Here is a 57245-nt window from a genome sequence, read left to right as displayed (position 1 = left end):
GCGGCCGATGCCCTTCTTTTCCAGTTCGGCGGTCAGGGACGCTTCCGTGTAGCGCGGCGGCGGCGAGGTTTCGTGGCCTACCGCCTGGATGTCCGCGGCGGTGAGGGAGTCGTCCTTGGCCACGTTCGGGAGCCGGCGTGCTTCGTCGGACTCGTCATCGCCGCGGGTCTCGTCCTTGCCTTCTTCGTAGGCGGCCAGGAAGCCGGGGAAGGTGATGACGGTGCCGGACGCGGAGAACTCGGCGTCCCGCCCGTCGGTGGCAATGGCGCCCAGGCGGATGGTCGCCGTCGAGCCCTTGGCGTCGCCCATCTGGGACGCCACGGTACGCTTCCAGATGAGCTCGTACAGGCGGAACTCGTCCCCGGAGAGCTGCTTGGCAACCTGGGCCGGCGTGCGGAAGGAGTCTCCGGCCGGGCGGATGGCCTCGTGCGCTTCCTGCGCGTTGGCGGCCTTGTTGGAGTAGACGCGCGGGGACTGCGGAATGTATTCCGGCCCGTAGAGCTCCGAGGCCTGCCGGCGCGCCGCGGTGATGGCTTCGTCACTCAGCGCCGACGAGTCCGTACGCATATAGGTGATGTAGCCGTTTTCGTAGAGCCGCTGGGCCACCTGCATGGTGCTCTTGGAGGAGAAGCGCAGCTTGCGGCCGGCCTCCTGCTGGAGGGTGGAGGTGGTGAACGGCGCGGCCGGCCGGCGGGTGTACGGCTTGGTGTCCACCGAGCGGACGCGGAAGTCCGCATCCTGGAGCCCGGCGGCGAGGGACGTCGCGAGCTCCTCGTTGAGGTGGGCCACGTTCTTGGCGGTGAGCTCGCCGTTGTCGTTGAAGTCGCGGCCGCTGGCCACCTTGGCGCCGTCAACGGCGGCGAGCTTGGCCTTGAACGAGCCCGAGTCCGCGCCGAACTGGCCGGTCAGGTCCCAGTAGGAGGCGGCTTTGAAGGCCATGCGTTCGCGTTCGCGGTCCACCACCATGCGCGTGACCACGGACTGCACGCGGCCGGCGGACAGGCCACGGGCCACCTTGCGCCACAGCACCGGGGAGATCTCGTAGCCGTACAGGCGGTCCAGCACGCGGCGGGTTTCCTGCGCATCCACCAGGTCCTGGTCAACATCGCGCAGGTTGCCCATGGCGCGCTGGATGGCTTCCTTGGTGATTTCGCCGAACGTCATCCGGTAGACCGGAACCTTGGGCTTGAGGACTTCCAGCAGGTGCCACGCGATGGCTTCGCCTTCGCGGTCCCCATCGGTTGCGAGGTAAAGTTCGTCGGCGTCCTTGAGCGCAGCCTTGAGCTCGGTCACCTTTTTCTTCTTGTCCGGAGACACCACGTAGTAGGGCTTGAAGTCGTGGTCGATGTCGACGGCGAACTTGCCCACCGACGTTTTCTTCAGCTCGGCGGGGAGTTCGGACGGTTGCGGCAGGTCGCGGATGTGACCAATGGAGGCCTCTACGATGAAGCCCTCGCCGAGGTACTTGGCGATGGTCTTGCTCTTGGCCGGAGACTCCACAATCACGAGTTTCTTGCCGGTTTTGGCCTTGCTTGGCACGGTGCTCCTACAGAAAAAGGTTGCTGGGGCAGATGAGCCCATGTTCGCCTAGTTCACCATATTTTGGGGAATCGTGCGCATTCATGTGGAAAAGACGGGGCGCGGCCTGGAGCATAAGGGGGCTTACTGTTCGGCCGGAAACGCGGCCGGAATGAGGAAGCCGTCCCGCACCAGGTTGGCAACGTCGGCAAGCAGCGAGCGCTGGAACGACCCGGCCTCGCCGCCCAGGAGGGCCTCCAGGGCCGCGGCGATCTGCCCGGCGGCCAGGTCGCCGTCGCACGCCGAGACGAACCCGGCCAGCTCGGTGCTCATCAGGTTGGTGCGGCGCAGCCCGGCGCCCTGCCGGAGCAGGATCACGCCGGGGTGCTCGGCGCCGGGGCGCTGGTGGCGCTCCTCGGTGACGTCGTCGGCCACGAGCAGGTGCGTTCCGGCGAGATCGTGCGCTGCCAGCCAGTCGCTGCGTTCGACGGCGGCGCCCAGGTGGGGTCCGATGGGCTGCTCGATGGGGTATGTGATTTCCTCAAAGCGGCTGATGGTTTCCTGCCCGGCCGCAGCGGGGCGCCGCAGCCACACCATGCCAAAGCCGATCCCGGCGACGTTCCGGGACCCGAAATCCGCGAGGTACGCGGCGTAGGCGTCCCGGTAGTGTGCCCGGTCCCGGGATTCGGAGGCGTCCTGCAGCCAGGTTTCCGCGTATTGTTCCGGGCTGACCTGCTCCCGCTGGATGAACCAGGCGTCGGTGCCTGCCCGCACCCAGGACCTCGGCCGCTCGTCCCAGCTGGCGCCGGCGGGGACTTCCCAGTTTCCCAGCAGCTGGGCCACACCGCCCGGCGCCAGGACGCCGGGCAGGTCCGCCACCAGGGACGCGACGATCTCATCGCCCGGCAGGCCGCCGTCGCGGTAAGTGAATTGGCCGGCCGCGTCCTCTCCGGCACTGCGCGGCGTGATCACGAACGGCGGGTTGGACACCACCAGGCTGAATTCCTCCCCGGCCACCGGCTCCAGCAGCGAACCCAGGCGCAGGCTCACCCGGTCCTCGAGCCGGTCCGGGTCCACGGAGAGTGCCTCGGCGTTGAGCAGGATGTTGAAGCGGGCATAGGCCAGGGCGCGTTCGGAGATGTCGGTGGCGGTCACGTGCTGGCAGTGGTGCAGCAGGTGGAAGGCCTGGATGCCGCATCCCGTGCCCAGGTCCAGGGCGCGTTCGGTGTGCTGCCGGACGGTGGTCTGCACCAGCGTGGTGGACGCCTGCCCGATGCCCAGGACATGGTCGTGCCGCAGGACTCCTGCCTGCTGGTGGGCCGCGAGGTCGCTGGCCACCCACAGTTCAGCGCCGCCGCTGCCGTCGGGGTTGGCATCCCAGCCGTACGGGCGCAGGTCGGCTTTGGCCGTGATGCGGGGCGTGCCGGGGACGGGCTGGACCAGCCCCAGCTCCAGGAGCCCTTCCACGCCGATGCCCGGCAGCGCGGCGTCGAGCGTTTCCCGTTCCTGCGGCTCGGCCAGGAGCCACAGCCGGACGACGGCGGCAAGGGGCGCCGCCGCTGCGGTGCGCTGCACTGCCTGCGCGGTTGCCAGCATGGCGGGAATGACCTGGTCCCGGTTCAGCGCCGCGGAGGCCGTGGGCCCCAGCAGCCGGGCGACGCCGTCGAGCGTGTAGTCGATCCTGCGGAGGTCTGCGGCGAGCGCCGCCAGCAGCCCGGGAAGGTCGCTGCGGGGTGCGTCGGGAGTGTTGCCGGCGGTGAACTCGTACGGGGATTTAGGCACCGCTCAAGTTTAGTCCGGCCCGGCAGCGGGGTACGGTGGAAGCATGCCTTCCCGCCTGACCTTCCTTCCGCGCGCCCGCACCGCCGCGGTACGCCGTACGCTGCCGGCGGTACTGGTGGCCGCAGCCCTTGGGCTCATCGTCGCAGGGTGTTCGCCTGCGGGCTCGGTGGAGGCCGCGGATGTTCCGCAGTGGCGGGCCACGGCGCTGCCCACGTCCCCGGCGGACGTGGTGCTTCAGGATTCGGGCAAGATCCTCAACCGGGACCACCTCGTGCAGGAAGCAGCTTCCGTTCCTGCCGGCAGCTACACGCTCACGGCGGTGTGTGCCGGCACCGGCAAGGCGTTCTTCGCGGTGTCGCTGGACGGCAAGGCTGTCACCGAAGCGGGTGCGGCCTGCAACGGCCGTGCCGAGACCACCAGGATCAACCTGCCTGCCGGCGGCCGGGTCCGAATCAGCAGCTCCAGCGTGGACGCCCCGCTGCTCTACGCGTACCGGCTGGCCCCGGCGCAATAACACCGGTTTCCGGCTCTGGCCCGGCGCCCGTCGCGGGCATACAGTCGGACTATGCCCAGTGTGCGGAGGTTCTCCGCGCCCCTTCCCCGAAGGACAGCACGGGCACCGAAGCCCGCGGCCGCCGTCGCCCTTGGACTGGTGCTTGCGGCAGGTGCCCTGGCGGGCTGCGAATATACGTACGACGACGGCCGGGCCGGTGCCGTCCAGGGCGGCACTACCATCGCCCCGGTTCCAGCGTTCACCCGCGATCCTTTGCAACAGGACCCGGTCAGCGGCGCCGACCTCGATGATTGGGTGTCCCGTGCCCTGCCGGAGGGTACGGCACCCGAGGTCCAGGCCGATGCCGGGTTGTTGGGGTCCGGCGAAGTGCGGACCGTGGCATCACCGGCCCTGGAGGCCGGCACATACTCGCTGGCCTTGGCCTGCCGAAGCCAACGCCGGGTGGCGTTCACTGTGAGCACCGAGGACGTGACGCTGGTGGATCTTGGCCTTCGCTGCGGCATCAACCGGGAGAACGTCTTCTATCTCTCCACCCGGAGCGTCCTGACGGTGCGGCTGGAAGCGGGCAGCGCGGCGAACTATGCGTTCCGGCTACGCAGGCTTTGACGTGCGGGCTCAGGCAGCGGCGCAGCCTTCGGGGCAGCGGAGCGTCTCCGGGCTGGAGGCGCACCCGGCGCAGTACAGCGTCAGGGTCCGGCAGCTGGGGTTGGAGCAGTTCTCGAATTTGCTGGTGGGTGCCGAGCAGCGGGCACACTGGCCGATCGTCTTGGCGTCCTCGCTGAACTCGAGGTGCATGCGCTTGTCGAAGACGTAGAGTGAGCCTTCCCAGAGCCCCTGGTCCTTGAAGGCCTCGCCATAGCGGACAATGCCGCCGTCGAGCTGGTAGACCTCCTTGAAGCCGCGGTTCACCATCAGGCTGGAGAGGACCTCGCAGCGGATGCCGCCGGTGCAGTAGGTGACCACGGGCTTGTCCTTGAGGTCGTCGTACTTGCCCGAGTCGAGTTCCTTGATGAAGTCGTGCGTGGTGGCGACGTCGGGGACCACGGCGTCCTTGAACCGGCCGATTTGGGCCTCAAAGGCATTCCTGCCGTCGAAGAACACCACGTCCTCGCCGCCCTGCTTCTTGGCGTCCACCAGTTCGTGCAGTTCCTCGGGCTTGAGGTGCTTGCCTCCGCCCACCACTCCATTGGCGTCGACGGTCAATTCTCCGGGCGCACCGAAGGAGACGATCTCGTCCCGCACCTTGACGCTGAGCCTGGGAAAGTCCCCTGCGCCGCCGTCGGACCACTTCACGTCGATGCCCCGGAACCCCGGGTACTCGCGGGTGGTCTTGACGTACTGTTTGACTGCGCCGATTTCCCCGCCCACCGTGGCGTTGATTCCGTCCTTGGAGATAAGGATGCGGCCGGTCAGGCCGAGCTTCTCGCAGAGGGCGCGCTGCCAAAGCCGCACGGCGTCCGGATCCGCGATGGGGGTAAAGCCGTAAAAGAGCACAATTCGGTTCAATGCCACGTATTTAAGGGTACCGCCGGCCCGGAGCAGGTTACCGCCGGCCCGGGAGCGGGGGCGCATCACAATTCCATAAGCACTGGGCCACCCCCTGTTGCTTGCGATCCTGCTGGAATAGTCTTCATGCCATGAGTCAGGAAACCCTGGTTGAAGACATCACTGGCCTTTTTCAGGTGTGGGTTGCGGGCTGGGCCGGATGTCGCGGCTACCGGACCTCGACGCAGGGCCGGTTCCCCGCTGTGCTCCGGGCTGATACCAGCGGTGACTGGGAAGTTTTTGCGTCCGAACCCAGCCCCGACGAATTCGCGGCCCTCGCCGCCACGACTGCCGAAGCGCCCGCCCGCGTGCTGACCATCCTTACGCACGATCCCGCCCGGTTCACCGGCCTGGCGGCCAAGCACGGGTTGAACGTCACCTCGGATTCGCAGACGATGATGATCGTGGACATGGAGACCCAGGACGCCGAGGATCCATGGCTTTCCGACGACGACCTGAGCCTGTCCACGTTCGAGCGGGATGGCGTGCACTACGCAGAGGTCCGCTCCGGGGACGAGATCGCGGCCAGCGGAAGGGTATTCGTCGTGGGCGATACCGCGGTGTTCGACAAGATCATCACCGAGCCCGCATTCCAGCGCAGGGGCCTGGGCAGCCTCATCATGCGGGCCTTGGCGGCACAGGCCTTCGGCCACGACGTGCGCACAGGACTCCTGCTGGCGTCCACTGACGGACAGAAGCTGTACTCACACCTGGGCTGGACCACGGTGGCCCGCGTCCTGATGCTCTCGGCGTCCCACGACGGAGCGGATCTTTCGCTCAGCTGAGGGTGCCACGGCCCGGTTGTGCGTTTGGCGAACCGCTGCCCTCCGGCTTGGTGCCGGGTGGAAGAATGGTGGGGTGACCCCCCATGACTCCCTGATTCCCCTCCTGGGCCGCGGCCCGGAACCGGAACAGCTCCGTCATGTCCGCACCATCCCTGCGCGGGAGGCGGTCCACGAGCCTTGGCCTGAATGGATGCACCCGGACCTCGTTGAGGCATACGGCTCGCTCGGCATCCGGGAGCCGTACCGCCACCAGGTGGAGGCAGCCAACGCCGCCCATGAGGGGAAACACGTGGTGGTGGCCACCGGAACCGCGTCGGGGAAATCTCTGGCGTACCAGTTGCCGGCGCTGGACGCGATCCACCGGTCGGAGTTGCGTGTGCTGGCCGACCCTGGGAAGATCCACGACGACGGCGCCGTGACGCTGTACCTCTCCCCCACCAAGGCACTGGCGGCGGACCAGTTGAACGCCATCCGGGCTTTGAAACTGCCTACGGTCCGGGCGGAGACCTACGACGGGGATACCGATCCAGCTGCCCGCCGCTGGATCCGGGACCACGCGAACTTCATCCTGGCCAACCCAGACATGCTGCACTTCGGCATCCTCCCCAACCACGCGTGGTGGGCGTCGTTCTTCCGCCGGTTGCGCTATGTCATCGTCGATGAGGCGCACAGTTACCGTGGCGTGTTCGGCTCCCATGTGGCTAACCTGATGCGGCGGCTGCGCCGGATCTGCGCCTACTACGGGGCAGGATCGTCGTACCCGGAGCCGGTGTTCATTGCGGCATCGGCCACGGCGTCGGAGCCTGACGTCTCCTTCGCGCGCCTCATTGGCGCCCCCGTCACTGCGGTGTCCGGCGACTGCTCGCCCCACGGTGCCACCACGGTGGCACTCTGGGAACCGGCGCTGACGGACGTCCGCGGCGAGAACGGTGCCAAGGAACGACGGACGGCCGTGGCGGAGACCTCTGACCTGCTGGCCAACCTGGTGTCCGCGCAGATCCGCACCATCGCGTTCATCAAGTCACGACGTGGCGCGGAAACCATCTCCGCCATTACCAAACGGCTCCTTGACGAGGTGGATCCGAGCCTGCCGCAACGGGTGGCCGCGTACCGCTCGGGCTACCTGCCGGAGGAACGCCGGGCGGTGGAGAAGGCGTTGCGTTCCGGCCAGTTGCTGGGTGTTTCCAGTACGTCGGCCCTGGAACTGGGGATCGACATTTCCGGCCTTGATGCGGTCCTGGTGGCCGGGTGGCCCGGGACGCGGGCCTCGCTGTTCCAGCAGATCGGCAGGGCGGGCCGCGCCGGCCAGGATGCGATTGCGGCCTTCGTGGCAAGCGATGACCCCCTGGATACCTACCTGGTGAACCATCCCGAAGCCATCTTCGACGTTTCAGTGGAAGCAACAGTCTTTGACCCGTCCAATCCCTACGTCCTGGGGCCGCATCTGTGCGCCGCTGCCGCTGAACTTCCGCTGGGACCGGCGGAGCTCGATCTCTTCGGCGATACCGCAGAGATGCTCCTGGACCGGCTGGTGGCACAGGGCTACCTCCGGCGCCGGCCGGCCGGCTGGTTCTGGACCCATTCGCAGAGTGCCGCCGCCATGGTCAACCTCCGGGCGGACGGAGGGGGACCCGTCAGCATCGTGGACGCCGAGACCGGTTCGCTCCTGGGAACCATGGACTCACCGCAGACCCACTACCAGGCGCACACCGGGGCGGTGTACGTCCACCAGGGCGACACCTATGTGGTGGAGGACCTCAACGAAGACGACCACTGCGTCATGGTGCGGCGCGCCAACCCGGACTATTACACGACCGCGCGGGACGTGACCCAGATCGAGGTGCTGGAGACCCAGCGAACCATGCAGTGGGGTGACGTGACGGTCCACTTCGGCGACGTAAAGGTCACCACCCAGGTGGTTTCCTTCCAGCGCAAGGCACTGATTTCCAATGAGGTGCTGGGCGAGGAACCGTTGGAGCTGGGCGCACGCGACCTTTTCACCAAAGCGGTGTGGTTCGTGGTGGAGAACCGTTCCCTGACGGCGGCGGGACTGATCGAGGCACAGTTCCCGGGTGCCTTGCACGCTGCCGAACACGCGGCAATAGGGCTTCTTCCCCTGGTGGCTTCCAGCGACCGGTGGGATATCGGCGGGGTCTCAACCGCACTGCACGCCGATACCGGGGTGCCCACCATCTTTGTGTATGACGGGCACCCCGGGGGCGCCGGGTTCGCCGAACGGGGGTTCGACAAGGCCATGGTGTGGCTGGCGGCCACGCGGGACGCCATCAAGGCCTGCGAGTGTGACACCGGCTGCCCGTCCTGTGTCCAGTCGCCCAAGTGCGGCAATAAGAACAACCCGTTGGACAAGGCCGCGGCGGTAACCCTGCTGGATGTCCTGCTCAAGGACGCCTCGGAAGCCAGCCGGGAGGTGCTGGACGCCAGGAGCTGAGCGGAACGTGCCGGTCGGAAGGACGTGCAGGGCTGAAGAACGTGGGGACTGAAGGACCTGCAGGCTGAAGGATGTGCGGCGCGGCGTGGACAGTCCCGTGCGCCGCCCCCCATGGCATCTCCTCACGGAGGTGGCCCGGCCCGTGCATGTCCCGTGGCGGCGCCCAGGAGCGACCGTTCGTTAAGCTCGGTCCGCACGTCAATCGTCTGCCCGGCACCTTCCACGCAACTGATCACTGTGGCGGCATGGCGGCCCGATACCTCTGAGGCAACCATGCAGGGTTCCCCGGTGGTGATGCCGCGGAGGGCGTCGGCCGCTGCGAGGGCTGCCAAGTCCGCGGCTGCAGCCGCCCGGCTGGCCAGCACGGCCGACTGGGCGAGCAAGAGCATGACGGCCATGGCTGTCATGACCACCAGCGCGAGCCCTGCCGCCATGACCGTTCCGGAGCCGCGCTCCCGGCCATCGTGCGCACCCGTCCAGCTGGACGAACCGCCAAGGCGACCCAGCCTGTCGGCTGGGCACTCCCTTGAGGCTGGGCGGCACGCGCGGACCTTTGCTGGGAGGCACGTTTCCATCCCCGTCACCGGTTTCCCTTTCCATCGGTCAGGCCGCTGCCGTTGCGGGTCCCGTCTGCGCCACCGGTTCCCGGCGACTCACTCCGCGTCGACGCGCGTGCGGTGAGGGTCCACGGAATGGACGCTCCCAGGGGTCCGGACACATGGTCGGTGACGGTGATGCTGAACCATTCGCCGTCGGCCGCAATGGACGCGGCCGCCGAGTCGCCGGCAAGGGTCCTGACTGTATGTTGCACGGCGCCGGGGTCTTCGCCTCGGGCCAGGGCCCGCGCCCCGGCGCGGGCTCCTTCTTCGATCCGCAGTTGCGTCATACCTGCGGCGGCTCCGGCCAGCAGCATGGCAAGCAGCGCCAGTACCGCCGGCAGCGCCACGGCGAACTCTGCTGTGACCGCGCCCCTGGCCATCCCCCTGGGCGACACATCGGCAGTGCCCGGTACATTGTGTTTGTCCGGCGCATGGGGCGGGTCCTGCGAACTGGTGTTGCCCGCTGCCTGGGGTTTGTCCGGCGAACGGGTCCTGCCCGGTGCATGGGGCGTGTCGGGTGAATCGGCAGTGCCCGGCGCATGGGAGCCGGTCACGGCAACGCCAGCGCGGTCCGGATCAGGTTCAGCAGGAAGCCGCGGACTTCATCACTGCGAAGGATGAACACGAGCAGCCCGGCGAAGCCGACAGCGGCCAGGGTGGCGATGGCATATTCCGCCGTGGCCATACCTGCCTCAGAGCCCAGCAGTTCGGCCCTGCGCCGGTTCCCATGCCGGAATGGATCCGATCCCGGGTAAAGCTCAACGACATTGCCGTCTGCGGCCGCTGCGCCGTGCCTGGCAGAAGCGATGGGCGCGGAAGCGTGCCCGGTACCGCCGGTGGCGAACCCTTGACCGCCGGGTGAGGTGCCGGCCGTGGCGGAGTCGGCGAGCGCAGAGGTTCCGGCGGAGCAGCGGTGGTGGTGGATGGACATGTGTTTTCCTTTCGCGGGTCTGCCGGGGTGTTTCCCGGCTGTCTCGACTCTTCCCGCCGGCGCTGCGGCCGGTAAGGGGTGGGGTGGGCTAAGTGGAAAAGCCGGGCCGCCGCCAGCTTGTGGAGGAAAGGACAGAGGCGCCGGGGTACCCGGGCGGAGGTCTAGGAACCGGATGGAACCAAGGCAAGCAGCACCGGGACGACGCCCAGGCAGATGAAGGCCGGCAGCGAGCAAAGGCCCAGCGGGACCACCAGCTTCACGCCGAGCGACGCGGCGCGTTTTTCTGCGGCACGGAATCTCTCCCGCCGAAGCCTTGCAGCCTGCGCATACAGGATCGCGGACGAGGGTGCGCCGGTCAGCGCGGCAAACCCCAGGGCATCCCGAAGCTCCAGGACCTCCGGGAGCCGTACCGCGGAGCTGCGCCACGCCGTCTCCCAGTCGGCGCCGATGGCCAACGCGGAGACCACAGGACGCAGCGAGTCCCGGTAGTGGGGGGCTGCGGAAGCGGCCACCAGTTCCAGCGAACGTCCGATTCCGGCGCCGGCATCCAGCATCGCCGCCACAAGTTCGAGCATCATGGCCGTGTCCTTGAGGCCGCGGGCGCAGCGGTTTTCGGTCCGCGCAGCCGCCTGGGGGTGGTTCTCCCGCGGGGTGTCCAGGTTAAGCTGCCGCAGGCGTTGGCGTGACCGGCTGCGGCCCGAGCACGACAACCAGGCAGCCATCGCGAGGAGCAGGAATAGGGCCGGCCCGTGGCCCCATTCCGGCATCATGGCCCTGACTCCGCAGCGGCCGAAACGAGCCGGGCGGACCACACCCGGCCGGCCAGGGTGAGGACTACGCCGCCTGCCAGCGCTGCCAGTCCCAGCGGAGTGCCCAGCAGCGTGGCCACCGGATCGACCCCCAAGGCTGCGCCCAGGCCAAGTCCCATCAACGGAAGCCAGGTCAGCAGGCGGACCGTGGCCTTAGGCCCGGCGAGGGCCGTCTGCCTGGCGGCGTCGGCGTCCTCCGCGGCCTCCAGCTGGGCCGCGAACCTGGTCAGCACGTCAGCGAGCGGGCATCCGCTGGCTTCAGCGATATCGAGGCAGGCCGCCAGCTCGGACCATGTTCCGGCTTCACGGTCCCGGCCCGGAAATGCCGTGGGAAGCACCCGACGGATGGCCTCGGACACGGGAGCTCCGGTAGCCGCGGCTGCACGCGCTGATGCGAGGACTGTGGTTGACCCCCTCGACAGTACGGGGCGGTCGGGGCATGCGGCGTCCTGGAGCCGCTGCTCTTGGCCGCCGGGGACGCCGTACACGGTCCACAGTTCATCCCACAGCCGGGCGGGCGTCCTTCCGCCCCTGAGCAGCGCCGCCAATTGCTGCACCACCAGGGTTAGGCCCATTCCGCGTTTACCGACAGAGTCGCGGCCGGCGCGCCGGGACCACGGCACCATCGTGCGCCTGGGGGTTCGTTGCGCACCCGGGGAATTCCGCGCCACGGAACGCAACCTCGCCGGCGCACGCAGCGGCGGTTTGAGGAGCAGCGCGGCGGTGCAAAGGAGCGCCGCCAGGAAGAGTGTCACAGGGCTTCCCCGGAATCCAGCCCCAACCGGGCTGCCAGCGCGGGCCACGCCGGGCCCGGCTTTCCGGTTTCCTCAACGGCCGGCACCACGCCAAGGCCCTCGGGACCGTCTGCGAGGAGTCCCACACAGAGGACTTCCCTGCCCCGGGGCGTCCGGCCGAGGTGGATGACCACGTCCAGCGCGCTGGCCGCCTGGAGCCGCACGGCCTCCGGTCCCAATCCGGCGAGGGCCCCGAGTGCTGTGAGCCTGGCCGGGACCGCCGTTGCGGTGTTGGCATGGATGGTTCCGCCGCCACCGCTGTGGCCGGTGTTCATCGCGGTGAGGAGCTCGCGCACTTCGGGCCCCCGGCACTCGCCCACCACCAGGCGGTCCGGGCGCATGCGCAGGGCCTGCCTGACGAGTTCCCCCAGGTCCACGGCTCCCCCGCCTTCAAGGTTTCCATGACGCGATTCAAGGGCCACCACGTGCGGGTGGACCGGGTTGAGCTCTGACGCATCCTCGATCAGGACGAGGCGTTCGTCCGGCGCACACAATCCCAACAAAGTGGACAGCAGCGTGGTCTTGCCGGAACCGGTGGCCCCGCTGACCAGGAAGCTTAACCTCCTGGCCACCACGGCCTCCAGCACTGCCTGCACCCGCGCGCCGAACATTCCGGCGGCCCGGAGCTCCGCCATGGTGAACACCTGCTCCCGGCGGATCCGGATGCTCAGGAGCGTCCCGGACGTGGAAACCGGCGGCAACACGGCGTGGACACGGTAGCCGCCGGCAAGCCTCACATCGACGCACGGCGAGCCGTCATCCAGGCGCCGGCCACCTGCAGCCACAAGCCTGCCGGCCAGTGCCCGCACCTGGGCTTCATCGGCGAACCGGACGGAAACCCGCTCGATGCCATGTCCCCGGTCCACCCAGACAGAACCCGGCTCGTTCACGAAAATGTCCGTGACGGCCGGATCCCGGGTGAGTTCCTGAAGCGGGCCCAGGCCGTTGAGTTCGGCGCTGATCCGCTCTACTGCTGCCAGCGAACCGGCGGTACCCAGCAGCTTGCCGGTGGCCTGGACCGCCGCGGCAACCCTTGAGGGCGTCACGGCCCCTGCCTCGGCCATCATCGACTCGCGGACCGACTCCAGCAGGCCGGCGTCCACTGCCCTTCCGGTCCCTGCTGCATCCTTCGACCGCCAAGAGCGGCCTGCCTGGTTGGTTTCCAGGATCCGGGCACTCCGCCGGGCGCCGGCGTTTCCTTGCGCCGCCCCGCTGCCCGAATCCCTACCAATGATTCCGGGAGTTCCCTGCGGGTGCCTCATGCCACGTCCCCCGCGTACAGGTCATCGCCCAGCCAATCGAGGGCGGCGGCGGCGAAGCGCCGGATGTTGCGCCGCTTCCCCAAGTCCAGCAGGCGGCCCGCTTCCGTGGCACCTGGTACGGCGCGCAGTTCAGGGATCCTGCCATGCACCGGCAGCCCGACGGCGTCGGCGATCAGTGAACTGTCCAACGCGGCGCCCGAACGCCCGCGGACCAGCAGTGCCGCCTCGACCGGGGGAAGCTCCTGGAGCAGTCGCACGGTTGCCACCGCCGCCTTGAGTTGGGCCGGGACCACCACCATGATCCGGTCGCAGTCCCACGCCACCGTGGTCAGCGGCCCTGCACCCCGCCCCACATCGACCACCACCAGTTCGTAGCCACGGCGGGCGGCGTCGAGGACCCCGGCCATGGCAGCGGCGGGGACCGGCAGCGGTTGCTCCCGGGTGGCAGGCCACGAGAGGAAGGACAACCCTCCCGCCGCAGGCAGGGAATCCACCAGCTGCACGGGGTCGATGCTGCCCCTGGCCTCGGCGAGGTCCGGCCAGCGGAGGCCAGGATTGTCCTCCGCGGCGAGCGCAAGTTCAAGTCCCCCGCCCCAGGGATCGCCGTCAACCATCAGGACGCGCACACCGAGCCGGGCGGCTGCCTGCGCAATCCAGATGGCAGCCGTGGTGGCCCCTGCCCCGCCGCACCCGCCCGTGATGCCCAGGACCACTCCACCCGGACCCGGTGAGCGGGACCGGCTGAGGTGATCTGCCAGCCAGGCCGCGGCGTCCGGCAGTACGGCAACGCGTTCCGCCCCCAGGGCGGCGGCGAGGTGCCAGAGGCTGTCCCCTTCACCGTCCAGGCCAACCATGACCGCCGGCGTGCGTCTGCGCGGCGGCAGTTCCCGCACATCGCTGCCCACAAGGACTGCTGCCGCGGTATCCCAGTGCCGCCCGGCTTCGACGGCATCGGGGACAACACGCAAGTGCGCCCCCGCGGCCGCCACGATGCGCTCCACCTCGGAACGCAGTACCCCGGAGGCGGTGACCAGCAATACTTCACCGGACCCATCCGGCAGCCAGGCCGCGCCTCGTACGTCCCTCCCATCGGCTGACCCAACAGTCGGGCCTGCTTCCCCGTCCGGCGGCCGCCGCGAAGGTGCCCCGGAATGTCCCGGGCCGGACCGGGGTGCGTTCAGCTGGTGCCTGCTCATGGAGCCACTCTGTCCACATCCCGACCCGTGGAGTAGGCAGGAAATCCTGTATGTGGACAACGTGCGTCGGGGCAGCTCTGCGGACAGGGCAGAATTGGAGCATGTACCTGCTGCTCGCCGCCCATTCCCGCGGCGCGGTACTCCAGCAACTGACGCAGGCGGGACATCCCGAACCGGCCAACCCGGAACCCCGGCCCGTGGCACTGACGGACCTTGCCGCCGTCGTCCGCGACCTGGAAGCCCGGCGCCCCGGCGGCCAGCCGCCCCGCTGGATTTGGCACCGGACGCAGGACTGGTATCCGGCACTGCTCAAATCCGGGGTGGAGGTGGAGCGTTGCTATGACGTCAGCCTCTGCGGCAACATCCTGGCCTTTTCGCAGTTCAGCGCGCAAACGGAGTATGCCCGGAACACGGACCGGGTCCCCGTGGAGGATCCGATGCTGCCCCCGAAGGCACTGCTGCCGCCGCGTCCCCCGGCGGACCAGGGCGCATTGTTCGAAGACCCCAACGCCGGTGCCGCGCCCGGCGTGTCCCTGGAAGAGCTACGAGCCGAATACTCGGCCCAGCAGGCCGCCATGGCTGCGGTGGACACGGCGGAAAACCGCCGGAACCGGCTCCAGCTGCTGCTGGCGGCGGAGTCAGCGGGCGCCATGGTGGCTGCGGAGATGCAGCATACTGGCGTCCCCTGGCGCGAAGACCTGCACGAACACATCCTGTCAGGCCACCTGGGGCCCCGGCCCGCCGCCGGACAGCGTCCGCCCAGGCTCGAAGCGTTGGCGGCGGAACTGCGTGGCCTGCTCAACGCTCCCGGACTCAATCCGGATTCGCCGCAGGACTTGATGCGGGCCCTGCACCGCAACGGAATCGAGGTGAAGAGCACCCGGAAATGGGAGCTGAGGGAGTCCAGCCACCCGGTCATTGAGCCGCTGCTGGAGTACAAGAGCCTGTCCCGGCTGCACACGGCCAACGGTTGGTCCTGGTTGGATGCCTGGGTGGACGGCGGCCGGTTCCGGCCGGAATACGTCGTGGGTGGCGTGGTCTCGGGCCGCTGGGCTTCCCGCGGCGGCGGCGCCCTGCAGATTCCACGCCAGGTCCGCGGTGCCGTGCACGCCGATCCCGGCCACAAGCTCATCGTTGCGGACGCCTCGCAGCTCGAACCCCGGGTTCTGGCGGCCCTCGCACAGGACTCGTCCATGGCGGAAGCGGCCCGGGACCAGGACCTCTATGCCGGGATTGCCGCCAAGGGATTCGGCGGGGACCGGGCCAAGGCGAAGATGGCGCTGCTGGGCGCAATGTATGGTGCCACGTCCGGTGAAGCAGGCCGGCTGATGCCGCAGCTGGCGCGCATCTATCCCCGCGCCGTCGACTTTGTGGAGCGGGCTGCACGTGCGGGCGAAGCCGGTGGAACGGTCACTACCAGGCTGGGCCGGAGCAGCCCTCCCCCGTCCGAGCGCTGGTACCAAAGCCAGCGTTCGTCGACAGCGGAAGAGCAACGGCGGGCTGAGTCGATCGCCCGGTCGCGGGGCCGTTTCACGCGGAACTTCGTGATCCAGGGCTCGGCGGCGGACTGGGCGGCGTGCTGGCTGGCGGAATTACGACGACGGTTGCGCACCTTGCGGGCTGACGGCGCGGTGGGGAGCGGGGCCGGCCGGCCCGAGCTGGTGTTCTTCCTCCACGACGAAGTGATGGTGCACGCGCCGGCAGGGCGGGTGGAGGCGTGCATCGCCGCCATCGAGGAAGCGGCCAGCGCCGCCAGGGAACTGTTGTTTGGCCCAATACCGGTGGAGTTTCCGGTGAGCCTTGCCGTGGTGGATTCCTACGACCGTGCCAAATAGGGCGCCTGAGGTTCGGCAAAAACACGCCTTTGAGACGCAAAGTAACCTACCGGGCGGTAGCTCGACGGGTGCGGTGACGGCGGTTACAGTCAAAATGGCTGAAGCAGATCCGGTCACTGATGCAACGACGCATACCAGGGAGGTCCCCGTCCATGGCGGGAAGATTTGAAATACACCGTGTTGGGGACGAGTCCTACCGGCTGCGGCTTACAGACGCCGAAGGGAATATCGTCGCGGTTTCTCCGACTTTTCCATCCCTGACGATGCTGCGGGACGGCATCAAGGCAATGCGGGAGAATGCCGCCACGGGCATTGTCGTGGACTTGCGCCGGCAGGCCTGACGCCTAAACCGCCACCGGGTGCAGCCGGTTCCGGTCCCACGGGACGGACCAGCCGAGCTGGTCGAACAGCCCGCTGAGCACAATGCCGGTGAACCCCCATACCAGCACGCCGTTGACGGTGAAGGCCGGGCTGTCGAACGTGCGGCCTGCCCGGTGAACGGTGGCCATCACCCGGTTGTCGGGGTCCAGCAGGTCCCGGACCGGGACGCGGAACACTTGGGCTGATTCACCGTAGTCCACCACCCGGACCGGTGACGGAGCATGCCACCAGGCGAGGACCGGCGTCACCAGAAAGTTGCTGTGCGCCAGGCCCAACTCCTGGAGGGTGCCCAGGACCTCCACGCCGGCCGAGTCCAGCCCGGTTTCCTCCTCGGCCTCCCTCAGCGCAGCCGCCACGGGTGTCTCGTCCCGGTCGATGCTGCCGCCGGGGAACGCCACCTGCCCCGGGTGGGACCCCAGGGTATGGGCCCGTTCCAGGAGAAGGACGTCCAGGTCGGCCGCGGCCAACGGCTTGCCGGACGCCGCGGGGACGTCGTCGAGCACGCCGAAAAGCATGAGGACGGCGGCCCTGCGGGCGCGCTCTACATCCACGGTCAGCGCCGCCCAGCGCGGGTCCGGGGGGCCGGCGGTTCCCGATTCGGCCTGCCGGACCAGCCTGGCGAGGTCTTCGCGCGCGCTCACGGGGTCCTCACCTGGGACGCCATCCGGATCTCGGCGGCCCGGTGCTGCTCTGACAGGTACTGCTCCAGCAGGGCTTCGCTGCCGGGCGCCAGCTCATATTTCAGGAGCTTGGCGGCCTTGGCCGGGTCCGTCTCTCCCATGCCGTAGGAGGGGCACCAGTTGGCCACGGGGCAGGCACCGCAGGCCGGCTTGCGGGCGTGGCATACGCGCCGGCCGTGGAAGATGACCCGGTGGGACAGCATGGTCCAGTCCTTGCGCTCGAAGAGCCTTGCCACGTCCTGTTCGATCTGTACGGGATCCTCCGACTGCGTCCAGCCGAACCGCTTGGTGAGGCGGGCGAAGTGGGTGTCCACGGAGATGCCCGGGACGCCGAAGGCGTTGCCCAGCACGACGTTGGCCGTCTTTCGTCCGACGCCGGGCAATGTGACCAGGTCCGTCATCCGGCCCGGAACCTCGCCGTCGAAGTCGTCCACAAGGCGCGTGCACAGCGCGAGGACGTTCTTGGCTTTGGCCCGGAAGAATCCGGTGGGCTTAAGGATGGTTTCCAGCTCCACCGGATCCGCTTCCGCCAGGGAACGGGCGTCAGGCCAGCGCGCGAACAGCACTTTGGTGACCTGGTTGACGGTGACATCCGTGGTCTGGGCGGACAGCACGGTTGCCACGAGCAGTTCGAAGGGGTTGCGGAAATCGAGTTCCGCGTGGGCGTAGGGGTATTTTTCCGCCAGCGCCTTGTGGATGCGCCGCGCCCGCCGTTTCAGTGCCAGCAAGGATTCGGCCGGGACCACGGGCATGCCGGGAACCTGGTCTTTGTTCGCGGTTTGCCCGGCGGGGTCGTTCCCGCCGGGCATGGCCGCAGGCAGCCCGGCCATGGGCGTCAGCCGCGCTCGATGTTGCTGAGGTCGCGCAGGATACCCAGCCGGCCGTCAGTGTGCTGGACCAGGAACTCGTGTCCGCGGTCTTCCAGTGCCAGCACCCACCCGCCGGGTTCGATGACGAAGGCAGGCGCCCCGGTCCGGGGATCAAAGGCGGTGCGGTGCTGCGCCACGGCAAACCAGAAGGCCTCGTGGGCAGGCTGTGCGTCCGCCTCGTCGTGGCGGGCAGTGGGGTCCACGGTTGCGCCGATGGGCTCTTCGGGCCGGACCTGCTGGTGCACCGCGGTGGCGGCCGGTGGCTCCCAGGCCGGCTGCGGGGCACCCGCCGCCGGAGCAGCGGCTGCGCGCGTTTCCTCCGCCGCGGGCGTCGCTGCGGGACGGACGACGTCGGCTGCCTGGGTTTCCTCCGCCGCGGGCGTCGCAGCAGGACGGACGACGTCGGCTGCCTGGGTGGGCGGCCCGGCATCCACCTCGGGGGTACGGTCCAAGACCTCCGGTGCGGTGGACACCGGAGTGGAGGATGCCGGCGCGGAAGGAGCAGGTGCCGAGCCGGAAGGAGCAGGGGCAGGCGCTGCAGCAGCCGAGGCGGGCACGGCGGCCGTGGCGGGCGGCTGCCCGCTGCCGGCAGGTTCGTGGCTGGCGCCTCCCGGCTGGATCGCGGATGACCCGGCGCCTCCGCTGCCAAAGACGCCTGCACCCTTGAGTCCGAACCCGGTCTTGGACTGGGCGGAGCCGGACTCCGGCTTTGCTGGCTTGGGGGCGCGGGGCTTCCGCACCGGCACAGCGGCTTCGCGCGCCACGATATGGGCCGGTTCATCGGCCCGGCCTTTGAAATCACCGGCGAGGTAGGGGATGAAGCGGCCGAGGACCGTGGCGGCGAACAGGACGAGGGAGCCGATCAGGCCCACCAGCAGGCTGGTGGCATAGGCGCCGGCAACCGACAGGAAGAAAAAGGCGACGGCGAAGGAGGCCACTACCGAGGCGAACTGGTCGATAGACAGCGACCCCACCCGGATTTTAGTGCCCGGCACCAGGCGGCGTGCAGCGAACAGCGCGCTGGCGATCAGCGGCAGGATGATGCCCAGCCCCAGGAAGAACAGGTTGTTGAGGTTCCACAGGTTGTAGCGGGCGCCGAACAGTGGCAGCAGGGATGCGACGAAAAGGATCAGGGTGCCGGCGAAAACTGCAAGGTCGCGTACCGTGAACGGACCGAGCACTGCCTGGTTGGCGTTCGGGTCAATCTTCCCCGCGGCCGCCTTCTGAGCTGCAGCGGTGCCGCCGGCAGGGTTTTGGTTGCCTGGTCCCCCGGCTGACCCGGAGCCGCCGGGTCCCGCTTGGGTGTGCGGGGCCGTTCGCTGGCCGAAGCTCTGCTGGTTCATTCTGCTCTCCTTAGCGTGGCGGCACCGGGCCCGTGCGGACCCGAAAACTGTGCCGTCTTGACATGCGGTCCGGCTCCGGCCCGGCACGGTCCATGCCTGGCCGGAGCGGTCCGAAGTGAAGTCACAATTCCATCTCAGCCTAGTCAACAGCCAAGCTGATCACTAGCTGGCACAGGGCCGCCGGAGTGGCCTGCACACCATTCACCGCTTAACAAATGCCGTTCGCTGGCGCATCTGTGACGGCGGGCACATTGGGTCCGCGGCAAGCATTAGGCTTGGTTGCGGAACAGCTCTTTGCGGTATGTCCGTCCCGGCTGGAGCCCAGTGCCGCGCCAACGGCGGGCCCTGCGGTGACGGCATCCCGCGGCGACGATCGATGAATGATGAGGTTCATATGTCCCAGGACACCCCCAGCTCCACGGCCACGGTTCCGTCGGATTCCGCCCCGGCCGCAGCCCAGTCCGGCCAGCAGGGTGACGCTTTCGCGAACCTGCTGCACGAGACTCGGGCCTTCCCTCCCAGCGCCGAGTTTGCAGCCGGTGCCGTCGCCACGGCAGCCGAGTACGACGATGCCAACGCGGACCGGCCGGCGTTTTGGGCGAAGAAGGCCCGGGAGCTGCTGACCTGGTCCAAGGACTTCACGCAGGCGCTGGACTGGTCTGATCCGCCGTTCGCGAAATGGTTCGTTGGCGGCGAAATCAACGCCGCGTACAACGCGTTGGACCGGCACGTGGAGGCCGGCAACGGTGACCGGGTGGCCATCCATTTCGAGGGTGAACCCGGCGACACCCGCGCGTACACCTATGCGGAGCTGACCGAAGAGGTGAAGAAGGCGGCCAACGCCTTCGAGTCCTTGGGCGTTGCCAAGGGTGACCGGGTGGCGGTGTACCTGCCGATGATCCCGGAGGCCGTGATCACGCTGCTGGCATGTGCCCGGATCGGCGCGGTGCATTCGGTGGTGTTCGGCGGTTTCTCGGCCGAGGCGCTCCGTTCCCGGATCGACGACGCCGAGGCCAAGCTGGTGGTGACCGCTGACGGCACCTACCGGCGCGGCAAGCCCAGCCCGCTGAAGCCGGCCGTCGACGATGCCCTGGCCCACGACGGCCACACCGTGCAGAACGTGGTGGTGGTCAAGCGCAACGGCCAGGACGTGGACTGGCACGAGGGACGGGACCACTGGTGGGCGGATACGGTGGGCGCCGCGTCCGCGGAACACACCGCGGTGGGCCACGATTCCGAGCACCCGCTGTTCATCCTGTACACCTCAGGGACCACAGGGAAGCCCAAGGGGATCCTGCACACCACCGGCGGGTACCTCACCCAGGGCGCATACACGCACAAGGCCGTGTTCGACCTGCACCCCGAAACGGACGTCTACTGGTGCACGGCCGACGTCGGCTGGATCACCGGCCACTCGTATGTTGCCTACGCCCCGCTCATCAACGGCGCCACCCAGGTCATCTACGAGGGCACCCCGGACTCCCCGCACCAGGGCCGATGGTGGGAGATCGTGGAAAAGTACAAGGTCTCCATCCTCTACACCGCCCCTACCGCCATCCGCACCTTCATGAAGTGGGGCGCCGAGATCCCGGGCAAGTACGATCTGTCCTCGATCCGCGTCCTGGGCTCGGTGGGCGAGTCGATCAACCCCGAGGCCTGGATGTGGTACCGCAAGGTGATCGGCGGGGACAAGACGCCGATTGTGGACACTTGGTGGCAGACAGAGACCGGCGCCCAGATGATCGCTCCGCTGCCGGGTGTCACCGCCACCAAGCCCGGCTCGGCCCAGGTCCCGCTGCCCGGCATTGCCGTGGACGTGGTGGACGAGATGGGCCAGTCCGTTCCCGACGGCCACGGCGGCTTCCTGGTAATCCGCGAACCCTGGCCATCCATGCTGCGTGGCATCTGGGGGGACCCCGAGCGGTTCAAGGACACGTACTGGTCCCGGTTTGAAAACATGTACTTCGCCGGGGACGGGGCCAAGAAGGATGAGGACGGGGACATCTGGCTCCTGGGCCGGGTGGACGACGTCATGAACGTCTCCGGGCACCGGCTCTCCACCACGGAGATCGAGTCCGCCCTGGTGTCCCATCCCGCCGTGGCGGAGGCCGCCGTCGTGGGCGCCTCGGACGAGACCACCGGCCAGGCCGTCGTCGCGTTCGTCATCCTCCGCGGCGATGCCGTGAACAACGGCGATGCCACCGTCCAGGAACTGCGCAACCATGTGGGCAAGGAAATCGGCCCGATCGCCAAACCAAAGAACATCCTGGTGGTCCCCGAGCTGCCCAAGACCCGATCCGGGAAGATTATGCGGCGCCTCCTCAAGGACGTTGCGGAAGGCCGCGACCCGGGTGACGCCACCACGCTTTCCGACCCCACGATCATGCAGCAGATCGCGCAGTCGCTCAGAAAGTAACACTGGCTTAGCATCGAGCCGGGAACCATCGGACGGCCCCGTTTCCCCCGCCATCACGGGGAAGGCGGGGCCGTCCGCATTTGTGACGATTCAAAAAAATCAACGCGCAAAATGTTATTTACCGTTCTTCCATGTTCGCTTTTGCGAGGTTATAGTCAGCGTATGTGAGGTGCCTCACACGCGGCTATTTTTCAAGGGAGAGAACATGGCTTCACAGTTTGATGCGTCCGCCACCGCATTTCCGAGCAGGCGGACCATCCTCAAGACGGTCGGCGTAGGAGCGGTTGGCCTCGCCGGCATCCCGTTCCTCGCCGCCTGCACCGGCGGGAGCGCACCGTCGGCAACGGGGTCGGAATCCTCCGGCCTCACTTTCGGCTCCGGGTCCTCGGACGACGTGCCCAAGCGCGCCTACCAGGCCGTGACGGACGCTTTCACCGCCAAGACCGGCAAGACGGTCACCACCAACGTGGTTCCCCACAACGATTTCCAGAACAAGATCAACTCCTACCTGCAGGGCTCCCCCGACGATGCATTCACCTGGTTCGCCGGTTACCGGATGCAGTACTACGCGGGCAAGGGACTGCTGGCACCTATCGACGATGTCTGGCAGACCGTCGGTGCCAACTATTCGGACGCCTTGAAAAAGGCGTCCACCGGCCCTGACGGGAAGATGTACTTCGTTCCGAATTACAACTACCCGTGGGGGTTCTTCTACCGGAAGAGCCTCTGGACCGAAAAGGGCTACCAGGTACCGGCAACGTTCGATGACCTCAAGGCGCTGGCCACGAAAATGAAGGCTGACGGGTTGATTCCCATCGGCTTTGCCGACAAGGACGGCTGGCCGGCCATGGGCACGTTCGACTACATCAACATGCGGCTCAACGGGTACCAGTTCCACGTGGACCTCTGCGCCCACAAGGAGTCCTGGGACCAGAAGAAAGTCAGTGACGTCTTTGACACCTGGAAGGCACTCCTGCCGTTCCAGGACCCGGGAGCCCTGGGCCAGACCTGGCAGGACGCCGCAAAGGCCCTGGGGGAGAAGAGAACCGGGATGTACCTGCTTGGTTCCTTCGTTACCCAGCAGTTCACCGACCCCACGGTCCTGGCCGACATCGATTTCTTCGCTTTCCCCGAGATCGCCATGGAAGGCAGGGACTCTGTCGAAGCCCCCATCGACGGACTGCTGTTGTCCAAGAAGGGCGGGGACAACAAGGCAGCCCGCGACTTCCTTGCGTTCCTCGGCACACCGGAGGCGCAGAATGCGTACGCCAAGGTGGACTCGTCAAACATCGCCACCGCCAAGGGCGCGGACACTTCATCGTTCACGCCCCTGAACAAGAAATGTGCCGACACCATTGCGGGTGCGAAGAACATCAGCCAGTTCTTTGACCGCGATGCGCTGCCGGCCATGGCCAACAACGTGATGATTCCGGCCCTGCAGACGTTCATCAAGGACGGCACCATGGACGTCAAAAACCTTGAGGCCCAGGCCAAGACGCTGTACGCAGCGCAGTAGTTCCGCCCACGGAACGGCGACGGCGGCGCTTGGCGTGCGCCGTCGTCGTTCCCCCTCCTGCATCCGGACCAAGCAAGGGGAAGAATCCCATGAGCAGCACCGCACAAGAATTGATTCCGCCGGAGTCCAGGGACCCGGCCGGAGCGCCCGCGAAGCGGCGGCCCGGGCGCGGCCGGGTACGCCGCCTGTCCAGCCGGGACAAGCTGGTCCTGGCCCTGATGGTGGGGATTCCCACCCTGATTGAACTGATGCTGGTCTGGCTGCCCATGCTGATGTCCGTCGGGCTGAGCTTCACCCGCTGGAACGGCCTGGACCTGGCCGACCTCCGCCCGGCCGGCACCGACAACTACCAGTTCATCACACGGGACTACCCGCCGTTCTGGCCCGCGGTGCAGCACAACATGCTGTGGTTGCTGTTCCTGGCCCTCATCGCCACCCCGCTGGGCCTGCTGCTGGCCGTACTCCTGGACCAGAACATCCGCGGCAGCAAGATCTACCAGAGCATCTTCTTCGCCCCGGTCATGCTGTCCCTCGCCCTGATCGGCATCATCTGGCAACTGTTCTACCAGCGTGACAACGGCCTGCTGAACTTCATCCTGGGAACGGCGGGGACGCCGCAGGCTGTGGACTGGTTCGGCGATTCGTCCGTCAACATCTGGGCCGCCATGATCGCCGCAACCTGGCGCCATGCCGGCTACGTCATGCTGCTCTACCTGGCCGGCCTCAAGGGCGTGGACCCCAGCCTGAAGGAAGCGGCAGCCATCGACGGCGCCTCCGCCACGCAAACCTTCTTCCGCGTGGTCTTCCCGGCCATGCGGCCGATCAACATCGTCATCGTGGTCATCACCATCATCGAGTCCCTCCGCGCCTTCGACGTGGTGTACGTGATCAACCGCGGCACCAACGGCCTGGAAATGCTCAGCGCGCTGGTCATCCAGAACCTCGTGGGCGAAGGCCAGGTGATCGGCGTGGGCTCCGCGCTGGCCGTGGTCCTGCTGGTGATTTCCCTTGTCCCCATCGTTTTCTACCTCAGCCGCACCTTTGGCAAGGAGAACAGAGCATGAGCAATGTTGCAGCCCGGCCCCGGCCGGTTCCCGCAGATGCCGGAACCCGGTCAGGGAGCCGCCCCAAGCGGCACTACGGGACCCACATCTTCCTGACCATCATGGCCATCATGTGGCTGGTCCCGCTTGGCTGGTCCGTCTTCACCGCGCTCAGGCCGGTGGCCTCCACCAACCAGTATGGGTACTTCAGCCTGGCCGGCGCGTTCAACTTCGACAATTTCATCCAGGCCTGGACGCAGGGCGGGTTTTCCACCTACTTCTGGAATTCGGTGATCATCACGGTCCCGGCCGTACTGCTCACCCTGTTCCTCGCCTCGCTTATGGCCTTCGCCGTGAGCCGGGTCAGCTGGAAGTTCAACATCACCCTGCTGATCATGTTCACCGCAGGCAACCTCCTTCCCCCGCAGGTCCTCGCCGCGCCCCTGTTCGAGATGGCCAAGCACCTTACGGTGCCCTACTCGTTCAGCGATTCCGGGAACATGCTCAACACCTACATCATCGTGATCGCCGTGGACACGGCCTTCCAGATGGGGTTCTGCACGTTCGTGCTGTCCAACTACATGAAGGCGCTGTCCGCAGACCTGACCGAAGCGGCGCTGGTGGACGGGGCGGGCATCTGGCGGCAGTACAGGGAAATCATCCTGCCCCTGTGCCGGCCGGCGTTCGCCGCCCTGGGCACGCTGGAAGTCATCTTCATCTACAACGACTACTTCTGGCCCCTGCTCTTCATCCAAAGCGGCAACCGCCTCCCCATCACCACCGCCATCAACAACCTCCAGGGCCAGTTCCTGAACAACTACAACCTCCTGGCGGCTGGTGCGGTCATCACCGTCATCCCCACCCTGATCATCTACCTGCTCCTGCAGCGGCAGTTTGTGGCGGGGCTGACTCTTGGTTCCAGCAAGGGGTAGGCAAAGATGGAACGTGAACGGGACACCGCTCCCTTAGCCGCCCGAAAGGAACTCTATGCTTCCCGCAGCACGTCACCAGGCCATCGTGGACGCCGTCCAGCGGGAGCGGGTGGTCCGTGTGTCAGACCTCGCCCACCAACTGGGTGTCTCGCTCATGACGGTCCGGCGGGACATCGAGCTGCTGGAGGAGGGCGGCCGGGTGGAGCGGATCCACGGCGGTGCCAAGCTCCCCGGCGGTGCAACCACCCATGAGCCCGGCTTTGAACTGAAGTCGACCCAGCTGCCGGCCGAGAAGCGCGCCATTGCGGCCGAGGCCGCGCGGATGGTGCATGAGGGCATGGCGGTGGGCCTCAGCGCCGGCACCACCACCTGGGCGCTGGCCCAGGAACTGGCCAAGGGGCCACGGATCACGGTGGTGACCAACTCCGTGCGCATTGCGGACCTGTTCCACCACGGGGCCGCTTCCGGGGCTGCCCGCTACGGTTCAACCGTGATCCTGATCGGGGGCGAGCGCACGCCGTCGGACGCCCTGGTGGGGCCGATTGCCACCGCGGCACTGAAACAGCTGCATCTGGACTTGCTGTTTTTGGGCGTGCACGGCATGGATCCGGAAGCAGGATTCACCACTCCCAACCTCCTGGAGGCGGAGACCGACCGGGCCTTCGTGGCGGCGTCCCGGAAGCTGGTGGTGGTGGCGGACCACACCAAGTGGGGTACGCAGGGCATGAGCACCATCGCCGCGCTGGAGGAAGCTGACGAGGTCATCAGTGATGCCGGCCTCAGCGCGGATGCCCGCCGGATCCTGCAGGAGAGCGTCAGCCGGCTGCGGATCGCTGCGCCGGCCTAGCTCCTACGGGCAGCCGCAGGACTGGCGGATGCGCAGCGTAGTGGGGAAGATCCGGTGCCGCGGTTTCCCGCCGCGGCCGGCTTCCAGCAGCGCCCCGACGGCGGCTTCGGCCATGGCCACCACCGGCTGCTCCACGGTGGTCAGCGGCGGCCAGGAGTATTCCGAGTCCGCCGATCCGTCAAAGGACGCGATGGCGATGTCGCCCGGAACCGAGAGGCCCGCCTCGTGGATGGCGCGGAGGAGTCCGATGCCCTGCATGTCGGACGTGGCAAAGATGGCGGTGGGCCGGTTCACCGATGCCAGCAGCCGCTGCCCGGCGGTATACCCGCCCGGCCTGGTGAAGGCGCTGTAGGCGATGGGGCCTTCCGGCAGGCCTGCCTCCTGGAGCGCCTCGCGCCAGCCCAGTTCGCGGCCGTCGGTGGAGCCGGAGACGTTGGTGCCCATCGCCAGCCCGATATTGGTGTGCCCATGGCCGATAAGGTGTTCCACCGCGATCCTGGCTCCTGTTGCCAGATCCACGCCGACGCTGTTGAACCCGGGCGCATCGCGCTCCTGGTTCAACAGCACCGCCGGGATGTCCGCGGTCTCCAGGACTTCAAGGTCCGGTTCGAAGAGGACGCTGGCGAGCAGCACCCCGTCCACCTGCCGGGCGGCGAGGTTGCGGACGTTCCGCCGCTCCTTGGCCAGGTTCCCGTCCGAGTTGCTCAGGACCAGGGCATAGCCAAGGGCGGCGGCCGCGTCCTCCACCGCGTGGGAGAACAACGAGAAGAAGGGGTTGGCGATATCCGGGACAATGAGCCCCAGCGTCTCGCTGGACCCCAGCTTGAGCGCCCTGGCAGCGGCATTGGGCCGGTAGCCGAGGACGCGGATGGCGTCCTGGACTTTGGCTTCGGTGGCGGGGGCCACCTTCTTGGGACCTCCGTTGACCACGTAGCTGACGACGGCGGTGCTGACGCCCGCGAACCGGGCAACATCCTTGCGCGTCACCGGCCCGCGCGGGGACGGCACAGCCGAAGTGGTCATGGAGTACATGCTAGCTACCAGGTGGCGGGCGCGTCGCCGAAGTCACGGATGGGCAGCCGCGCGCCGTTTTGCCGTGCCGATTCGTGGGCCACGATCCCGGGAAGCGTGAACCGGGCGGCAACCCAGGCATTAACGGGCGGCAGCGAGCGGTTGTTCACCGCGGTGACGAAGTCGTCCACCAGGAAATGGTGGCTGCCCTCATGCCCGTTGGGTGCGCCGTGGAACTCCGCGGGCAGCCGTGTTGCGTCGTGCACCGGGGCGAGTCCCGACACGAAGGCGTCCCGGAGTTCGGGGGCGACGTTGGCCAGCGACGGATCGTCCAGCGGAATGCTGGGCCGGGTTTCCATCTCTTCGGAGATGTCGTGGACGTCTTGTTTGTCCTGCCAGACGGTGACCTTGGCGAGCTGTTCGAAGCTGGCCTCGGTGCCGAAGAACCGGAACCTGGATTCGCGGATGTGGGAGGGGTAGCCCACCCGGCGCATTTCGTTGGTGCGCATGGCGCCGCCGTCGTTCAGTTCGAAGAGCGCGGTGGCGTTGGAAAGGTCGTTGCCGAACATGCTGACGTCCTTGTCGAAGACGCCGTCGTTCCGCTGGTCCCTGACCCCGACGCAGCTGACGCTGACGGCATGTGCCGGAAGGGCCCCGAGTACGCCGCCGATCGCGTGCGTGGGGTAGAGCATGGGCGGGTAGCTGGCGGTTTCTTTCCACCGCTCGCCGCCGCTGTACTGGTAGGCGTCGTAGAACCCCAGGTCCATGTCGTGGACGTAGTCGCCCTCGGAGTAGAAGACCCTGCCGAATTTGCCGGCAGCGTGCTGCTCGCGGGCATAGACAGTGGCGGGGTTGTAGTAGCTGGTTTCACCCATCATGTAGACGTTTCCGGTTTCCCGGACGGCGTCGATGATGCGGGCGATTTCCGCTTCCGAGACTGCCATGGGAACGGCTGAGTAGACGTGCTTGCCGGCGCGGAGCGCCCGTTCCACCAGGGGGCCGTGGGTCCAGCGCTGGGTGAAGATGGCAACGGCGTCGACGTCGGAGGCCAGCACGGCGTCGAAGTCCGCTTCCTGCCCCGCCAGGTTGTACCGTTCGACGGCCTCGGCCGCACGTTCCGGGCGCTCATCGGCCACGTAGACGGCGTGGACACCGGGGTGCAGGTTGAACAGGTGCGCGAACTGGGAGCCGAACTGGCCCGCGCCCACGATGCCGATCGAGAACGTCATTGTCATGCCTTTCATCAGGGAGGTACCTGAGTCTTACATCACTTTCTACTCGAGTCAATATCCGTAAATCGGACAAAACTCCATGAAGTTAGGCGGAAATTAACCTCTTGCCACCCTCATATCTACTCGTGTAGATTGTCTCGCAGCCTGTTACTTCCATCACAATCAGGAAAGGGTCGATGATGACCACCCTTACCAGGAACGCCAGCCCGGCAGAGCACGCAGTGCACCGGCCGCTGAAGCGCCGGGGACAAAGTGACCTGAAGATCGCGCTGTTCTTCATCGCTCCCGCCATGATCGGATTTCTCGTCTTTTACCTGGTGCCGACGCTTCGCGGCATCTACCTCAGCTTCACCGAATACAGCATCCTCGGGGACCCCACGTGGATCGGCACCGCCAACTACCAGGCAATCGCCAAAGATCCCCTGTTCTGGAACGCCCTGGCGGTCACCTCGCAGTACGTCCTGATCAACATCGTCCTGCAGACCGCACTGGCCCTGGGACTGGCCCTGCTGATGCACCGGGTGGCCAAGTCAACCTGGATCCGCGGCGCACTCCTGCTGCCCTACCTGATGGCCAACGTGATCGCCGCCCTCCTGTGGTTCTGGCTCCTGGACTACCAGATCGGCATCGTCAACTACCTCATCGAATCCATCGGCCTGCCCAAAGTGGCGTTTTTCGGCAGCGAGGAATGGGCCATCCCCACCCAGGCGCTCATCAACACATGGCGGCACATGGGCTACACAGCGCTGCTGCTCTTCGCCGGCCTGCAGTCCATCCCCCACCATGTCTACGAGGTGGCCAACCTGGATGGCGCCTCCCCGTGGCAGACGTTCCGCAAAATCACGGTGCCGCTGCTGCGTCCCGTCCTGGTCCTGGTCCTGATCGTCACCGTCATCGGCTCCTTCCAGGTCTTCGACACCGTGGCCGTGACCACCATGGGCGGCCCGGTCAACGCCAGCCGGGTGCTGCAGTTCTACATCTACCAAAAGGCCTTCACGGAATCGGACTTCGGATACGGCTCCGCCCTGGCAGTCATCCTCTTCGTCATCCTCGCCCTGGTGGCCTTCATCCAGATGAAGTTCCTCAAGGGCAACGAATCAGACCTGGACTAAGGACACTTCCATGACCACCGCAAAAGTTTCCGCCCCTACCCGGCCCGCCGCCCGCCGTCGTCCGTTCAACTGGCGCCGCGCCGCCGCCTGGGCCCTCGTTGCCCTCGCAGTCGCCGTCTCAATCCTCCCGTTCTACTGGATCCTGCGGACGGCGCTGTCCACCAACGGATCCCTTGCCGGCAACGCCACCAACCTGCTCCCGGCCGACTTCAACCTGGGCGCCTTCAAACGGGTCTTCGGCCTGCAATCGCCCGAGGAAGCTGTCGCCGAAGGCGGATCCGGCGCCCAGATCGACTTCTGGAGCTACCTCCGCAACTCCGTGCTCTTCGCCTCCATCACTACTACCGGGGCCGTGTTCTTCAGCGCCATGGCCGCCTACGCGTTCGCCCGGCTGCGGTGGCGGGGACGGAACCTGGTGTTCAGCCTCTTCCTGGCCACCATGATGGTGCCGCCCATCTTCACTGCACTGCCCAACTTCCTGCTCATCAAGAACCTGGGCCTGCTCAACACCCTGGCGGGCCTGGTACTCCCCTACATCTTCATGACCCCGTTCGCCATCTTCTTCCTGCGGCAGTTCTTCCTGAACATGTCCCGCGAGGTGGAGGAAGCGGCCATGCTCGACGGCGCCAAGCACCTTCGGATCTTCTTCCAGATCATCCTGCCCAACGCCGCAGCCCCCATCGCCACGCTTGCCCTGCTCACCTTCATCGGCCAGTGGAACGAGTACTTCTGGCCGCTGCTGGTGGGCCAGGACGAATCCGTCCGCGTCCTCACGGTGGGCCTGGGCGTCTTCAAATCCCAGTCGCCGCAGGGCGCGCCCGACTGGTCCGGGCTGATGGCAGCCACCCTGGTCTCCGCCCTGCCGGTCCTGATCCTGTTCGCCGCGTTCGGCAAGAAAATCGTCAACTCCATCGGCTTCTCCGGCATCAAGTAACCGCCTTTCCGCGTAACCCACCCGTCCCATCCCGGCGCCGGGCCATGGCGGCCTGCCCGGAAGCACTGTGAAAGGAACACCCATGAAAAAGAAAGCACTCACCTCCCTCGCCGCAGCAGCGGCCGCTGTCCTGGCGCTGTCAGCCTGCGGAGGCGGCGGATCCGCCGAAGCCGGCAAGGGCGAAATCAACTACTGGCTGTGGGACGCCAACCAGCTCCCGGCGTACAAGCAGTGCGCCGACGACTTCCACAAGGCCAACCCGGACATCACCGTCAAGGTCACCCAGCGCGGCTGGGACGACTACTGGGGCACCCTCACCAACGGCTTCGTGGCGGGCACCGCCCCGGACGTCTTCACCGACCACCTGGGCAAGTACCCGGAATTCATCAAGAACAAGCAACTGCTCGCCCTTGATGACGCCGTCAAGAAGGACAACATCGATACCGGCATCTACAACTCCGGGCTCGCGGACCTCTGGGTTGGCCAGGACGGCAAGCGGTACGGCCTGCCCAAGGACTGGGACACCATCGCCCTGTTCTACAACACCAAGCTCGCGGCCGACGCCGGCGTCACCCCCGAACAGATGGCCAACCTGAGCTGGAACCCCCAGGACGGCGGCACGTACGAAAAGACGATCGCCCACCTGACCGTGGACAAGAACGGCAAGCGCGGCGACGAAGCCGGCTTCGACAAGAACAACGTGGCCGTCTACGGGCTCGGGCTCAACGGCTCCGGCTCGGGCCAGGGCCAGACCGAGTGGAGCTACCTGACCGGAACCACCGGCTGGACGCACACGGACAAGAACCCGTGGGGCAAGCACTTCAACTACGACGACCCCAAGTTCCAGGAAAGCATCGACTGGTTCGCCGGGCTGGTGGACAAGGGCTACATGCCGAAACTTGAAACCACGGTGGGCGCCAGCATGGCGGACACCTTTGCCGCCGGCAAGTCCGTCATCAATGCCAACGGTTCGTGGATGATCGGCCAGTACACCGGCTACAAGGACGTCAAGGTGGGCATCGCCCCGACGCCCACGGGAGTCGACGGCAAGCGCGCCAGCATGTACAACGGCCTGGCGGACTCCATCTACGCCGGCACCAAGAAGCCGGAGGCCGCCATCAAGTGGGTGGAATACCTGGGCTCCGCAGCCTGCCAGGACGTGGTGGCTGCCAAAGCCGTTGTCTTCCCCGCCATCAAGACCTCCGCCGACAAGGCAGTGGAAGCGTTCAAGGCCAAGGGCGTTGACGTGACCCCGTTCAGCCAGCAGGTCAAGGACGGCACCACGTTCCTCTACCCGATCGCGGACAACGCCGCCAAGGTTGACGGCATCATGAAGCCGGCCATGGACGCCGTGGTATCCGGCAAGGCCAAGGCCAGCTCCCTCACCCAGGCCAACGACCAGGTCAACGCCCTGTTCAAGTAACCCCTCCAACGTGGCTGCGTATGTGGTCGCAGCCACTGGCCCGGGCGCCGCCGTCCTCCTCCTCGCGGCGGCGGCGCCCGGCCACCCCTTTCCGGATTTCCCTCCTGTGCGTAACTTAAGACGCAACGCTGAACACTGAAAGAGACCTCCTATGGATCCCCTGTACCTCCGTTCCGCCGGCACCAGCCTGCTGATCAGCTTCGACAGCGGGGAGGCCGAGGTCATCCATTGGGGCGCGGACCTGGGCGCGGAGCTGCCGGACCTGGGCTTCCTGGCCGGACCCATCGGTCCCTCTTCGGTCGACGCGCGCGTACCGTCCGCCCTGCTCCCCCAGGCGTCCTCCTCGTGGCGCGGCCGCCCCGCCCTGCGCGGGCACCGCATCACCGGCGACGGCTCCGGCTTCGACTTTTCCACCCGCCTCCGCGTCACGTCCGCCAATGCCGAGGGCCGCACCGCCACGATCGGCCAGGCCGACGCCGACGCCGGCATCAGCGTCTCCACCTCCCTCACGCTGCACGACGGCGGCCTGCTGGAACTGCGCCACACCGTCACCAATGACGGCACCACCCCGTTCCAGGTGGACGAGCTGGCAACCGTCCTCCCGGTGGCCCCCGACGCCGTCGAACTCCTGGACCTCACCGGCCGCTGGTGCCGGGAACGCCACCCGCAACGGCAGCGCATCCAGCAGGGCACCTGGGTCCGGACCGGCCGGCACGGCCGCACCGGGCACGACTCGTCACTGATCTTCGCCGCAGGCACCGAGGGCTTCGGCAACCGGCACGGCAAGGTGTGGGCGACCCATCTGGCCTGGAGCGGCAACCACGAACAGTTCGCGGACACCATCGGCGATGGCCGGACCGTGATCGGCGGCTCGGAGCTGCTGGGGCCGGCCGAGGTCATCCTCGAACCGGGTGCCGGGTACACCACGCCGGCCCTGTTCGCCGCCTACTCCGCCCACGGCCTGGACGGCATCAGCGAGGCGTTCTACAGCTGGTTCCGTTCCCGGCCGCACCATGTGCTGCCGGCCGCCTCCACAGGGCTGCCGGCCGGAAAGCCGCGCCCGGTGGTGCTGAACACCTGGGAGGCAGTGTATTTCGACCACAACCTGGACACGCTGGTCGAGCTGGCTGATTCCGCGGCGGACCTTGGCGTGGAGCGCTTCGTGCTCGACGACGGCTGGTTCCGCGGGCGCCGCGACGACCACGCCGGGCTGGGCGACTGGTACGTCGACGAGACGGTGTGGCCGGACGGCCTGGCCCCGCTGATCGACGCCGTCACCTCCCGTGGCATGGAGTTCGGCCTGTGGGTGGAGCCGGAGATGGTCAACTTGGATTCGGACGTTGCCCGTGCACATCCGGACTGGATCGTGGGTCCTTCCGCCGCGGCGCACAAGGACGGCGGTCGGCTGCCCCTGGAGTGGCGCAACCAGCACGTCATCGACCTGGTGAACCCGGAGGCCTGGCACTACGTGTTCGACCGGATCTCCGCGCTCCTGTCCGGCAACAACATCAGCTACCTGAAATGGGACCAGAACCGCGACCTCGTGGAACACGGCCATGCGGGCCGGCCCTCCGTCCACGAGCAGACCCTTGCTGCGTACCGGCTGTTCGATGAACTCCGCAAGGCCCACCCCGGCGTCGAAATCGAGAGTTGCTCGTCCGGTGGCGCCCGCGTGGACCTGGGCATCCTGGGGCGGACCGACCGTATCTGGGCCTCGGACTGCAATGACGCGCTGGAGCGGCAGACCATCCAGCGCTGGACCGGCCTGGTGGTCCCGCCCGAGCTGGTGGGCAGCCACATCGGGCCCACCACCTCGCACACCACCGCCCGGACCCACGATCTCTCGTTCCGGGCCATTACTGCCTTGTTCGGCCACTTTGGGATGGAATGGGATGTCCGGGGCGTCCAGGGCAAGGAGCGGGAAGAGTTGCGGCGCCTGGTGGGGCTGTACAAGGAACACCGGGACCTGATCCACAGCGGGCTGCCGGTCCACGCAGACCTCGCCGATGACGCGTTCCAGTTGTACGGCGTGGTGGCTCCCGCACCCGTTGAAGGCGCGACGGCGGCGCTGTTCGCCGTCGTGGGCATGCGCACCTCGGCGTCCGAGACCCCCGGCAGGATGGGCGTTCCCGGTTTGGACGGGGAGCGCAGCTACCGGGTGGAGGCCGTCTTCCCCACACCGGTGGACGCCGACTACGCCCACACCTTCACCCAGGTCCAGCCCCCGGCCTGGCTTGCAGGCGGCGCGGTTGCCAACGGACGGTTCCTCGCCGAAGTGGGGCTGCCCATGCCCATGTTGAACCCGGAGCACGCGTTGCTGTTCAAGGTCACGGCCCTCTAGCGGCTGCTATGGGCCCGCTGCCCGCCGCCGCTACCAACGTAAGAATGCGCGGCGGGCAGCACCAACCGATAGATTTGCAGGCATGACTGAAGCCTCCTCCACCGTCGAAGCCGGCCGCGGCACCATCCTCGTTATCAACGGCCCCAACCTGAACCTGCTGGGCACCCGTGAGCCGGAGAAGTACGGCACCTCAACCCTCGCGGACGTGGAGCAGTTGGCAGCCTCCGCCGCCGCCAAGCACGGCTTCGCGGTGGAGTGCGTGCAGTCCAACCATGAGGGTGTCCTGCTGGATGCCATCCACGCGGCCCGGGGCGCCGCCGCAGGAATTGTCCTCAATGCCGGCGCCTTCACGCACACGTCCGTGGCGCTCCGTGACGCCCTGGCTGCCGTGCAGCTGCCCGCCGTCGAGGTGCACATCACCAACGTGCACCAGCGGGAGGAGTTCCGGCACCACTCGTACCTGTCCCCGGTATGCGCCGCGGTGATCGTAGGCGCCGGCGTATTCGGCTACAAACTCGCCATCGACTACCTGGCCGAGGTCCTGTAGCCGGCAGCCCTGGTTCTGAGCGGCCCGGCTTCCGGCAGCCCTACTTCTGGATGCACTGCCCGGAGGAGACGGGCGCGGACAGTGTGGGCGCCTCCTGGGCTACGGGGTTCAGGTCGCTCATGGTGATGGCGAATCCCACTTCCGCGTCCGAAGTTGCCTTGGCAAAGATCACCCCGGCCACCTGGCCGTCAGTGGTCAGCAGCGGGCCGCCCGAGTTCCCCGGCTGCACGTCCCCCGCCAGGCGGTAGATGTCTTCCGGCGACGGGTTGTTTCCGTAAATGTCCGGCACCAGCACGGTGGCGATGTCCTGCACCGTGGCCGGCTTGGACTGGAACGGGCCGCCGTGGGGGTACCCGGCGAAGGCAGCCTGGCTGCCGCCGGGCAGGTCGCGGCTCAGCGGCAGCGGCTGGGACGGCAGGTTGTCAACCGCCAGGACGGCCAGGTCCCGCTTGGTGTCGAAGTAGACCACGCGCCCCGGCATCGCGCCGCCGTCGGGCATCTCCACGACGGGCTGCGACACGCCCGCCACAACGTGTGCGTTGGTGACCACGCGGCCCTGGGACACCACGAACCCGGTGCCGGTCTGGTTCTGGCCGCATTCATAGGCCGTGCCGGCGATCCTCAGGACCGACTGGGCGGCCTGGTTCAAGGCCGGAGTGTTGGTGCTCGCGTTGGGCACCTGGACCGGCTGGCCCTGGTCCAGCCCTTCGAACAACGTGGGGATCCCGTTGCCGATCACCGTGGACCGCAGCTCCGCCATGGTCGCCTTGACCGGGGTGGGCGTGAGCCCGTCGATGAACCGGATCACCTTGGATTCAGCCAATTGCTGCGACACGACCGGCACGCCCAGGGAGCTGACGCTGAAAGCCAGCATGGACATCACCAGCGCGGACACCACCAGGTTCAGGGCCCCGCCCACCAACCGGTCCACGGCACGCAGCGGCCGGATCCGCATGGCGCCGCGGATTTGCCGGCCCACCATGGTGCCCAGCCCGTGGCCCAGGGCCATGAGGACGACGGCGGCAGCAATGATGGCGGTCAGCCTCCATCCGGAGTCCGGAACGAAGGTGCTGACCAGGGGGACGGCGAAGAACGCCGCGACGGCGCCGGCCGCGAAACCGGCCAGGCCGCCGACCGTGACCAGGAAACCATTGCGGAGGCCGTAAACCAGGTATGACAGCAGCGCCAGGATCAGGACGAGGTCCAGGACAGTCAAGCCGACCACAAAGGCTCCTTATTAAACAGTTGAACCCCCATTCTAGTGGCGGACACTGACAAACTTCTGTGGGCTTCAACGCCCTCCCATTGACCCGGATCCGGTTGTTCACGGGCGTTTCTGCTGCCAAGTTCGTCACAGAACCTTGAAAATTCTGAAACAATGGCTCAAGCGCCACAGCCGATACTTTTACTCAGGAGATTTCATGGACATCGAGGTACTGCGCCGAGCACCCCTTTTCGCCACGCTCGACGACGACGCATTCCGTCTGCTGACGGACGAGCTCACCGAGGTGGACCTTTCCCGCGGCGCATCCGTGTTCCGCGAGGGCGACCAGGGTGACCAGCTCTACTTCATCGTCTCCGGCAAGGTGAAACTCGGCCGCACGTCCCCGGACGGCCGGGAATCCCTCCTCGCCATCCTCGGCCCGGGCGAACTCTTCGGCGAGATGGCCCTCTTCGACCCGAGCCCCCGCACCGCCACCGCCACCGCGGTATCGGAAACCCGGCTGGCCGGGCTCAAGAACGAGAGCCTGAACACCCTGCTCCGGACCCGCCCCGAGGTTTCCGCCCAGCTGCTGCAGGCCCTGGCCCGCCGGCTGCGCCGCACCAACGACTCCCTGTCCGACCTCGTCTTCTCGGACGTCCCGGGCCGCGTGGCCAAGGCCCTGCTGGACCTGGCAGACCGCTTCGGCCGGCCGGCGACCGATGGCGTCCTGGTGGCACACGAGCTGACCCAGGAGGAACTGGCCCAGCTGGTGGGCGCGTCCCGCGAAACCGTCAACAAGGCCCTCGCCGAGTTCGTCCAGCGCGGCTGGCTCCGCCTCGAGGCCCGCGCCGTGGTCATCCTGGACATGCAGCGCCTCCGCCAGCGCTCCCGCTAGGACACACGAAAAAGGCCGCCCCGAGGGGCGGCCTTTTTCGTGCCCGGAAACAATACCGGCCGAGTCCCAGGCTTCGACAGGCTCAACCGCCTGGCGTCAGCGTTCGCGCTGGTGGTCCCCTGCCACGGTCTTGGCGGCCTCGACCTCAAGCATCAGCTTGCCGTCTTCCTCCACCAGGACCGGCTGGTACACGTGGGGTTTGCGCTTGTAGCTCAGGTAGGCGATGCAGCCGTTGGCGGCCGCCATCTTTTCGATCATGATCTCTGAGCCGGGGACCAGCAGCTCGCCCAAGGGCCGGCCCACGGTGTTCTCCTGACCGGCCTCGTCGCCGAGTGCGGTGGTATTCCTTTCCTGCACCACCTGGGCCGCGTTGACCCACCTGCCCCAGACGCCCTTGCCCTCAAGCAGCGAGGGTTCCTGGCCCAACGGGACGGTGGCGGCAAAGTAGCGGGTATCGAACCGGCGGTGCGCAAAATCCGGGCTGCGCCAGTTGACCAGGGATTTGAGCAGGTCCGTACGCAGCGAGAGGCCACGCTTGCCCAGGACCTGGGCCAGCGTCTTTTCCTGGTCCGCGACCGCGATGCGGGCACGCATCCACTCGGACGAGGATGTGGCTTCCACGGTGTTGGACATGTCCGGACCGGCCAGCAGGATGCCGGTCTCTTCGAAGAGTTCCCGGATGGCGCCCACCACGTGGCGCCGCGCCAGCCCCACGTCGGCCGTTCCCATCTGCTCGGCCCAATGCTGCGGCGAGGGGCCAAGCCAGCCCATGGCGTCGTCGTCGGCCGGGTCGAGGGAACCGCCGGGGAAGGCGAGGACGCCCAGCGGCGAGGAGCCGGGCCGGTAACCCAGCCAGGTCTCCAGGCCGGTGGGGGAATCACGCAGGAGGACCACGGAAGAGGCGTAGCGCGCGGCCCGGGGAGTCCGTTCGCCGGGTTCGAGCCAGCTTTGAGCCGCCCCTTCAAGGTCCTGGGGAAGTGCAAAAAGGCGTCGTGCGAGGTGAGGCAAGGGAAGTGACCGGTCCTAGCTGAATTCGGCGATCAGTTCGACTTCCACGGGAGAGTCGAGCGGAAGAACGGCAACGCCGACGGCGGAACGTGCGTGCTGCCCGGCGTCGCCGAGGACACGGCCCAGCAGCTCAGAGGCGCCGTTGATAACGGCGGGCTGGCCCGTGAACGACGGGTCGGAGGAGACAAATCCGACCACCTTGACGATGCGGGTGATGCGGTCCAGGTCGCCGATGACGCTCTTGACCGCGGCCAGGGCGTTCACGGCACACACGGCGGCATACTTCTGGGCGTCTTCGGGGGACACCGTGGGCTCGTCGGCGAACCCTTCGGTGCCGGCGGACACCTTGCCGGTAGCTTCGAGCTTGCCGTTAATGAACGGCAGCTGGCCGGAGGTGTACACGTGGTTGCCGGAGACGATGGCGGGGACGTAGGACGCCACGGGAGCGGCGACTTCCGGGAGCGTGATGCCAAGTTCCGCGAGGCGCTGCTCGACGGCGGATGCCGGCGCCGTCGCGGCGCCGGAACGGGCTTCTGCGGGGGTGCTCATGCTACTGCTTCTCCCTCTTGAGGTAGGCGACAAGCCCGTTGCCGTCGGGTCCGGGAACCACTTGGACAAGCTCCCAGCCGTCCTCCCCCCACTGGTCCAGGATCTGCTTGGTGGCGTGAATAATGAGCGGAATCGTCGCGTACTCCCATTTGGTCATGAGAGAAAGCGTAGCCCTTGCCGGTAAAGTGGAAAACATGGCGACTCGCAACAACCCCTTATTCGACACTGCCACCACACTGGGTAAGATCCTTCTTTTCCTCGGTGTGAGCGCGATTTGCGGTGTCCTGGTGGCGGGCCTTCTGGTTCCCGCCGCTGCCGTCTCGGGCAGCGCGGCAAGCGGTTCCATCAACTTCTTCGACTCCCTCCCTGCGGAACTGAAGGTTGACCCGCCCAGCCAGACCACCCGCATCCTGGCCGCCGACGGCAGCGAGATCGCCAGCGTCTATACGGAGAACCGCACCAAGGTTCCGCTGGACCAAATTTCGCCGAACATGAAGAACGCCATCATTGCCGTGGAGGACAGCCGCTTCTACGAGCATGGCGGCGTGGACACCACCGGCATCCTTCGCGCGCTGGTCGCCACCGCCCGCGGCAACAAGCAGGGCGCGTCCACCATCACGCAGCAGTACGTCAACAACGTGCTCAATGCGAACCTCGCCGCTGCCGGCGAAGAAGACCAGATCAAGCTCAACGGCGTCAACAAAGGCGTTGGCGACAAGCTCCGGGAAATGAAGCTCTCCATCGCCCTGGAGAAGGAGTTCACCAAGGACCAGATCCTTGAGGGCTACCTGAACATCGTGTTCTTCAACCGGGACGCATACGGCATCGAGGCCGCCTCCCGGTACTTCTTCAGCACCACCGCCAAGGACCTGACCCTCCCGCAGGCGGCACTCCTGGCGGGCCTGGTGAACAGCCCGTCCATGTTCGACCCCATCACCAATCCGGAGAAGTCCAAGCAGCGCCGGGACCTGGTGCTGGGCCTGATGAAGGACCAGGGCAAGATCACCGCGGACGAATACCAGGCAGCGGTGGCCACCCCGGTTGAACCGAAGGTCACCCAGCCCAAGCAAGGATGCGCCTACGCGGCCACCGCTCCGTACTTCTGCAACTACATCCTGCACCTGCTGGAGAACAACCCGGCCTACGGTGCAGACGTCAAGGACCGCCAGCGGCTCATCTACGGCGGCGGCCTGACCATCACCACCACCCTGGACCCCAAAGCCCAGGCCACCGCCCAGGAGCAGGCCGACGCCGCGGCCGGCGCCAACCCGGATAAATGGGGCGCGTCCATGGTCTCGGTACAGCCCGGCACCGGCAAGATCATCTCCATGGCCCAGAACACCTCGTTCCTGGCCGGCGCGGGCGGCTTCAATTCACAGTTGAACTTCAACGTGGACAAGCTGGACAAGGACGGGAACGACCTCAACGGCGTCGGCGGGTTCCAACCGGGTTCCACCATGAAGCCGTTCACCTTCGCGGAGTGGCTCAACGAGGGCAAGACCATGAATACCGTGGTCAATGCAGCCCAGCGTGTCTACCCCATTGGTTACCCGTGGAAGAACACGTGCGGGAAGGTCCAGGGTGCGTACAGCACGGCGCAGAAGAATGCAGGCCTGGACGCTACTGATGACCTCCAGAATGCCGAGCCACAGTGGTACAAGCCGCTGACCGTCCTTGAGGGCCTTTACAACTCCATCAACACCGTGACGTTCGCGTCCGCGGCGCAGCTGGACTTCTGCGGCATCCAAAAGATCGCCGATGCCGTTGGACTGCACAGCGGCCTGCCCTCGGCTGATGGCAGCGAGCCGCACCCCAAGATCAACATGATGACCCTGGGCAATCTGCTGGGCTCCACCCAGACGTCGCCGCTCACCATGGCCAGCGCGTTCGCCACATTTGCGAACGACGGCAAGTACTGCGAGCCCATTGCCATCACCTCGGTGACCGACGCCACCGGCAAGCAGCTCCCGGCCCAGTCCAGCAGCTGCCGCGACGCCATCAAGCCAGAGGTTGCCCGCGGCGTGAACTACGCGCTTCAGGAAGTCATGAACAGGGGTTCGGGCTCGCTGATCCAGCCGCGCCTGTCCACCAAGACCAGTTTCCCGATCGGCGCCAAGACCGGTACCTCGAACAACAACGGCTCCACCTGGGTTGTTGGCCACACCACCGGTTTGGCTACGGCTGCCTGGTTCGGTGACCCGCTGGGCGACCAGGGCCGTGCCGGCCAGAACATCACCGTCAACGGAAAGTTCTACCAGGGCATTGACGGTTACATGGTCGCCGGACCCATGTTCTCGAACTTCATGACCAAGGTCGCGCCAGGCTACGGCACCAACCCGTTCCCGGCACCGCCGAGCAACATGGTCAACGGGACCACCACCAACTCCGCTCCTGCCCAGAACGGCCAGCAGGCCACCCAAGCCCCTGCAACCCAGGCGCCCGCCACCCAAGCCCCGGCCCCGGCCCCGGCGCCGAGCAGCAACGGAAACGGCAATGGCAAGGGAAACGGCTAAGCGCGCATGAGCATCGACAGCCTGGCAAGCCGCGCCCGTTCCATCGGGCGCGGCTTTGCCGTTGCCGCAGGGGCCGGAACTGCGGCCGGGATGGCGGCCTTCGGCTACGGCTTGTGGGAGAAGAACCAGTTCGTCCTTCGCGAGGAAACCCTGGCCATCCTCCCGCCCGGACGCAACCCGTTCCGTATCCTGCACCTGAGCGACATCCACTTCGTGCCCGGCCAACAGAAGAAGGCCCAGTGGCTCGCCTCCTTGGCGGACCTGCAGCCCGACCTGGTGGTGAATACGGGCGACAACCTCAGCCATGTCAAGGCAGTGGATCCCCTCCTGGCCGCGCTTCGGCCCTTGCTGCAGTTTCCCGGCGTCTTCGTACCGGGCTCCAACGACTACTTCGCCCCCACATTCAAGAACCCCGCGTCCTACCTGTTGGGACCCTCCAAGGCCGCGCCGAAGCCCACCCCCCTGGATTGGCCCCGCCTTCGTTCCGGGTTCGGCATGGGTGGCTGGGTGGACCTGACCAACCGCCACCAGTCGCTGATCCTGAACGGCATGCGCTTCGACTTCTCCGGCGTGGATGACCCGCACCTGAACCGCGAGCGCTACGCCGGCTGGCCGCGCGGCACGGTCAACCAGGACGCCAACGACCATCTCAAGGTGGCGGTCATCCATGCCCCGTACCAGCGGGTGCTGGACCACTTCACGGAAAGCGGCGCCGACCTCCTGCTCGCCGGCCATACGCATGGCGGCCAGCTCTGCATCCCCGGGTATGGTGCCGTCGTCGCCAACTGCGACCTCCCCACGTGGCGCGCAAAGGGCCTCAACGACTGGACCAGCAACGGGCGTACGACGCCGGTCAACGTCTCCGGCGGCATCGGCACCTCACGCTTCGCCCCGGTAAGGATCGCCTGCAAGCCTGAGGCAGTCCTGCTGACGCTTACCTCCCGCGGCTGACCCTCCCATTACGGACTGCAATAACTGGGCAAGCCTGGCGCCCCGGCGGCAACCCCTGTGAATCGTCTCACCCCATGGCATAGGGTAGTTGCTAGAGGAAACTACATTCGTTTTAGAGCTTGAGAAGCGGGCATGGCCAAGCAGACTCCATTTTTCAGATCAATCAGCCGTCTTTATCCGCACGTCCGGCCCATCATTCCCCGGCTTTTTCTGGGGCTTCTCTGTGCGCTGGCGGCAAGTATCGTTGCCCTGACCATCCCCCAGGTGCTGCGTGTCCTGGTCAACACGGCGCTGCAGCCGGGGGCCAGTGCGGACGGGGTGTGGATTTCCGCAGGTGTCATCCTGGTGCTGGGCGTCGCCGAAGCCGGCCTGGTGGCGCTCCGCCGGCAGTTCGTCATCAACCCTGCCACGACGGTGGAAACCAGGATGCGGGTCTCGCTCTACGACCACCTGCAGGAACTGACCGTCTCCTTCCACGACCGCTGGGGTTCCGGCCAGCTGCTGTCCAGGGCCATGACAGACCTGAACTTCCTGCGCCGGTGGATGGCCTTCGGCGCCATCATGCTGGTGGTCACCACCCTCACGGTGATTATCGGGATCGTGGCCATGTTCGCCATGAGCTGGCAGCTGGCGCTGATCTTCCTCGCCGCTGCCGTACCCATCACCATCAACAGCTTCCGGTTCCGCACCCGGTTCAGCAAGGTGGCCCGGCGCAGCCAGGACCAGGCCGGCGACCTCGCCACCACGGTGGAGGAATCAGTCCACGGCATCCGCGTGCTCAAGGCGTTTGGCCGCAGCCGGGAAGCCCTCGAGAACTTCAACGAACAAGCCGAGGAACTGCGCCAGACCGAAATCGAGAAGGCCCGCCACCAGGCCACCTTCACCATGGTGGTCACCCTGCTCCCCGAACTCGCGCTCGGAACCGGCCTGGTGGTGGGCGTTATGTTGTGTGCCGGCGGCCAGCTGAGCATCGGCTCCCTGGTGGCGTTCTTCGCAACGGCCGCCGTCATCGCCTCGCCGGTGGAATTTTCCGGCATGCTGCTGGCCATGGCACTCACGGCGAAGACCGCCGTCGACCGCCACTACGAGGTGATGGATACGCAGAACACCATCACCAGCCCCGCCGAGCCGCGCCGCCCGGACGAACTCGCGGGCGCACTGCGCTTCGACAACGCAACGTTCGCTTTCGAGGACGCCCCGGACAAGCCGATCCTCAAGGACATCAACCTCGAGGTGCGGCCCGGCGAAACCATGGCTTTGGTGGGCATCACCGGCAGCGGCAAGAGCGCGCTCATCCAGCTGGTCCCCCGCCTCTACGACGTCACGGCCGGCGCCATCAGCATCGATGGAGTGGACATCCGCGACTTTGACGTCGAGGAACTGCGCAGGATTGTCGGAGTGGCCTTCGAGGACACCACGCTGTTCTCCAGTTCCGTCCGGGACAACGTCCTCCTTGGCGCGCCGGTGCGTTCCGAGGAGATCCTGGAGGAGGCCTTGGACGTGGCGCAGGCGCATTTCTCCTATTCCCTGCCGCAGGGCGTGGACACGCTGATCGGTGAGGAAGGGCTTAGCCTGTCCGGCGGCCAGCGCCAGCGCATTGCCCTGGCACGTGCCATCGCCGCCCGTCCACGTGTCCTGGTCCTGGATGATCCCCTCTCGGCCCTGGACGTCCACACCGAGGAACTCGTGGAGGCCCGCCTCCGCGAGGTGCTCAAGGACACCACCACCCTGATCGTGGCGCACCGGCCGTCCACCGTGGCGCTGGCCGACCGGGTGGCGCTGCTGGAAGACGGCCGTATCACCGCCGTGGGCACTCACACGGAACTGCTGGCCGGCAACCAGCATTACCGGTACGTCATCGCCAGCCTGGAGCGTGAACCGCGCGACCTTGACTCCGAACTGTCCGCCCTTGAGGACCAGGCAGAGGAAGTGACCCGATGAGCACGGCAACATTCGGCACCGCCAACGAGGACAACGCCCACCTTAGCAAGAGCGACAGCAAGGCGGTCCGGCGCCGGTCGATCGCCCTGCTCGGGTCCCTGATCCGGCCGGTGCGGGTGCGCTTCTGGCTGACCATCGCCATGGTGGTCCTTTCCCAGGCAGCCCGGGTGGCCGGCCCGGCACTGATCGCTTTCGGCATCGACCACGCCCTCCCGGCCCTCCGGTCAGGTGACAACCTCCCGCTGGTGTTCACCGGCGTCGCCTACCTGCTGGCGGCCATCGCGACGGCGGGCCTCACCGCCCTGTACGTCACCTCCACGGCACGGCTCAGCCAGGCAATGCTGCTGGACCTGCGCGTCCGGGTCTTCCGGCACACCCAGCGGCTCAGCCTGGAATTCCATGAACGGTACACGTCCGGCCGGATCATTGCCCGCCAGACGTCGGACCTGGAGGCGTTACGCGAACTCCTCGATTCCGGCGTCAGCTCGCTGGCTTCCGGGATGCTCTTCATGGCGTTCACCGCCGCCACGATCTTCGCCCTGGACTGGCGCAGCGGCCTGCTGGTGCTGGCCGCCGGGGTGCCCATGTTCTTCCTGGCCCGCTGGTACCAGAAGCATTCCCAAATCGCCTTCCGGGAATCACGGGTGGTTTCCGCCCGGCTGATCGTGCACTTCGTCGAAACCATGACCGGAATCCGCGCGGTCAAGGCATTCCGCAAGGAAAAGGAAAACTCCGAAACCTACGGCAACCTCGCCGAGGACTACCGCCTGGTCACGGTCCGGTCCATCAACCTGAACGGCATCTTCCAGCCCGGGCTGGTGCTGATCGGCAACGTCTGCGTGGCGGTGGTGCTGCTGTTCGGCGGCTTCCGGGTGCTGGGCGGCGACCTGGCCGTCGGCGTCCTCCTGGCCCTCATCCTCTCCACCAAGCGGTTCTTCCAGCCCGTGGACCAGATGGCCATGTTCTACAACTCGTTCCAGAGCGCGCAGGCAGCCCTCGAAAAGGTGTCCGGGCTCCTCGAGGAAGTACCCACGGTCCGGCCGCCGAAGAACCCTGTCCCGCTTCCCGACGCCACCGGGCGCATCGACTTCAAGGACGTCGAGTTCCGCTACGGCGACGGACCCGTGGTGGTGCCCCGCCTGAACCTGCATATCCCGGCCGGGCAAACGGTCGCCCTGGTGGGACAGACCGGCGCCGGCAAGTCCACCCTGGCCAAACTCATCGCCCGGTTCTACGACGTCAGCTCGGGACACCTGACCCTGGACGGCGTGGACCTCCGCGACCTTGCCACCACCGACCTCCGCCGGAACATCGTCATGGTCACCCAGGAAGCCTTCCTGTTCAGCGGTTCGGTGGCGGACAATATCGCACTGGGCCGGCCGGAAGCGACACGTGCCGAGATTGAGGAAGCTGCCAAGGCCGTTGGGGCGCACGACTTCATCCTGGAACTCCCCGAGGGCTACGACACCGACGTCAACAAGCGCGGCGGCAGGGTCTCCTCCGGGCAGCGGCAGTTGATCAGCTTCGCCAGGGCCTTCCTGGCGCGGCCGGCAGTACTGATCCTGGATGAGGCCACCTCCTCCCTGGACATCCCCTCTGAAAGGCTTGTGCAGGCCGGGCTGGCCCGCCTGCTCGCCGGGACGGAGGCGGCGCGCAGGACGGCACTGATCATCGCGCACCGGCTGTCCACCGTCGAGACAGCTGACAGGGTACTGGTGGTGCACGACGGCCGGATCGTGGAGGACGGCAGCCCGGAAGATCTGATCGGCGGCGGCGGCCGCTTCGCGGACCTGCACGGGGCCTGGAAGGATTCCTTGGTCTAGGCCGCCGCCCAGGCTCACTGCGGCCGGATTTCGCATCGGGCCCCGCCATCGGCTATCCTTGTAAAGTTGCTTTTGCAGCGGATCGGGATGTAGCGCAGCTTGGTAGCGCGCTTCGTTCGGGACGAAGAGGTCGCAGGTTCAAATCCTGTCATCCCGACCATAACGGAAAGAGGGTCTCCACCGGAGGCCCTCTTTTTGCGTCTCTATTTGGTGACGCCCCGCCGGACACTCCCGCCGCCGTAACGCCACCACCCGGTTAAAAGGAATGGCCCCGGAGCTGTTGCTCCGGGGCCATCCTCGCCTCCTGGGTGAGGAAGCTGTTTATGCGGGATCAGGCCAGTTGCCCACGTACGTGGTGTAGGTAGTGCTGGTGGCCTTATCCTTCTTCACTTTTGCGGAGGCGGGGTCAGGCCAGTTGCCTACTGCTACAGACGTACTCGAATTATCGGCGACGGAGCCTGAGGCCAGGACAGCCGGAGCTGCCGCGGAAAAAGCCAGGGCCCCGGCCAGGACGGCCGCGGTTGCGATCTTCTTCAACATATAAGTTCCTCAATACGAGTCGGATTCGTTACAAAGCCAGCACTGTCCTTGTTGACACACATTGTAAAATATTTTCCACAGGGGCTGTCAAGCATCCGTCAGCCCCACTTGTCCAAAAGAGGAGGATACGCGTGGGCAACGGGTTCGGAGAAAAGCTCCGCGCGGAGCGCCTTGAGCGTGGACTGACGCAGGCCGAACTGGGCAAGGACCTGTACTCACCCAGCTACATCTCGCTGCTTGAAACGGGCCGCCGCGAACCGACGGCGGAAGTCATCGAGGAACTGGCGCGCCGGCTGGAGCTGGCACCGAAAGCCCTTGAGGCATGGAGCCAGCCCATTTCCGTCAGCGACGCCGAGTATGTACTCGCCGGCCTCTACGCCCGGCAGGCGTGGGACCTGCGCGACTATCCCCTGGCGGCAAGCCACGCGGCCACGGCCGCAAAGATCGCCCTGGAGGGGCGGAACACCAGTGCGTGGTGGAACATGACGTACATGCAGGCCGAGTGCCTGATCAAGCAGGGCAACTGGCGCGAAGCCCAAAAGATCATGGAGCACCTGCTGGAACATCCCATGGCCAGGGAATCGGCAGGACTTGCCGTCCGGGCACACCAGATGCTGGCCGGCATCTACCAGGGCCAAGGCCAGCTGAGCCTAGCCGTGGACCAGGGAATCCAGGCCGTGGACCTGTGCAAGCAGCTCCCCAAGGGATCAACCCTCATCATCAATGCCCACCACGCCCTCATCGGGGCACTGGCCGAGAGCGGGCGGCTCGATGAAGCCTGGGGGTATTGCCAGGCCATGATCGAGCACGTGGACGAACTGTCCATGAGCCAGCTCGCCGGCGAGGTGGCCTGGGTGGTGGGTAACGTCGCCTTCATGCGGCACGACTACGCCGAGGGCGTGAAGCACCACGAGCGTGCGGCGCGCCTGCTCTCCCCCGCCAATGACATCGGGCTGTGGGCCCGGTTCAACAAGGCGTCCGCGGCGGTCCGCCTCTCCTCCGGCATCGTTGAGCCGGAAACGCTGTCTGCGATCGAACGTGCTGAACTGGCGCTGTCAATCGTGGGAGGAAACAAGTCAGACCAGCTGGAGGTAGCGTTCATTCGCGCCCGCTGGCTGTACCTCACCGGGGACATTGTGGCAGCCGTCGAGAAACTCCGCGAAATCCACGCCGAGCGCGCAAGCCTCGCCAAGCACACGGCTGGTGAGGTCTCGCTCCTCCTGGGCAAGTCGCTCAAGGCTGCCGGTGACACCGAGGAAGCCTTGGTGCACCTGGAGGAAGCCCAGAAGGCCTTTGCCGCGGCAGGCGCCCAGGACAGGGTCCAGCAGGCCTTGGACGCGATCCTTGAAATCAAGCTGGCCCAGAGGCGCGCGGCCGCGGCCGCGAAAGCCAGCTGAAGCAAGCCAGGTGAACCCGCCGTGGCGGGTCCACCTGGCGTGGCCGGGTCTCAGGCGAACGTCTTCCCGGTGATCTTCTCGTACGCTTCGACATACCGGCTGCGGGTGCGTTCCACCACGTCGGCAGGCAGCGCCGGCGGCGGGGTGTCGGATGACCGGTCCCAGCCGGAGGCGGCAGAAGTCAGCCAGTCCCGCACGTACTGTTTGTCGTAGGAGGGCTGGGCCTGGCCGGGCTTGTAGGTTGCAGCGTCCCAGAAACGGGAAGAATCGGGGGTCAGCACCTCGTCACCCAGGGTGATGGACCCGGAGACGGCGTCGTAGCCGAATTCCACCTTGGTGTCCGCGAGGATGATGCCGCGTTCCCGCGCGATCTTCTCCGCCGTGGTGTAGATCTTCAGGGTCAGCTCGCTCAGGCGGGCAGCGATGTCATCCCCCACGAGCGCCACCACGGCGTCGTAGGTGATGTTCTCGTCGTGCTCACCGATCAGTGCCTTGGCGGATGGGGTGAAGATGGCGTGTTCCAGCCGGGAGCCGTCCACCAGCCCCTCCGGGAGCGGGATATCGCACACTGTCCCGGAGGCCTTGTACTCCAGCAGTCCTGAACCCGTGAGGTAGCCGCGGGCAATGCACTCCACCGGGAACATGTCCAGCTTCTTGCAGATCATGGCCCGGCCTTCCACCTCCGCGGGCACGCCGTCTTCCACCGTGGACCCGAGCACATGGTGCTCGACGCCCAGCTGGTCGAACCACCAGAGGCTCAGCTGGGTAAGGATGCGGCCTTTGTCCGGGATCTCGCTGGAGAGCACATGGTCAAAGGCGCTGATGCGGTCGCTGGCCACCACCAGGACGCAATCCTGGCCCAGGCGTTGCACGATCGACTCGTCGGCAGGTTCGTAAAGGTCGCGGACCTTGCCGGAGTAGACGTGCGTCCAACCCGGCAGTTCCAGGGTTTCCGTGGCGTAGCCGCGGTTCTCGGACGTTCCAGTCATGTCAGGCCTTCGCTTTCACTACGGGCAGCGATCCGGTGGCACCGTACGGTACCTTGATTTCCCCGCGGGCTGCCTTGCGGGCAATGTCGCTGCGGTACTGGGAGCCTTCAAGCTGGACCAGCTCAACGCCGTCGTAGGCCCTTTCCCGGGCCTCCACCAGGTCACTGCCCAGGGCGACGACGGCCAGGACCCGGCCGCCGGCGGAGACCACCTTGCCCTCGTCGTCCAAGGCGGTGCCGGCGTGGATGACGTGCACGCCGTCAAGGGCGTCCACTTTCTTCAGCCCGCGGATGCGGTCACCGGTGCGGGGCGTGTCAGGGTAGTTTTCCGAGGCCACGACGACGGCGACGGCGGCGTCCTTGGACCAGCGCAGCTCTTCCGCTTTGTCCAGTTCGCCCTTGGCGGCTGCCATGAGCAACGCCCCCAGGGGGGTCTTGAGCCGGGCGAGGACCGCTTGCGTCTCGGGGTCGCCGAAACGGACGTTGAATTCGATGACGCGGGTTCCGCGGGACGTGAGCGCGAGCCCGACAAAGAGCACGCCCACGAAGGGAGTGCCGCGGCGGGCCATCTCGTTCACGGTGGGCTGCGCCACCCGGTCAAGGACTTCCTGCACCAGGCCCTCGGGGGCCCACTCGAGCGGTGTGTAGGCGCCCATGCCGCCCGTGTTGGGGCCTTCGTCGTTGTCGAAGATGCGCTTGAAATCCTGGGCGGGTGAGAGTGCCACGGTGTTCTGCCCGTCGCAGAGGACAAAGAGGGAAACCTCGGGGCCGTCCAGGAACTCCTCGATCACCACTGATCCGCCGGCGTCGAAGCACGACTGGGCGTGGGCCAGGGCTTCGTCCCGGTTCCTGGTGACCACCACGCCCTTGCCGGCGGCCAGGCCGTCGTCCTTCACCACGTACGGAGCGCCGAAGGTGTCCAGCGCGGACGCTGCCTCTTCGGCATTGGTGGCCACCATGGCCATAGCGGTGGGAACGCCTGCCTCCGCCATGACCTCCTTGGCGAACGCTTTCGACGCTTCCAGCTGTGCTGCTGCCTTGCTGGGCCCGAACACGGGAATGCCGGCGGCGCGGACGGCGTCGGCCACACCTGCGGCCAGCGGAGCTTCGGGGCCCACCACCACGAGGTCGACCGTGAGCCGGGCAGCCAGCTCGGCAACAGCCTGGGGATCGTTGCCGTTGATGTTGTAGGTGGGTACCAGCTTGCTGATGCCGGCATTGCCGGGCGCCGCGTGGACTTCGGACACGTTGGGGTCGGCAAGCAGGGAGCGGACAATGGCGTGTTCGCGGCCTCCGGGGCCAATGACGAGTACCTTCACAGTCTCCAAGGGTACTTTGTGCACCCTTCCCGCTCCTAAGCTGTGACCTTCCCGGCCCGCCCGGTCAATCCGGACCACCCGCCGCTCCGAACCACCACCATGACAAAGCTTCGGAACCGCTTGACAGGCCCCTCCGCCCTGGCCGCCCTGGCAGGTGTGGTGGCAGCCGCCGTCGTACTTGCCGTTGCGGAGCTCCTCGGCGCATTCTTCACCGCCAGGGCAACCCCGCTGTTCGCCCTGGGGTCCACCTTCATCGACTTCACGCCGCCCCGGCTGAAGGACTTCGCGATCGCCACCTTCGGCACCAACGATAAGGCTGCCCTGTTCGTGGGCATGGGACTGACCATCGCCGTGCTCGCCTGCGTCCTGGGCATCGTGGCCTACCGGAAATGGGTCTTGGGCGTCCTCGGCGTCCTGTTCATGGGCGCGGTGATCGTTGCGTGTGTCGTGACGCGTGCAGGCGTCAGCGGAGTTGACGCCATCCCGTCAGTACTGGGGACGGTCGCGGGCCTGGTGGCCCTCCGCCTGCTGGTGGCACCGCTCTGGCGGCTGAAGGAAAGCAAGCCATGGCCCGAATCTCCGGCGGACCAGGCAGCCGACGCCGACGCCCGGCCGGGGAACGAAGGCGCCAGCCGTCGTCGTTTCTTCGCTGCGGCAGGGATCACCGCGATGGCCGCCGGCATCGCCGCAACCGGCGGACGGTTGCTGGGCGCGGCGCGCAACAACGTGGCCAAGGCCCGCGAGGCGCTCACGCTGCCGGCGCCGGCCAAAGCCGCAGCAGCGGTTCCCGCCGGCGTGCAGTCGCCCGTCCCTGGCGTCACGCCATGGTTGACGGACAACGCCGACTTCTACCGGATCGACACTGCGCTGAGCGTTCCGGAAATCAACGTCAACGACTGGGAATTGCGCGTCCACGGCCTCGTGGAGCAGGAAGTCACCCTCACATTCCAGGACCTGCTGGATGCCAGCCTGATCGAATCACACGTCACCCTCACCTGCGTCTCCAACCCCGTGGGCGGCAACCTCGCCGGAAATGCCAAATGGCTGGGCCTGCCCATCCGCGACGTCCTGGCCCGGGCCAAGCCCAAGGACGGGGCGGACATGGTGCTCTCCACGTCCATCGACGGCTTCAGCGCCTCCACACCCCTGGAGGTCCTGCAGGACGGGCGTGACGCCATGCTGGCGATCGGCATGAACGGCGAGCCGCTGCCGCTGGAGCACGGCTACCCGGTGCGGATGGTGGTCCCGGGGCTCTACGGGTTCGTCTCCGCCACCAAATGGGTGGTGGACCTGGAGGTCACCCGGTTCGCGGACAACAAGGCCTACTGGACCGAGCGTGGCTGGTCCGAACGCGGCCCGATCAAGACCATGGCGCGCGTGGAGGTTCCCAAGTCGTTCGCCAAGGTTCCCGCCGGAAAGGTCGCCGTTGGCGGTACGGCCTGGGCCCAGACCCGGGGAATCACCAAGGTTGAAATCCAGATCGACAACGGCGAATGGACCGAGACGACCCTCTCAACGGAAGCCTCCACCATTACGTGGCGGCAGTGGTCTTACGAATGGGATGCCACGCCGGGCCCGCACTACATCAAGGTCCGCGCCACCGACGGTACCGGGCAGGTGCAGACGGACCAGCGCGCAGACCCCGTCCCTGACGGTGCGTCAGGCTGGCAGTCGGTGATGGTGACCGTCCAATAGCCACCTGCGACCGGCCCGCGGGTGGCATGCCATCCGCGGACCGGCCCATAGACTGGCAGTATGCCGCACAATCCGCATGCCACCTTCACCGTTGACTCCGCCGTCGAACTGGCCGTCATAGAACGCAGCGGCTTCGTGGAGTCCCGGCACATCGGCTCCGCGGTGCTGGTCGCCGCCGACGGCTCGGTGGTCACCGAGCTCGGCGACATCAACACCCCCATCTATGCCCGGTCCACCCTCAAGCCCTTCCAGGCGCTGGCGTCCATGCAGTCGGGTGTACCTCTGCGGGGCGCCCAGGTGGCCATAGCGTGCGGCAGCCACACCGGTTCGCTGGACCACATGGATGTGGTGGCCGGCATGCTGAAGGCAGCGGGCGTACGGGAGGACCAGCTGCAGTGCCCCGAAGCATGGCCGGAGGACGAAACGGCCCGGAACTGGCTGGTCCGATCCGAAAAGGGCAAGTCGCGGCTGGCCTACAACTGTTCCGGCAAGCACGCCGCCTTCCTGTGGGCCTGCACCGAGAACGGCTGGGACACGCACAGCTACCTTGAACCCAACCACCCCCTGCAGCAGCGCGTACGCACCGTTATCGAGGAATACACCGGCGAGCGGATCGCGCACCTGGGCATCGACGGCTGCGGTGCCCCCGTGGCCGCGGTTTCGTTGAAAGGACTGGCGCTGGCGTACTCACAGCTGGCCAAGGCTCCCGGCGACCACAGCTTCAGCGCCAGGGCCGCGACGATCGCCACCTCCATGCTGGACTATCCCTGGGCCGTGCAAGGCCGGGGTGAAGCGAACACCCTGGTGATGGATGAGCTGGAAATCATCGCCAAGATCGGCGCCGAGGGCGTCCTGGCGATGGCCACGCCGCAGGGAGTCTCGGTGGCCGTCAAGATCCTCGACGGAAACGTGCGGGCAACCTCCCTGGTGGCCCTCACCCTGCTCGCCGCCGCCGGGGCCGTGGAGATTCCCGGAGTCGCCAGCGCCCTGGAAAAAGTGGTGGCTCCGGTACTCGGGGGCGGCCGGCCAGTGGGAAAAATCCGGTTGGGCCCCGCGGTATCCGCCCTCCTGGACTAGCACCAAACCCCCTGCCGACGCCAAAGGAAGATTGAAAGCATGGCCACAGCCCGCCGTCGTATTGATATCCACGAAGGCAAAGCAGCAGTGAAGGCGTGGCTGGAAGCCGCCCAGTCGCCGTCGGACGCTCCCCTGCCGCGCGCCGCCCTGGCGACGGCAGTGCGGTACTCCCTGGAGGAAGTGACCGCCCGGGCGCCGGGAAACTCCGTGGAGGTGCGCGTGCCGCCATTCGGCGTCACCCAGTGCGTGGAGGGCCCGCGGCACACCCGCGGCACCCCGCCGAACGTCATTGAGTGCGACGCCGCCACCTGGCTGGGGATGGTCACCGGCCAGGTGGCGTGGGCGGACGCAGTGGCTGCCGGCAAAGTAGCGGCCTCTGGCCTGCGCGCAGACCTATCGTCCCTGCTGCCCCTCTAGCCCGGGCTCGTCGCCCGCGTGCCTGCCCCGGGCGGTGGTGCGGGGCTCCGCTGCCTCCGCCGAGGAAATCCGGGCCGGGTGGGGGACCGAGTCCTGCAGTTTCGTGGACAACGCCGCCACCACGGCGAAGGCAAAAGCGGCCACGGCAATAAGGACCGACATCACCGCAACCGTGCCGTAGCCGGCGGTCCGAGGGTCCAGGAACGGATAGGGATACCAGCCCACGATGGGACCCCGAACCAGGCTGTAGACCAGGTACAGCAGGGGAAAAGCCAACCACACCAGGGACGTCCGGACCGGAATCCGCACCCGCGGGAGGTCAACCAGCCAGTCGATCACCATGACGGTGGGGACCGTGTAATGGAGCACCACATTGACCCACGGGATGGGGGTGTTGACGTCGATATCGCTCAACAGCAGGCTGTAGGTGATCCCGGTGATGGTCATGTACACGGTGGCCGCACCCCGGAGGAGTTCAAGCCACCGCGGGCTAGCCCCCTTCCAAGCGAACCAGCCGGCAATCCCCAGGGTCACGAAGGCGATGATGTTCGACTCGATGGTGAAGTAGCTGAAGTAGTTTCCGGCGCTGGCCCCCGGCACATTCTGCATCAGGTGCAGCAGTTGGAACAGCACCGCGGCGAACCCCAGCAGCGCGAACCAGAAGCGGAAAAGTGCAAGTCCCCTGTTTGCGGTCATGTGCCGATCCTAGGCTCTGGGCGGCCGCCCGCCCCGCCACGGCGACCCGGCGTGCCTGGCAGTACACTTAGCCACGGCCGATGAACGGCATTCCGGCCGCGGTGAGCACCACGGAACCGACGCTGGCCGATGCCGGCATGTTGGCCATCATCAACACGGCACGCGCCGCGTCTGCCACCGGAAACATCGGTTCCACCTTGCGGCTGCCGTCCGCCTGCAGCGCCCCGGAGCCGACACCGATGGTGTCCATGATGTCCGTGGCGGTGTTGCCGATATCGATCTGCCCGCACGTGATGCCGTAACCGCGGCCGTCCAGGTCAATGCTCTTGGTCAGCCCGGTCATCGCGTGCTTGGTGACCGTGTAGGCGACGGTCCGCGGACGGGGCGAGTGGGCGGAGATGGACCCGTTGTTGATGATGCGGCCGCCTTGGGGCTCCTGGGCCTTCATCGTCCGGACCGCAGCGGCCGCGCACAGCATGGACCCGGTAAGGTTCACGGCCACCGTGGCGTTCCAGTCTTCGAGGGTGATGTCGTCAACGCCGGCCGACGGGCCGAACACCCCGGCGTTGTTGAACAGGACGTCCACGCGCCCCCACTGCTGGCGGACGGCCTCGAAAAGCCGCTCGACGTCGTCGGGCCGGGTGACGTCGCAGGGCACCACCAGGGCGTCCGGGCTGCCGTCCGCCGTTTCCAACAGCAGCGCCTCCCGCCGCCCGGCAAGTGCCACGCGGTAGCCGTCGGCCAGCATCTGCCGCGCCACCTCCCGGCCGATGCCGGACCCGGCTCCGGTGACGACGGCGACGCGGGCGGCGGGCTGTGGGGTGTTCATTCGGTTCTCCTGGCTCAAAGCTGCGCCGGAACGGCCGGCTGGTGCAGCGGCCAGCCTATGACGGTCTTGGGCCGCGGTGCAGCGAAGGTCCGCACTTTGGAGGTGGACAGGCGCATGCGCACCAACGATTCGGCGATGGTCACTGCCGAGGCCACACCGTCCACCACGGGGACGCCGGCCCGCTGCCGGATCTGCTCGTCCAGGCCTGCCATGCCGCCGCAGCCGAGCACAATCACTTCCGCTTTGTCCCGGGTAACGGCCAGCAGCGCCTCGTTGATAATGGCTTCCACGGCCCGTTCCGGTTCCTCTTCAAGTTCCAGGACGGCCATGCCGCTGGCACGGACCGACGCGCACCTGGCATCCAGGCCGGCCAGCTTCAACCGGTCCTCAATGAGCGGAACCGTGCGGTCCAGGGTAGTGACCACCGAGTACTTGTGGCCGAGGAACATCGCTGTGCTTGCGGCGGCCTCCGTGATGTCGACCACCGGAACATCCAGTAGTTCCTGCAGCCCCTCCCGGCCGTGTTCCCCGTAGCCGGCCTGGATAACGGCGTCGAACGGCCCGGGGTAGGAGGTGACGGCGTCCATGACTGCGATGGCGGCCAGGTAGCTCTCGAAGTTTCCTTCGCAGGAGTCGGCGCCGAACCGCGGCGTGAGGCCAACGATTTCGGTGCCCGGGGCAGCCACGGCACGTGCGGAGGCCGCGATGGAGTCGGTCATTGAGTGGGTGGTGTTCACATTCGCGACGAGGATGCGCATGGGAGAGTTCCTTTGTCGGCAGGGTGGTGGCAGCCCTTGCCGGGTGCCGGGTTCAGTGGGTGCCGGGTTCAGTGGGTGCCGGGTTCAATGGGTCTGGTTCAGTGGGTGCTGGCGACGGCGATGGCCTCGCCGTCGTGGTCCACCAGCACTTGGTTGCGGTCGGCAATGAAGAAGTACAGCGCGGCGGCGATGCCTGCGGCGAAGAACCAGGCAAACGGTGCCGCCGCGGCCAGGCCGGGAACGAAGGCGATCAGCAGGGCAAGGACGGCTGCCGGCACCATGGCGATGATCGCGCGGGGGTTGACGCCCTTCTTGTAGAAGTACGCGCCCTCCGGCGATGCCGTGTAGAGCTCCGGCACGTTGACCTTCCCTCGCCTGATCAGCCAGTAGTCAGCCATGACCACGCCGAACAGCGGGCCGAGCAACGCCCCGAGTCCGCCGAGGAAGTACACGATGACCAGCGGATTGTTGTAGAGGTTCCAGGGCAGGATTACCAGGCCGATGCTGGCGGAGACCATTGCCGCCTTGCGGAAGTTCAGTTTCTTGGGGAACAGGTTGGTCAGGGCGTAGACGGGGGCCACGAAGTTGGCCATGAGGTTCACGGCGATGGTCAGGATCAGCAGCGCAAGGCAGGCCAGGACCAGGAACAGCGTGTTGGGAATGGTCTGGACGATGTCCGACGGGCTTTTGATGATGGTCCCGTTGATCTTGAACTGTCCACCGGCCATGACCACCACGATCGCGCCGAAGACGAGCATGTTGATGGGGATGCCCCAGAAGTTGCCACGTACCACTGCCTTCTTCGACACCGCTGAGCGGGTGAAGTCGCAGAAGTTGAGGACGAAAGTGCCGTAGATGGAGACCCACAGCGCGCCGCCGGCAAAGATGGTGAGCCACATTTCCGGGCCTTCCAGGGCCTTATTGGAAGCCCAGGCGATGCTGCCTCCGGCTTCCACGAAGATCCAGACGGCCATTGCTGCCATGGTGGCCAGGATGACCGGACCGGCGAAAGCCTCGTACTTGCGGATCATTTCCATGCCGAAGCTGACGATCACCAGTTGGACCACCCAGAGCGTCACGAATGCCATCCACCCGAGCGTGGACAGGCCCAGGATCGAGTCCTTGTCCAGCTCTGCAAGTGAGGGGAACATGGCTGTGAGCATCACGCGGAAGACCACCGATGCGAGGTACGTCTGGATACCGAACCAGGCGACCGCAACGGCCCCGCGGAGGAGGCTGGCGATCTGTGCCCCGCGGATACCGAAGCTGATCCGGCTCATGACCGGGAAAGGCACACCGGTCTTGACGCCCATGAATCCTGACAGGGTAAGGAGCCCGAACAGCAGTGCAGCCCCGATGCCCAGGGCAAGGAGGATCTGCCATCCACCCAGCCCAAGGGCGAAGAGTCCGATGGCGAATGCGTAGTTGCCCAGGCTGTGCACGTCGTTGGCCCAGAGGGTAAAGATGCTGTAACTGGTCCAGCTGCGGCCGGCGCGCTTGGTCGGGGCAAGGTCAGTGTTGTACAGGGTGGGGCTGATGCTCGTGCCTGACGCCGCGCTGGCGGAATCGCAGAGGGCTTCGATAGTGCCAGACGGGTGGACAGTACCGGCTGACGGCTTTGTCAGGTCCTTGTCCGCGTCCACGCCCGCCGATGATGGGGTTCGCATGGGGGTCTCAATTCTTGGGCCGATTCCGAGTGGTGAGTCCGACCGGAGGTCGCTGCTGTTATTCCACATTGCGGAAGTGAGATATTGAATAGTGAAATAAGAGTATGACCCAGGTCACGGGCGGTCAAGCGTCGCAGCCACCGCACTACGGTCACAAATGGTCGGTTGCCGCCGATGGGCGACATCCAGGGCGAGGTGATGGCCGTCGCGTTGACCCGCCGGGCCTGCCTCAGTAATCTCATACTGCAATAATGTTTTCTCACAATACGAAAACATGCGCAGATGCGTTCAACGATGAAAAGAGGCTGCCATGGCTGCAGGAGAAGATACCT

The 57245-nt window shown here is 66.8% G+C and carries 51 protein-coding genes and 1 tRNA gene (1 of these 52 running past the window's edge); 26 read left to right on the top strand and 26 right to left on the bottom strand.

The window, feature by feature from the left end; all coding sequences use genetic code 11:
* Both topA and DC347_RS09260 read right to left on the bottom strand, forming a co-directional pair.
* On the bottom strand, positions 1–1539 hold the 5' portion of the coding sequence (gene topA, locus DC347_RS09265) for a type I DNA topoisomerase (protein WP_109045172.1). The gene continues 1188 nt to the left of window position 1, outside the view; 1539 of the gene's 2727 nt are visible here — the first part of the coding sequence; its start codon is at positions 1537–1539; its stop codon lies beyond the left edge, outside the window.
* Positions 1540–1662: 123 nt separating this feature from the next.
* On the bottom strand, positions 1663–3300 hold the full coding sequence (locus DC347_RS09260) for a class I SAM-dependent methyltransferase (RefSeq protein ID WP_109045171.1): 1638 nt from the start codon (positions 3298–3300) through the stop codon (positions 1663–1665).
* 43 nt (positions 3301–3343) lie between these two features.
* Between DC347_RS09260 and DC347_RS09255 the strand changes: the two genes are divergently transcribed.
* Both DC347_RS09255 and DC347_RS09250 read left to right on the top strand, forming a co-directional pair.
* Positions 3344–3814: a hypothetical protein gene (locus tag DC347_RS09255; RefSeq protein ID WP_109045170.1), complete on the top strand. Its 471-nt coding sequence runs from the start codon at positions 3344–3346 to the stop codon at positions 3812–3814.
* A 51-nt stretch (positions 3815–3865) separates the two neighbouring features.
* A complete protein-coding gene (locus tag DC347_RS09250) occupies positions 3866–4420 on the top strand; it encodes a hypothetical protein (RefSeq protein ID WP_240617740.1) in 555 nt (184 codons plus the stop codon).
* A 9-nt stretch (positions 4421–4429) separates the two neighbouring features.
* Here the strand turns inward: DC347_RS09250 and DC347_RS09245 are convergent, their stop codons facing one another.
* Positions 4430–5326 carry a rhodanese-related sulfurtransferase gene (locus DC347_RS09245; protein ID WP_109045377.1) on the bottom strand — a complete coding sequence of 299 codons (897 nt, stop codon included), beginning with the start codon at positions 5324–5326 and terminating at the stop codon, positions 4430–4432.
* 125 nt (positions 5327–5451) lie between these two features.
* Here DC347_RS09245 and DC347_RS09240 point away from each other — a divergent pair, with 125 nt between their 5' ends.
* Positions 5452–6144 (top strand): GNAT family N-acetyltransferase, encoded by a 693-nt coding sequence (locus DC347_RS09240; protein WP_109045168.1) that lies wholly within the window; start codon positions 5452–5454, stop codon positions 6142–6144.
* A gap of 73 nt (positions 6145–6217) precedes the next feature.
* Positions 6218–8593 (top strand): DEAD/DEAH box helicase, encoded by a 2376-nt coding sequence (locus tag DC347_RS09235; protein ID WP_109045167.1) that lies wholly within the window; start codon positions 6218–6220, stop codon positions 8591–8593.
* Positions 8594–8715: 122 nt separating this feature from the next.
* Here the strand turns inward: DC347_RS09235 and DC347_RS09230 are convergent, their stop codons facing one another.
* From DC347_RS09230 to ssd, 7 genes are all read right to left on the bottom strand, one after another.
* Positions 8716–9099: an Rv3654c family TadE-like protein gene (locus DC347_RS09230; protein WP_109045376.1), complete on the bottom strand. Its 384-nt coding sequence runs from the start codon at positions 9097–9099 to the stop codon at positions 8716–8718.
* Positions 9100–9173: 74 nt separating this feature from the next.
* Positions 9174–9746: a TadE family type IV pilus minor pilin gene (locus DC347_RS09225; RefSeq protein ID WP_240617739.1), complete on the bottom strand. Its 573-nt coding sequence runs from the start codon at positions 9744–9746 to the stop codon at positions 9174–9176.
* Entirely contained in the window at positions 9743–10123 is a 381-nt protein-coding gene (locus tag DC347_RS09220) for a DUF4244 domain-containing protein (protein WP_109045166.1), read from the bottom strand. Before DC347_RS09220 ends, DC347_RS09225 begins: the two co-directional genes overlap by 4 nt.
* A 161-nt stretch (positions 10124–10284) precedes the next feature.
* On the bottom strand, positions 10285–10893 hold the full coding sequence (locus DC347_RS09215) for a type II secretion system F family protein (protein WP_109045165.1): 609 nt from the start codon (positions 10891–10893) through the stop codon (positions 10285–10287).
* Positions 10890–11687, bottom strand: a complete 798-nt coding sequence (locus tag DC347_RS09210; protein ID WP_109045164.1) for a type II secretion system F family protein — start codon at positions 11685–11687, stop codon at positions 10890–10892. The genes DC347_RS09215 and DC347_RS09210 overlap by 4 nt, the downstream gene beginning before the upstream one ends.
* The gene (locus DC347_RS09205; RefSeq protein WP_206073908.1) at positions 11684–12988 is read right to left on the bottom strand and encodes a TadA family conjugal transfer-associated ATPase; all 1305 of its coding nucleotides are present in this window, start codon (positions 12986–12988) and stop codon (positions 11684–11686) included. The genes DC347_RS09210 and DC347_RS09205 overlap by 4 nt, the downstream gene beginning before the upstream one ends.
* Positions 12985–14025 carry a septum site-determining protein Ssd gene (ssd, locus tag DC347_RS09200; RefSeq protein ID WP_109045163.1) on the bottom strand — a complete coding sequence of 347 codons (1041 nt, stop codon included), beginning with the start codon at positions 14023–14025 and terminating at the stop codon, positions 12985–12987. Before ssd ends, DC347_RS09205 begins: the two co-directional genes overlap by 4 nt.
* A gap of 260 nt (positions 14026–14285) precedes the next feature.
* On the opposite strand from ssd, the gene DC347_RS09195 reads away from it, so the two are divergent.
* Positions 14286–16019, top strand: a complete 1734-nt coding sequence (locus DC347_RS09195; RefSeq protein ID WP_109045162.1) for a bifunctional 3'-5' exonuclease/DNA polymerase — start codon at positions 14286–14288, stop codon at positions 16017–16019.
* Between the two features lie 152 nt (positions 16020–16171).
* Complete coding sequence (locus DC347_RS09190; RefSeq protein ID WP_018761842.1) at positions 16172–16360, top strand: YegP family protein; 189 nt, start codon at positions 16172–16174, stop codon at positions 16358–16360.
* 3 nt (positions 16361–16363) lie between these two features.
* Here the strand turns inward: DC347_RS09190 and DC347_RS09185 are convergent, their stop codons facing one another.
* The 3 genes from DC347_RS09185 to DC347_RS09175 form a co-directional block, all read right to left on the bottom strand.
* Positions 16364–17041, bottom strand: coding sequence for a CoA pyrophosphatase (locus tag DC347_RS09185; RefSeq protein WP_109045161.1), 678 nt, complete (start codon positions 17039–17041; stop codon positions 16364–16366).
* Entirely contained in the window at positions 17038–17832 is a 795-nt protein-coding gene (gene nth / locus DC347_RS09180; RefSeq protein WP_109045374.1) for an endonuclease III, read from the bottom strand. Before nth ends, DC347_RS09185 begins: the two co-directional genes overlap by 4 nt.
* An 83-nt stretch (positions 17833–17915) precedes the next feature.
* Positions 17916–19292, bottom strand: a complete 1377-nt coding sequence (locus tag DC347_RS09175; protein ID WP_109045160.1) for a hypothetical protein — start codon at positions 19290–19292, stop codon at positions 17916–17918.
* Positions 19293–19686: 394 nt separating this feature from the next.
* Here DC347_RS09175 and acs point away from each other — a divergent pair, with 394 nt between their 5' ends.
* From acs to DC347_RS09150, 5 genes are all read left to right on the top strand, one after another.
* Entirely contained in the window at positions 19687–21708 is a 2022-nt protein-coding gene (gene acs, locus DC347_RS09170; protein ID WP_109045159.1) for an acetate--CoA ligase, read from the top strand.
* 205 nt (positions 21709–21913) lie between these two features.
* Positions 21914–23224 (top strand): ABC transporter substrate-binding protein, encoded by a 1311-nt coding sequence (locus DC347_RS09165; RefSeq protein ID WP_109045158.1) that lies wholly within the window; start codon positions 21914–21916, stop codon positions 23222–23224.
* A gap of 89 nt (positions 23225–23313) precedes the next feature.
* The gene (locus tag DC347_RS09160) at positions 23314–24288 is read left to right on the top strand and encodes a carbohydrate ABC transporter permease (protein WP_109045157.1); all 975 of its coding nucleotides are present in this window, start codon (positions 23314–23316) and stop codon (positions 24286–24288) included.
* Positions 24285–25199 (top strand): carbohydrate ABC transporter permease, encoded by a 915-nt coding sequence (locus tag DC347_RS09155; RefSeq protein ID WP_109045156.1) that lies wholly within the window; start codon positions 24285–24287, stop codon positions 25197–25199. The genes DC347_RS09160 and DC347_RS09155 overlap by 4 nt, the downstream gene beginning before the upstream one ends.
* A gap of 55 nt (positions 25200–25254) precedes the next feature.
* Positions 25255–26046, top strand: a complete 792-nt coding sequence (locus DC347_RS09150; RefSeq protein WP_018761849.1) for a DeoR/GlpR family DNA-binding transcription regulator — start codon at positions 25255–25257, stop codon at positions 26044–26046.
* 3 nt (positions 26047–26049) lie between these two features.
* On the opposite strand, the gene DC347_RS09145 is transcribed toward DC347_RS09150, so the two are convergent.
* Positions 26050–27069, bottom strand: coding sequence for a LacI family DNA-binding transcriptional regulator (locus DC347_RS09145; RefSeq protein WP_109045373.1), 1020 nt, complete (start codon positions 27067–27069; stop codon positions 26050–26052).
* Between the two features lie 14 nt (positions 27070–27083).
* On the bottom strand, positions 27084–28286 hold the full coding sequence (locus DC347_RS09140; RefSeq protein WP_109045155.1) for a Gfo/Idh/MocA family protein: 1203 nt from the start codon (positions 28284–28286) through the stop codon (positions 27084–27086).
* A 182-nt stretch (positions 28287–28468) separates the two neighbouring features.
* On the opposite strand from DC347_RS09140, the gene DC347_RS09135 reads away from it, so the two are divergent.
* From DC347_RS09135 to aroQ, 5 genes are all read left to right on the top strand, one after another.
* Entirely contained in the window at positions 28469–29401 is a 933-nt protein-coding gene (locus tag DC347_RS09135; protein ID WP_109045372.1) for a carbohydrate ABC transporter permease, read from the top strand.
* Between the two features lie 10 nt (positions 29402–29411).
* Positions 29412–30335 (top strand): carbohydrate ABC transporter permease, encoded by a 924-nt coding sequence (locus DC347_RS09130; protein ID WP_109045154.1) that lies wholly within the window; start codon positions 29412–29414, stop codon positions 30333–30335.
* Positions 30336–30417: 82 nt separating this feature from the next.
* A complete protein-coding gene (locus DC347_RS09125) occupies positions 30418–31758 on the top strand; it encodes a sugar ABC transporter substrate-binding protein (RefSeq protein ID WP_109045153.1) in 1341 nt (446 codons plus the stop codon).
* 151 nt (positions 31759–31909) lie between these two features.
* Complete coding sequence (locus DC347_RS09120; protein ID WP_109045152.1) at positions 31910–34099, top strand: alpha-galactosidase; 2190 nt, start codon at positions 31910–31912, stop codon at positions 34097–34099.
* An 82-nt stretch (positions 34100–34181) separates the two neighbouring features.
* Positions 34182–34646, top strand: coding sequence for a type II 3-dehydroquinate dehydratase (gene aroQ / locus DC347_RS09115; RefSeq protein ID WP_018761856.1), 465 nt, complete (start codon positions 34182–34184; stop codon positions 34644–34646).
* 40 nt (positions 34647–34686) lie between these two features.
* Here aroQ and DC347_RS09110 read toward each other — a convergent pair whose 3' ends face one another.
* The gene (locus DC347_RS09110; RefSeq protein ID WP_109045151.1) at positions 34687–35871 is read right to left on the bottom strand and encodes a MarP family serine protease; all 1185 of its coding nucleotides are present in this window, start codon (positions 35869–35871) and stop codon (positions 34687–34689) included.
* Between the two features lie 196 nt (positions 35872–36067).
* On the opposite strand from DC347_RS09110, the gene DC347_RS09105 reads away from it, so the two are divergent.
* Positions 36068–36745 (top strand): Crp/Fnr family transcriptional regulator, encoded by a 678-nt coding sequence (locus DC347_RS09105; RefSeq protein WP_013602309.1) that lies wholly within the window; start codon positions 36068–36070, stop codon positions 36743–36745.
* 96 nt (positions 36746–36841) lie between these two features.
* On the opposite strand, the gene DC347_RS09100 is transcribed toward DC347_RS09105, so the two are convergent.
* Genes DC347_RS09100 through DC347_RS09090 form a run of 3 tightly spaced genes read right to left on the bottom strand, consistent with a single transcriptional unit; the run spans position 36842 to position 38459 of the window.
* Positions 36842–37753: an NUDIX hydrolase gene (locus tag DC347_RS09100; protein ID WP_109045150.1), complete on the bottom strand. Its 912-nt coding sequence runs from the start codon at positions 37751–37753 to the stop codon at positions 36842–36844.
* Positions 37754–37768: 15 nt separating this feature from the next.
* A complete protein-coding gene (locus DC347_RS09095) occupies positions 37769–38302 on the bottom strand; it encodes a RidA family protein (RefSeq protein WP_109045149.1) in 534 nt (177 codons plus the stop codon).
* A gap of 1 nt (position 38303) precedes the next feature.
* Positions 38304–38459: a DUF4177 domain-containing protein gene (locus DC347_RS09090; protein WP_009359196.1), complete on the bottom strand. Its 156-nt coding sequence runs from the start codon at positions 38457–38459 to the stop codon at positions 38304–38306.
* 37 nt (positions 38460–38496) lie between these two features.
* Between DC347_RS09090 and DC347_RS09085 the strand changes: the two genes are divergently transcribed.
* The 5 genes from DC347_RS09085 to DC347_RS09065 all read left to right on the top strand — a co-directional run bounded on the left by DC347_RS09085 (position 38497) and on the right by DC347_RS09065 (position 45690).
* Positions 38497–40815: a transglycosylase domain-containing protein gene (locus DC347_RS09085; RefSeq protein ID WP_109045148.1), complete on the top strand. Its 2319-nt coding sequence runs from the start codon at positions 38497–38499 to the stop codon at positions 40813–40815.
* Positions 40816–40821: 6 nt separating this feature from the next.
* On the top strand, positions 40822–41766 hold the full coding sequence (locus DC347_RS09080) for a metallophosphoesterase (protein WP_109045147.1): 945 nt from the start codon (positions 40822–40824) through the stop codon (positions 41764–41766).
* 132 nt (positions 41767–41898) lie between these two features.
* On the top strand, positions 41899–43707 hold the full coding sequence (locus DC347_RS09075; RefSeq protein WP_109045146.1) for an ABC transporter ATP-binding protein: 1809 nt from the start codon (positions 41899–41901) through the stop codon (positions 43705–43707).
* On the top strand, positions 43704–45530 hold the full coding sequence (locus DC347_RS09070; protein WP_109045145.1) for an ABC transporter ATP-binding protein: 1827 nt from the start codon (positions 43704–43706) through the stop codon (positions 45528–45530). The genes DC347_RS09075 and DC347_RS09070 overlap by 4 nt, the downstream gene beginning before the upstream one ends.
* An 83-nt stretch (positions 45531–45613) precedes the next feature.
* Positions 45614–45690 (top strand) — tRNA-Pro (locus DC347_RS09065).
* 161 nt (positions 45691–45851) lie between these two features.
* Here the strand turns inward: DC347_RS09065 and DC347_RS09060 are convergent.
* A complete protein-coding gene (locus DC347_RS09060; RefSeq protein ID WP_018761865.1) occupies positions 45852–46070 on the bottom strand; it encodes a hypothetical protein in 219 nt (72 codons plus the stop codon).
* A 131-nt stretch (positions 46071–46201) separates the two neighbouring features.
* Here DC347_RS09060 and DC347_RS09055 point away from each other — a divergent pair, with 131 nt between their 5' ends.
* A complete protein-coding gene (locus DC347_RS09055) occupies positions 46202–47467 on the top strand; it encodes a helix-turn-helix domain-containing protein (protein ID WP_018761866.1) in 1266 nt (421 codons plus the stop codon).
* 50 nt (positions 47468–47517) lie between these two features.
* Here the strand turns inward: DC347_RS09055 and DC347_RS09050 are convergent, their stop codons facing one another.
* Both DC347_RS09050 and purD read right to left on the bottom strand, forming a co-directional pair.
* Positions 47518–48456, bottom strand: a complete 939-nt coding sequence (locus DC347_RS09050) for a phosphoribosylaminoimidazolesuccinocarboxamide synthase (RefSeq protein ID WP_109045144.1) — start codon at positions 48454–48456, stop codon at positions 47518–47520.
* Between the two features lies 1 nt (position 48457).
* Positions 48458–49774, bottom strand: a complete 1317-nt coding sequence (purD, locus tag DC347_RS09045; RefSeq protein WP_018761868.1) for a phosphoribosylamine--glycine ligase — start codon at positions 49772–49774, stop codon at positions 48458–48460.
* Positions 49775–49873: 99 nt separating this feature from the next.
* Here purD and DC347_RS09040 point away from each other — a divergent pair, with 99 nt between their 5' ends.
* The 3 genes from DC347_RS09040 to DC347_RS09030 are packed head-to-tail and all read left to right on the top strand — an operon-like array spanning position 49874 to position 52963.
* The gene (locus DC347_RS09040) at positions 49874–51469 is read left to right on the top strand and encodes a molybdopterin-dependent oxidoreductase (RefSeq protein WP_109045371.1); all 1596 of its coding nucleotides are present in this window, start codon (positions 49874–49876) and stop codon (positions 51467–51469) included.
* 60 nt (positions 51470–51529) lie between these two features.
* On the top strand, positions 51530–52546 hold the full coding sequence (locus DC347_RS09035) for an asparaginase (protein WP_109045143.1): 1017 nt from the start codon (positions 51530–51532) through the stop codon (positions 52544–52546).
* A 39-nt stretch (positions 52547–52585) separates the two neighbouring features.
* Positions 52586–52963 (top strand): sterol carrier family protein, encoded by a 378-nt coding sequence (locus tag DC347_RS09030; RefSeq protein ID WP_018761871.1) that lies wholly within the window; start codon positions 52586–52588, stop codon positions 52961–52963.
* On the opposite strand, the gene DC347_RS09025 is transcribed toward DC347_RS09030, so the two are convergent.
* The 4 genes from DC347_RS09025 to DC347_RS09010 form a co-directional block, all read right to left on the bottom strand.
* Entirely contained in the window at positions 52940–53659 is a 720-nt protein-coding gene (locus DC347_RS09025; RefSeq protein ID WP_109045142.1) for a Pr6Pr family membrane protein, read from the bottom strand. The genes DC347_RS09030 and DC347_RS09025 overlap by 24 nt on opposite strands.
* Before the next feature lie 67 nt (positions 53660–53726).
* Positions 53727–54488 carry an SDR family oxidoreductase gene (locus DC347_RS09020; protein WP_109045141.1) on the bottom strand — a complete coding sequence of 254 codons (762 nt, stop codon included), beginning with the start codon at positions 54486–54488 and terminating at the stop codon, positions 53727–53729.
* Positions 54489–54502: 14 nt separating this feature from the next.
* The gene (locus DC347_RS09015) at positions 54503–55246 is read right to left on the bottom strand and encodes an aspartate/glutamate racemase family protein (protein WP_109045140.1); all 744 of its coding nucleotides are present in this window, start codon (positions 55244–55246) and stop codon (positions 54503–54505) included.
* 98 nt (positions 55247–55344) lie between these two features.
* Positions 55345–56913 carry an NCS1 family nucleobase:cation symporter-1 gene (locus tag DC347_RS09010; RefSeq protein ID WP_109045139.1) on the bottom strand — a complete coding sequence of 523 codons (1569 nt, stop codon included), beginning with the start codon at positions 56911–56913 and terminating at the stop codon, positions 55345–55347.
* Positions 56914–57245 lie beyond the last annotated feature (332 nt).

This window comes from Pseudarthrobacter sp. AG30, from assembly GCF_003116525.1.
Taxonomy (GTDB): Bacteria; Actinomycetota; Actinomycetes; order Actinomycetales; family Micrococcaceae; genus Arthrobacter.
This window is presented reverse-complemented; position numbering and strand designations above follow the sequence as displayed.

Bases quoted from the DNA above. Each gene is read 5' to 3' on its own strand.
- DC347_RS09255 (WP_109045170.1), top strand. From the start codon at position 3,344: ATGCCTTCCCGCCTGACCTTCCTTCCGCGCGCCCGCACCGCCGCGGTA.
- DC347_RS09250 (WP_240617740.1), top strand. From the start codon at position 3,866: ATGCCCAGTGTGCGGAGGTTCTCCGCGCCCCTTCCCCGAAGGACAGCA.
- DC347_RS09240 (WP_109045168.1), top strand. From the start codon at position 5,452: ATGAGTCAGGAAACCCTGGTTGAAGACATCACTGGCCTTTTTCAGGTG.
- DC347_RS09220 (WP_109045166.1), bottom strand. From the start codon at position 10,123: ATGTCCATCCACCACCACCGCTGCTCCGCCGGAACCTCTGCGCTCGCC.
- DC347_RS09215 (WP_109045165.1), bottom strand. From the start codon at position 10,893: ATGATGCCGGAATGGGGCCACGGGCCGGCCCTATTCCTGCTCCTCGCG.
- DC347_RS09205 (WP_206073908.1), bottom strand. From the start codon at position 12,988: ATGAGGCACCCGCAGGGAACTCCCGGAATCATTGGTAGGGATTCGGGC.
- DC347_RS09195 (WP_109045162.1), top strand. From the start codon at position 14,286: ATGTACCTGCTGCTCGCCGCCCATTCCCGCGGCGCGGTACTCCAGCAA.
- DC347_RS09190 (WP_018761842.1), top strand. From the start codon at position 16,172: ATGGCGGGAAGATTTGAAATACACCGTGTTGGGGACGAGTCCTACCGG.
- nth (WP_109045374.1), bottom strand. From the start codon at position 17,832: ATGCCCGTGGTCCCGGCCGAATCCTTGCTGGCACTGAAACGGCGGGCG.
- DC347_RS09175 (WP_109045160.1), bottom strand. From the start codon at position 19,292: ATGAACCAGCAGAGCTTCGGCCAGCGAACGGCCCCGCACACCCAAGCG.
- acs (WP_109045159.1), top strand. From the start codon at position 19,687: ATGTCCCAGGACACCCCCAGCTCCACGGCCACGGTTCCGTCGGATTCC.
- DC347_RS09165 (WP_109045158.1), top strand. From the start codon at position 21,914: ATGGCTTCACAGTTTGATGCGTCCGCCACCGCATTTCCGAGCAGGCGG.
- DC347_RS09160 (WP_109045157.1), top strand. From the start codon at position 23,314: ATGAGCAGCACCGCACAAGAATTGATTCCGCCGGAGTCCAGGGACCCG.
- DC347_RS09155 (WP_109045156.1), top strand. From the start codon at position 24,285: ATGAGCAATGTTGCAGCCCGGCCCCGGCCGGTTCCCGCAGATGCCGGA.
- DC347_RS09150 (WP_018761849.1), top strand. From the start codon at position 25,255: ATGCTTCCCGCAGCACGTCACCAGGCCATCGTGGACGCCGTCCAGCGG.
- DC347_RS09145 (WP_109045373.1), bottom strand. From the start codon at position 27,069: ATGACCACTTCGGCTGTGCCGTCCCCGCGCGGGCCGGTGACGCGCAAG.
- DC347_RS09140 (WP_109045155.1), bottom strand. From the start codon at position 28,286: ATGACGTTCTCGATCGGCATCGTGGGCGCGGGCCAGTTCGGCTCCCAG.
- DC347_RS09135 (WP_109045372.1), top strand. From the start codon at position 28,469: ATGACCACCCTTACCAGGAACGCCAGCCCGGCAGAGCACGCAGTGCAC.
- DC347_RS09130 (WP_109045154.1), top strand. From the start codon at position 29,412: ATGACCACCGCAAAAGTTTCCGCCCCTACCCGGCCCGCCGCCCGCCGT.
- DC347_RS09125 (WP_109045153.1), top strand. From the start codon at position 30,418: ATGAAAAAGAAAGCACTCACCTCCCTCGCCGCAGCAGCGGCCGCTGTC.
- DC347_RS09120 (WP_109045152.1), top strand. From the start codon at position 31,910: ATGGATCCCCTGTACCTCCGTTCCGCCGGCACCAGCCTGCTGATCAGC.
- aroQ (WP_018761856.1), top strand. From the start codon at position 34,182: ATGACTGAAGCCTCCTCCACCGTCGAAGCCGGCCGCGGCACCATCCTC.
- DC347_RS09105 (WP_013602309.1), top strand. From the start codon at position 36,068: ATGGACATCGAGGTACTGCGCCGAGCACCCCTTTTCGCCACGCTCGAC.
- DC347_RS09095 (WP_109045149.1), bottom strand. From the start codon at position 38,302: ATGAGCACCCCCGCAGAAGCCCGTTCCGGCGCCGCGACGGCGCCGGCA.
- DC347_RS09090 (WP_009359196.1), bottom strand. From the start codon at position 38,459: ATGACCAAATGGGAGTACGCGACGATTCCGCTCATTATTCACGCCACC.
- DC347_RS09085 (WP_109045148.1), top strand. From the start codon at position 38,497: ATGGCGACTCGCAACAACCCCTTATTCGACACTGCCACCACACTGGGT.
- DC347_RS09080 (WP_109045147.1), top strand. From the start codon at position 40,822: ATGAGCATCGACAGCCTGGCAAGCCGCGCCCGTTCCATCGGGCGCGGC.
- DC347_RS09075 (WP_109045146.1), top strand. From the start codon at position 41,899: ATGGCCAAGCAGACTCCATTTTTCAGATCAATCAGCCGTCTTTATCCG.
- DC347_RS09070 (WP_109045145.1), top strand. From the start codon at position 43,704: ATGAGCACGGCAACATTCGGCACCGCCAACGAGGACAACGCCCACCTT.
- DC347_RS09060 (WP_018761865.1), bottom strand. From the start codon at position 46,070: ATGTTGAAGAAGATCGCAACCGCGGCCGTCCTGGCCGGGGCCCTGGCT.
- DC347_RS09050 (WP_109045144.1), bottom strand. From the start codon at position 48,456: ATGACTGGAACGTCCGAGAACCGCGGCTACGCCACGGAAACCCTGGAA.
- DC347_RS09040 (WP_109045371.1), top strand. From the start codon at position 49,874: ATGACAAAGCTTCGGAACCGCTTGACAGGCCCCTCCGCCCTGGCCGCC.
- DC347_RS09035 (WP_109045143.1), top strand. From the start codon at position 51,530: ATGCCGCACAATCCGCATGCCACCTTCACCGTTGACTCCGCCGTCGAA.
- DC347_RS09030 (WP_018761871.1), top strand. From the start codon at position 52,586: ATGGCCACAGCCCGCCGTCGTATTGATATCCACGAAGGCAAAGCAGCA.
- DC347_RS09025 (WP_109045142.1), bottom strand. From the start codon at position 53,659: ATGACCGCAAACAGGGGACTTGCACTTTTCCGCTTCTGGTTCGCGCTG.
- DC347_RS09020 (WP_109045141.1), bottom strand. From the start codon at position 54,488: ATGAACACCCCACAGCCCGCCGCCCGCGTCGCCGTCGTCACCGGAGCC.
- DC347_RS09015 (WP_109045140.1), bottom strand. From the start codon at position 55,246: ATGCGCATCCTCGTCGCGAATGTGAACACCACCCACTCAATGACCGAC.
- DC347_RS09010 (WP_109045139.1), bottom strand. From the start codon at position 56,913: ATGCGAACCCCATCATCGGCGGGCGTGGACGCGGACAAGGACCTGACA.